Genomic DNA, 57,671 nt, shown 5'->3' with positions numbered 1-57,671 from the left:
AGGCAGGCCGCAACCAGCGTCCAGTTGGCGACAGCAGTACCGGGCGGAATAACCGTGCTAAGTAGCAGGGCCAGGAACAGACCAAACTCCCCCCAATTGGCCGCCTTCGGTGGTTTTAAGTTAATGGCAATAAGCCAGATCCCAGCCAGAATACTGAACCACCAGGCACTCAACCAATTAATCGGGCTTGCCGCCAACACGGGCTGAAATACTATGGCAGGTAGCTGCGCTGAGGCCAGCCAGGTTGCCAATGGCAGCTGCTGACTGAGTAACAGCAGTAATGGCGGGCTGATAAGAAGCAACAGCCCGTTGAGTTTAAAAGGTGAGGGTTTAGGTATTAACGCCAGTAGTAGCAACAGGCTGGCGCTAAGCAGCGGCAGACTATTAGCAAACTCCGCTGCGGTTAAGTTGGTTGAGCTGGCAAGCCAGTAATGGGTCGCCAGGATACCAAGCCAGTAAAGCCACTCTGTTTGGCGTAATAACAGTGCCAGTAACAAGACACTGCTCAGCGCCAGATAACTGGTTTGCGGAAAGGGGAGTAACTGAAAGAGTGCCAGCTCCGGCGTCAGACCTTGGGCAACCAGTAACAACAGTACCGGCAATAAAATGATCAATGGCACTATGACCTCTTAGCTGTCGCAGGACAGTCTTTTTCTTTATCTGGATCAAAGAAAGGTGAAACATAATTTAGCCGTTATATCTTAACACTCTGGTTTATTAATAGAATTAAAAACCGTTTGCGGCTGACCTCACCCAAATGGGTATTGACGGCGTTCGCTGGACATTATATAACCACAACATAATTGTGGTTATATGCCAATAATAAGAACGCTAGCAGGGAGCCGCATGAAACAGAATTTACCCGTAACCAACCGGGAGCAACCCGTACCCGCCGAGGCCAATATCCTGTCGACTACTGATTTACAGGGTAAAATCAAATACGTAAATCCCGCTTTTGTTGAGATCAGCGGCTTTGAGCGCGCCGAGCTGCTCGGGCAAAACCACCATATTGTGCGGCATCCATCAATGCCGCCGGAGGTATTCCGGCAGTTCTGGCAGCGCATTAAAAGCGGCCAGCCGTGGATGGGAGTGGTGAAAAACCGCTGCAAAAATGGCGATCACTATTGGGTCGATGCCTATGTTACGCCGATAAGCCATGACGGCCAGATTACCGAGTATCAGTCGGTACGCCGTAAAGCCAAACCCGAGCAGGTGCAGCGTGCTGAGCAGGTGTATCAGGCGTTGAATAATGGGCGCAGTTTAAAACAATTAAAACCGGTGCTGTCATTAGGTACACAGTTACTGTTGTTGCTGGTGGTGCCGGTATTGGCCGCGATCTTGTTAGGTTTTTGGTATCCGGCTAGCTATGCACCGACCCTGTTTCCACTGCTGGGCTTAGGCTTGTCGGCTCTGTTGTGCTGGCAATGGCTACAGCCTTTTAAACAATTATGCCAGCAAAGCCGTAAGCTGACGGATGATGCTGTTGCGCGTTATGTTTATACCGGTCGCAATGATGATATCGGCCAGTTGCAATTAGTGCTGCGCAGTCTGGAAGCCGAAACTGCCGGCGTAGTTGGGCGGGTCGCCGATTCGGCCAAGGCACTGGCAGCGGGTATTGGCCAGCTCACGCATTCCGTTAATGGCTCACGACAGGAAATTCAGGCCCAGTTTGCTGAAACCGAACAGGTGGCCAGTGCGATCCATCAGTTATCGGTAAGTGTGCAGGAGGTGGCTGGCAGTGCCCGCCACTCTTCTGATGCGGCAGATAATGCACTGAGTCAGGCACAAAGCAGTAAAACCGTTACCACGCAAAGCCAGACTGCAGCGACCAATTTACAGCAGCAACTTAGCCAGAGCCAAAAACTGCTGCAGGCGGTAGCGCACAGTAGTCAGGATATTCATCAAATTCTGGAGCTGATTTGCAGTATTGCCGAGCAGACCAATCTGCTGGCGCTGAATGCGGCTATTGAAGCCGCCCGCGCCGGTGATGCCGGTCGCGGCTTTGCAGTAGTGGCTGACGAGGTGCGGCAATTAGCCAGCCGCACGCAAAGTGCCACTACCGATATTCAGCAAAAAATTGCCCGTTTGCAGCAAAGCACCGGCGATGCGGTGGCCGCGCTGGCGCAAAGTCAGCAAGGGGCTCAGCATTGTGCTGAACTCAGTGCCAGTACCGCGCAGCAACTGGAGCAAATTCTGGCGGCAATCCACAGCATTACAGCACAAAACCAGCAGATTGCTGCGGCGGTAGAGCAGCAAAGTTATGTCGCCGAGATGATTAATCAAAATATCACCAGTATCCGCGATCTGGCGGGCCGTAGCCTGAGCAATGCTGAGCATACGGCGTCAGCCAGTGATGAGATGCATGGTGTGACTCAAGGCTTTGATGCCTTAACCCGGCAATTTTGGGCCAAACAGCGCAGCCAGGCATAAGGAGACGTCATGCTGGTATCCGGGCAACAACAGCTACAGCAGTTACTGAATTTGTTCTCTGAAAATGTGCCGGGGTTCTTTTTTCAGCTCTACCGTAAACCCGAGGGCAGTTTTCAGCTGCAACTGGTGTCGGAAAGTGCCGGTAAAGCGCTGGGTATCGCCTTACCACAGCTCGGGCAAGATAGTGCAGCTGCGCTGGCCCGGGTGCACCCGGACGATGTTGATGATCTGCGCGAGACTATTCAGCATTCGGCACAGTACCTTAGCCCCTGGAGTTTACAGTTCCGCTATCAGCACCCGGCAGGTGACTATCGTTGGTTTGAAGGCAATGCTACGCCACGGCGCGATGCCGAGGGCGGGATCCTCTGGCATGGCTATATCAACGATATCAGCAGTATCCGCCAGAATGAGCTGGCACTGGCTGAATACGCCAGCCAGCACCGCGAAATTGTCGATAACATTATCGATGCCATCATTACCATTAATGCAGCCGGGCTAATTGAAACCTTTAATAATGCAGCGGTACGGATTTTTGGCTATCAGCCACAGGAGGTGATTGGCAAAAATGTCTCTATGCTGATGCCAGAGCCTTATCGTAGTGCGCATGACCATTATATCGATGCTTATCAACGCACCGGCGAGGCGAAGATTATTGGCCAAAGTCGCGAGACGAAAGGGCAGCGTAAAGATGGGCGCTTGTTCAATATGGAGCTGAGGATCAGCCGCATTCAGCGGGTTGATAGCTATAAATTTATTGGTATGGTACGCGATCTGTCAGAGCGTAAACGGGCTGAAGTGCTGATCGAGAAACTGGCGTTTTATGACCCTTTAACCCAGCTGCCGAACCGCCGCCTGTTAAAACAACGTCTGGCGGAAACCCTGAAACAACGCCAGCCGGGCCAGGCGCTGGGAGCCTTGTTATATATTGATTTGGATAACTTTAAACATCTGAACGATTCGCTGGGGCATGGCACCGGTGATCAGTTGTTACGCCAGGTCGCCAGCCGTCTGCAGCAGAGCGTACGGCAGCATGATACCGTCGCCCGATTAGGTGGCGATGAGTTTATTATCCTGCTGCAGAATTTATCACCGCTAAAGCAGGTGGCGCTGCAGCAAGCCGAGTTGGTAGCAGAAAAGGTACGCAGTACGCTGAATACCCCCTTCACCCTGGAACAGCTCAGTTATGTCAGTAGCCCCAGCATAGGGATTACGCTGTTTTCTGATGATAACCACAGTATTGATGAATTGTTGCAGCAAGCAGATCTGGCGATGTATCAGGCCAAGGCCGCCGGTAAAAACAGCATTAAGCAGTTTGATGTCTCGATGCAGGTAAAAGCCTCGGAGCGCACCCGACTGGAAAGTGAGCTGCGCGAAGCGATTAACCGCCAGCAGCTGCAGTTGTACTATCAGGGATTACACGACGCTGCGGGGCAGTTGTTGGGTGCTGAAGTCTTACTACGCTGGTTTCATCCGGAGCTTGGCAACGTCAGTCCGGCACGCTTTATTCCGATCGCAGAAGAAAGCGGCCTGATTTTTGAAATCGGCAGTTGGGTGATCGAGCAAGCCTGTCAGCAGCTGAGTCGTTGGCAGGCACAGCAGTTGGTGCCGGGACTGAAGCTGTCAATTAATATCAGTGCCCGGCAATTTCATCAGGATAATTTCTTACCCAAAGTGATGCATATTCTCGATCGTTACAGTGTCGCCCGTGACCGGCTGCAATTTGAGTTAACCGAGAGCATTTTGGTATCCCGGGTTGATGAGGTGATCAGCAAAATGCAGGCGCTCAAGCAGTACGGTATTGCCTTTGCGCTGGATGATTTTGGTACTGGCTATTCTTCGTTAAGCTATCTGAAGCGCCTACCATTGGAGCAACTGAAAATAGATCGCAGCTTTGTGGCAGATATTCTGCACGATCCCAATGACGCTGCCATTGCCAGCACCGTGATAGCGCTCTCTGCTGCCTTGGGACTGGGGGTGATTGCCGAAGGTGTCGAAACTGCGGCGCAGCGGGATGCGCTGGCGGCGTTGGGCTGTTATCATTACCAGGGATTCTATTTCAGCCGGCCAGTGCCGGGCGGAGACTTTGTTGCATTACACCGGCACACCGTTACGCATTAAGTTGTTCTGGCTCATGCTGAGCCTCGGGTTGTTACATGGCTGTGCGATGGTCTCGGTGTCGGATATGGATAGCCGTGATTACCTGAAACAGCGCCGGGGTGATGTGCTGACCACCGGCGATCTCAGCCTGTACGCGGGCACTGTGCTGCAAATACTGGGGCAGGATGAGCGCAGTTGCCGGCGCCAGGCCGCGCAATGCGCAGAGATGTTGACGACCGCCATTGGCCTGACGACTGAGCAGCGCCTGTCGACCATGGCCGAGCTGTGGTTGTATGAAGCTATTAATGGTGTACGACCACCGCGGCAGGATCCGCAGGCCGAAATAGATGCCTACCTGATGAGTGCCCGCTACGCTTATGCCTACCTGTTTTATTCCGGTGTTGCTCCCTACCGGCGCCTGTTTGCCGACCGTCAGACTCAGGTGCGGGACTACTACAATTTTGCCACCCAACAGGCTGCGACCCTGCTATTCGCAGGGCGCGAACGTGACTGGCTGCAAGACCCGCAACAACAATTTCGCACTACCAACTGGCAGGTACAGGCGCAGCTGCAACATCAGCGTTTCCGGCGTCAGGCTTTACCAGAGCGGTTGGTGGCAACCAGTAGTCTGTCATTTAAAGGCTTGCGCAATCAGTATCGCCGCGATGGTTTAGGCGCCGAAATGGTAGCCGATACCAAGGTGGGGCGGGACTGGCGTACTGAGCAGGGGTTTGCCGAATTACCGGTACCGGTGGTCACTGCGTTATTGAGTTTTGGTGGCGGTACCCTGCAGGAGGTGCTAGTGACTAAGGAAGCCACCTTGCATTTGCTGGATCCGCTGCAACAAAAAGAGCTCTATGTGGCCGGGAATCTGGTGCCGCTGGCGGCGAATTTTACCGCCGGTTATGGCTTATGGCTGGCACGCTCCGATTTTGCCCGCCAGGCATTCTGGAACCTGATGGGTGCCAGCGATGCCCTGGCCGAGCCGCAATTATTTTTGCTGCAGCCCTTTGACCCCAACCGGAAAATTATTCTGTTGCTGCATGGTATTGCCAGTAGCCCGGAGGCCTGGGTTAACACCGCGAACGAAGTGCTGGGGGATGAAGCGCTGCGCGAGCGTTATCAGTTATGGCAACTCTATTATCCGACTAACCTGCCGCTGTTGTTAAATGTGCAGAGTCTGCGCGCCCGCATCGTTAGCACCCTGCAACACTTTGATCCAGAGGGAAAGACTGCCGCCGCTTCGGAGATGGTGATTATCGGCCACAGTATGGGCGGCGTGCTGGCGCGATTGCTGGTGTCGGACTCCGGCGATCAGATCCTGCAATCCATAAGTCAGCAGCGGCATCTGGACTCGCGGCGACAGCAGCTGTTCTTTCAGCGCTTCCAGGATGATCTGACCTTTAGCGCTTTACCTGGGGTGAGCCGGGCGATCTTTATTGCAGCGCCGCACCGTGGCACTACGGTAGCTGATCACCGGCTGGCCCGTTGGTTAGCCGGCTTGATAACTCTGCCGGTCACGGTGTTGGAGCGCTTTGCTCAGGCTGCTGAGCTGTTAGCCGATCCGGACAATCTGGAACCGCAGCGCGCGGTGCGCTTTACCAGTATCGAAAACCTTAGTGAAAAAGATCTTTTTATCCGGGCGGCGGCTAAGCTGCCAATTAATCCGGCGGTACGTTATCACTCCATTATCGGTGTCGAGCAGCCAGGCTTGCCGCTGGAGCAACAAAGTGATGGTGTGGTGCCTTATCTTAGCGCCAGCCTGGCCGGTGCCGAGTCAGAAATGGTGATCCGTTCCGGCCACAGTGTGCAGGAAACTTCGGCGGCGATTCTGGAGATCCGCCGTATTCTGTACCAGCATTTAACAGAGCTACCCTAAGCGGTATTCAGGTGCGGGCTTTACTGGCTACCAGATAATAGGTCACCCCCAATGCCAAAACGACCACCCCGATAGCAAAGACATATTCGGCAGCAATAGTGGCAAAATCCAATACAATCACTTTACGGGCGATGGCCATTAGCGCTGTTGCGATCACCAGCTTAACGTGAATTACATCGTCACGCAGGTACAGGATAATATTTGCGAAGATTTCTATTGCGATCAGCACGGCCAGAAAGGAAGCAAATACCGCAAAAATGTCGTTTAGCTCTAATAAAAAATGTGGCGGGCTGGAGAGTTTTTCATATAACACTAAGCCGACATCCAAAATACACAGGATGATGACAAGCACCATCATCACAGCCAGCAGCCGGATACAATGCCCAATCACGCCATTTAACCTGCTGATTAGCGGGTCGGCTTCCTTTGGGCGCAGATGATTATCGGTTTTTTGTTGCTCTTGCATCGAAGTGGCTGCCGGTTATTACACTTGTATTTTAGTGTAGCGGGCCGGCAGTTGGTTGTTTTGCTCTGGCGCAAATAATGCAGGATTAAGCACCAGTTGTTGGGACTAGTATGCCATGGTTTGCACTATCAGAAATAAGACTGGCAGAGCGCTGTCGCCTAACCTGAAAGTGCAGTATAAGTCGGTGTTACGAAGCGCTGTGTGCGGCTATCGCGCTACTGACAGCTGCCACAGCAGTGTTGATCACCATGGCCGGGGCGCTTGGGCTCAACAAACAAAATTTCGTTCTCCAGTAAAATATGCTGCATTAAATCCTCTTTCAGTTCGCGCAGCCCCAGATAGAGTGCGGTCCAGGTGTTGCAGGCACCGGGATGCAGTTGCTGGCCAAAACTCAGTTCGTCCAGTTTTCGCAGTGCCTCACCATGCTCCTGATGCTCTTCCAGCATCACACTGATGGGCCCATAGGGATAAACACCGCGCACCAGCATCGGAAACAGGATTTGCTCCTCTTTCAGCATATGGCTTTCCAGCTCCTGCTGCATCTCGGCCAGATGATTGGCCAGGCCATGCGGGCAATGCGGGCTGTCGCTGTGTACCGTTTCTACCCGCCGGGCCAGGCGAATCAGCTCCGGCAATTGTTCGCGATGGCGTTGATGGAAGCGGTTTAGTACATACTCGGCCAGCTTGGCAGTGGGTTCGCTATGCCAATCTACAGCAGGCTGCGGTTGTCGTTGTAATTTTTCCAGAGCGGCCAGTACCTCCTGTTGGTTTAAACCACGTTTGGCGATAGCGGCGCCCAGGCTTTGCTGACCGCCACAGCAAAAATCCAGTTTAAACTGATGAAAGACGGCAGTGGCACCGGCGATACGGGTGGCTAATTGGCCTAAGGGTTGTTCAAGTAGCATGATGTTCTCCTGAGTAAACAAAGGTTTGCCCTAAGCGGGCGTTAGCCCGGTACAGCAAGGCAAATGCCAGAACTACCACCTTTGATTTATATCTGTTTTTTTTGACCGATGGTAAATTAAACCCAGAAAAATTCGGGTGCTTTTCACCCTGTGGGTAAAATTAACCATGCTTGATGCCGTGTTATTTGCTGATCTGGTCACCGAGTTGCCCTCTGCTGTGCGCTTACAGCGGCTGGTCAATACACTGCGCAGCCATTTTGGCTGTGGTGCTGTGGCATTGTTGCAGTTACAGCAGGCGCAGTTAAAGCCAGTAGCGGTGCAGGGACTGCTACGGGAAACCCTGGGCCGGCGTTTTCAGGTGGCGCAGCATCCACGTTTGGCGGCGATCTTAGCCAGCCGCCAACCCGTACGTTTTCCGCCGGGCAGTGAATTACCCGATCCCTATGATGGCTTGCTGGCTGAGCAACCAGGAGCCGTGGTGCCGGTGCATGATTGTATGGGCGTATCGTTATATGTGGAGGGGCGCTGCTGGGGCGTATTAACACTGGATGCCCTGTCGCCGGCTAACTTTGATGCCCTAGCGGTGTTGCAGTTACAACAATTAAGCTTGCTGGTAGAAGCCGCTATTCGTATTACCGAACTGGAGCAGGCGAACCGGGCGCTGCGGCAGGGTGGCTTGCCTACTGTCGGCACCAGTACAACTGCAGCGCAACAGTATGAAATTATTGGTCAAAGCCCGGCGCTGCAGCAGATTTTACAGGAGCTGGATGTGGTAGCCGGCTCGGAGCTACCGGTGCTGCTGCTGGGAGAAACCGGGGTCGGCAAGGAGCTGTTCGCCCGGCAACTACATCGTCGCTCCGGCCGCGCCGAGCGCCCCATGATCTATGTTAACTGTGCAGCCTTACCGGAAAGTCTGGCAGAAAGTGAGCTATTCGGGCATAGCAAGGGCGCGTTTTCCGGCGCGTTAAGCGAGCGTGCCGGCCGCTTTGAGGCAGCAGATGGTGGTACCCTGTTTTTGGATGAAGTAGGGGAACTAGCATTATCCGTGCAGGCAAAGCTGCTCAGAGTGCTGCAGAACGGTGAAATTCAGCGTTTGGGCTCGGATAAGCTGCGGCGGGTGAATGTACGGCTGGTTGCCGCGACCAATCGCGATTTACAGCAGCAGGTGAAACAGGGTGAATTTCGTGCTGATCTCTACCACCGTTTATCAGTGTATCCGATCCCGATACCGCCGCTGCGGGAGCGCAGCGAAGATCTACCCTTATTAGCCGGGCATTTTCTGGAGCAGAACCGCAGCCGTCTTGGGCTACGTAGCTTAAGGCTGGCACCAGCGGCAGAGCTGGCTTTACTGGGTTATCACTGGCCGGGGAATATCCGCGAGCTGGAGCATGTGATTAGCCGCGCGGCAATCAAGGCGCTAAGTCAGGGCGCCCAGCGCTCTGACATCGTGATCCTGCAGCCAGAATTGCTCGATTTGCCCGGTAGTCAGCCGCAAGCACCGGCGCTTGAACACATTGAGCTGCCGGTACAGGGGTTAAAGCAGGCAGTAAATCAGTTTCAGCAACAGCTGATCCGGCAGGCATTGCAGCAGCACCAACAATGTTGGTCGAAAGCAGCCCGCGCCCTGCAACTGGATGCCAGTAATTTGCATAAGCTGGCGCAGCGTTTAGGGTTGAAATGACGATGTTAAAAGCTACTGCATATCGTTTGTTAGCCCTATTTAGCCTGTCGCTGGGGATCCTGGGTATTCCTTTACCGGGTTTACCCACTGTACCCTTTGTTTTACTGTCAGCCTGGGCTGCCGGCAAAGGCTGGCCAGAGTTTGAACGGTGGTTATTACTGCATCCGCGCTTTGGCCCGCCAATCCGGCAATGGCGGCAGCATGGTGCCGTATCGCGGCGGGCGAAATGGTTGGCATCCTTTATGATGCTGGCCAGTGTAGCGCTGTTATGGTTTTCTGCTGCCCCAGTGTTACTAAAAATCAGCTTACCCGTTGCGCTGCTGTTGGTCGCTATTTGGCTTTGGCGCCGTCCACAGCCACAGGAGATTACTTATGAGTGAGATACTGAGCCCGCTGCAGGCGCTGCGTTATAGCAGGCAACTGATGTTACCGGCGCTGGATTTTCGTGGTCAGGAAGCCTTACTGGCCAGTAAGGTGTTATTGGTTGGTATGGGCGGGCTTGGTTGTGCTGCGGCGCCTTATCTGGTGGCTAGCGGTGTCGGGGCGCTGACGCTGGTTGATAATGATGTGATTGACCGCAGCAATCTGCAGCGCCAGATCCTGTATCGCGAGCAGGATATTGGCCAGCCTAAAGTCCTTACGGCAGTACAGCAACTGACACAGCTAAATAGCGAGATCCAGCTCAGTGCGATCCAGCAGCGGCTGGATCACACTGCGCTGGCGCAACTGGTACCGCAATTTACACTGGTACTGGACTGCACCGATAATCTGCTGACCCGTAATGCCATTAATAGCGCCTGTGTGCAAGCCGGCATACCGTTGGTGTCAGCCGCCGCTATCCGCTTTGAGGGGCAGTTACTGAGTTTACGGAATCAACCGGGCGATCCCTGCTACCAATGTTTAAGCCGCTTCTTTGGTGAACAGCAGCTAAGCTGCATGGAAGCGGGCATTCTGTCGCCGGTTGTCGGCGTGCTGGGCGTGATGCAAGCACTTGCCGCGGTGAAGATCCTGGCCGCAGTGGGTGAACCCGAGTATCACCAGTTAAAGTTGTTTGATGCGCTAAGTGGTCAGTGGCAGCAGTTCCAATTGCCTGCCGATCCAAAGTGCCCGGTATGTTGCAGTAGGAAATAGTACTGAGCTTGTGGGTTGTGTTGCTCCGTTGCGGTATTGTCAGTGTTTGGTATCTGGTACCCGGAACCGAACCTTAGCGCCAGCAGCTTCATTACCGGGAGTTTTGCCAAGTTGTGGCAGGATATCGCAGTGCACCTTTTGCAATAACTTATAGGCATCGGCCAGATCGCAATTTTCGTGATCGCGCTTTTTATAACCCAGGCTGGTCAGCTCGAGATGCCAGGTTGGCACTACCTCAACCGTGGCCAGGGTTTGTTTAACACAATTAAGCGGGCAACCATCCACTGCCAGGATCGGCCGACCAGACTGTGCAACCTTTAGCAACTGTTTGACTCTACCGCCAACGCCGGCGATACAGGACATCTCGGCCAGACCTTCCCGATCGAGGACTACAGCTAAATCATTGGCCAGCTGCGCCACATTAGAGCAGCCGGAGCAGGCATAAACCAGCGGTTTCGTTTCGTAATCGTGACTCATAACGGCTTCCTGAAACTGACGATATGTTCAGTTTAGAAGCCTGCTAGCCACCCAGCTTGATGTAAATCAAAACGCCGGCAGCTTTACCCCATCAGGGGTAAGGGGTTAACCCGGCCGCCCATCTGCCCTAGGCGTGGTTAACACCGGAAAATACACCAGCACATAGCAGCCATAAGCCAGCACCCAGCTGCCAATCCCCAGCCATAACAAACTAAAGGTATGCTCCGGTAACCACCAGATCAGCAGGGTCCGGCTAATGCCGGCAATAGCAACCAGTAAAAAGGCCCAGCCCATAATGTGTTTCGGCTGCAGCAAGCGACCACTGTGGCCAAGCGAAACCCGCGCCATCATCGATAGGATCATCGAGCCCATGGCGCCGGCAGTCAGTGCATGTAGCGCAATGCTCTGGCTGACCGCAAAGCCGGCATAGCGTAGCGCAAACAAGGCCAGGCCCAGAGGAATAAACCAATAGGCCAGATGCAGTGACCACAGCAGCGGCACCCGTAGCGTGAGCCAGATTTTCCAGCGGGCGCAGCGGATGGCGGTTAGCAAAGCACTCAGGGCAAAGAGAGCACTTAGCGAACTGGCGGGTAGCAGAGGCACTAAACTAAAAAAGTGCAGCATAAAAATCAGCCATAGACTGGCCAGTGCCGCCCGATCCAGCCAGGGCCAGGCCTCGACCTTAGTGGTTTTAGTGCCATTGGCAGTAAACATCGGGAGCACCCGGCCGCCGACAATTGCCATCAGCAGGGTAACAAGCCAGATTGCATTCAGGCTACCCAGCTGTTGTAAATCGTAGCGCTTAAGATAAAGCCCGAGATACATCATCAGGTTACAGGCGGTTAGCAGCAGTAACACCGGCACAAAAAACAAATTGCGGTATTGTTGTACCGCCAGTAGCGGCTTCGCCAGTAACCAAGCGGCTAGTGGTAAAAAGCTCAGATCCACCAGGGCGACCAGCCACAGGGGCAGCGCCTCGCCAAAGAGCAGCAGCAGACGGGCGGCCAACCAGAGCAGTGTTAGCAATAACAGCGTCGGGCCATGCGGTGCGCGTAGTGAGGTCCAATTTTGCACTGCAGTTAATAAAAAGCCGATGACAATGGCACAGGCAAAGCCAAAGATCATTTCATGGCTATGCCAGAATAATACCTGACCAACAGGTTGCAGCTGCAGCTGGCCGCCCAAGATCAGCCCCCACAACAGCATGGCGATAGCGCTAAAGGCGGCACCGAATAAAAACAGCGGCCGGAATGCCTGGCGCAATAGCGGCAACAGCTTTTGCTCGGTCGCCAGATCGGTAATTTGCATCATTCGTCGTCATCCAATAAAAAATTATTACTACGGGCATCCTGCAGGCGCTGTTGATATTGCGCTGCCTGATTGGCGAAAAACATGGTGATCATGCATAGCGCCAGCACGCCATACAGAATCATAAAGCAGCCGGTGACAATACCCAGTGCATCCTGCGCCAGGCCAAAGAGCACCGGCAGGGTACAACCGCCCAGACCGCCAATGGCGGCAACAAAGCCACCGACTGCGCCCATATGCTTAGGGTAGTAATCGTGAATCACTTTATACACGCTGGCGCGGCCAAAACCCTGAGCTACGCCAATGACAAAGATCAGGGCCGTAAACCACCAGACATTAACGGAGATCTCCAGTTGAACATCTTTTTCCAGGCCATGAATAATCAGGGTAGTGGGGGGGTAACTCAGAAAGAACAAGCACACCAGGCAGACCCAGAACACACTCCAGTTTACGGCCCGGCCACCATAGCGATCGGCAAACCAGCCACCTAATGCCCTGACCATACTGGAAGTCGCGACAAAAAACAGCGTAAAGGCCATTGCCTGCTGGGCGTTCATCGCATAGGCCTGCATATAGTATTGTGGTAACCACAGCAACAGGGCTAAAAAGCCACCAAATACAAAGTAGTAATACAGTGAAAAGCGCCAGACCCGTGCATCTCTGACTAACTGACGCAGAGTCAGTGGACTGGCGGTGGGGCCTGCGGTTTTTGGCGAGGGCGGTGACAACAACCAGAATAACACCAGCAATAAAGCCAGCCCAACGGCATACACAGGCCCAACCCACTGCCAGCCCCACCAGGCGACAATAATGGGTACCAAAATAAAGGTGATGGCGACACCGGCATTGCCTACGCCAAACAGGCCCATCGCCAGGCCTTGCTGGCGCGAGGCAAACCAGTCGGTCACATAGCGGATGCCGAAGGTAAAGGAAACGCCACTTAAACCAAACCAGAGGCCGGTGATCAGATAACCATAAAAGCTGCTTACCAGTGGCAGCAATGCCAGCGCCGGAATGCAGCTGAACATTAACCCCAGCCACAGCAGTCGGGCATTATAGCGATCTGCCAGCATTCCCAATGGAATACGTAGTAGCGCCCCGCTAAAAATGGGGGCTGCCAGTAAAATACCGTATTCAGTGGCGCTCAGGGCCAGTTGTTGCTGGATATCCAACCCCATCACCGCGTATAGCGTCCACACCGAAAAGCAGCCGGCAAAAGCCAGGGTAGCCAGTAGCAGCGCCCGGCCCGCCAGAGGATGGGTTGCCTGCATGCGTTACTCCCCAAATAAGCGCCTGTACCAGGCGCAAGACTCACTGCGCCTAGCATAGCGAAAAGCGTAGCGGCCTGCCCGGCCAAAAAGCAGTACCCCCTAAGTTCTGCGGCTAAGGCTGCGGCAAGGCAGGCTACCTCATAGGGGGTAGTGATGGCGTTGGGCTCGGCTTTTAGCACTGAATTGCTAGCTACTCCAAAGGAGGTAGCGGCCCTTAGTGCAGGCCCGGCGCGGGCTGGCGGCTGTTGTGCCAGATCAATTTTTCCGGCCTAAAAACCCCTAGACTTGTACTGGAATATCATTCTATGACTCTTTCAGGAGGTCTGTATGGCTGGCGCAGCGTCTGCGGCAGGGCAAAGCAGTAAACTCAATCTGCTTAATTTTGCTGAACAAAAAATAAAAATGTTACACCTGACCTGGTTTGCGTTCTTTCTTACCTTTGTGATTTGGTTTGCTCATGCGCCCTTACTGATGCATATCAAAGAAGCGCTGGCGTTAACCGATGCCCAGATCCGGGCTTTGCTGATATTAAACGTGGCATTGACCATTCCGGCGCGCATCGTAGTGGGAATGATGGTGGATAAATATGGCCCGCGTATTATGTATTCGGTGTTGTTATTTATCTCGGCCTTGCTCTGTATCGGCTTTGCTTTTGCCAATACCTATGATGCCCTGGCCTTATTCCGCTTTTTACTGGGCTTTGTCGGCGCAGGCTTTGTGGTAGGGATCCGGCTGGTTGGTGAGTGGTTTCCGCATAACCAGGTGGGTACCGCTGAAGGTATCTACGGTGGCTGGGGTAATTTTGGCTCGGCGGCAGCTGCGATGACGCTGCCAACAGTGGCGCTGATGTTCGGTGGTGAAAATGGCTGGCGCTATGCGATTGCCTCAGTTGGGGTGATCAGTGCGGTCTATTCACTGATTTTCTATAAATTTGCCCGTAATACACCCAAAGGCTCGACTTATTTTAAACCGAAAAAAACCGGTGCCATGGTAGTTACCAGCTGGGGCGCATTGTGGGCCCTGATTCTGATGAATATCCCAATGCACCTGGCACTGGGGATCCTGGCCTGGCGTTTATCACCAGCAGGGGTGAATTTGTTCTCCGAAACCGCCATGTACAGCATCTGGGGCGCGCTGGTGGTGTTGTTTATCTTCCAGACGCAACAAACCTGGAAAATCAACGCCGAACATTTACGCGAAGGCGTGCCTGAGCATGACAAATACAGCTTTAAGCAGGTCGGGATCTTAAATATTGCTTACTTTGCGACCTTTGGCTCTGAGCTGGCGGTGGTATCAATGCTGCCACTGTATTTCCTGGAAACCTTCGAGGGGATGACGGCGGTAAAAGCGGGTTTGCTAGCGTCTGCGTTCGCCTTTATGAATCTGGTGTCGCGGCCAATGGGAGGCTGGTTCTCTGATAAATTTGGCCGGCGTAAGAGTATGGTGATCCTGATTGGTGGTCTGGCTGCCGGCTATTTTCTGATGGGCTTGATGGACAGCCACTGGTGGATCCCGTTGGCCGTATTAGCGGTAATGGCTTGCTCCTTCTTTGTGCAAGCCGGCGAAGGCGCGGTGTTTGCGATAGTGCCACTGATCAAGCGCAGTATGACCGGCCAGATCGCCGGGATGGCAGGTGCTTACGGTAATGTGGGGGCTGTGGTGTACCTGACCGTACTAAGCTATGTCGATTTTAGTACCTTCTTCTATGTGATTGCCGCCTCAGCATTGATTGGCTTGGTTGCGGTGATGTTCCTCGACGATCCTAAGGGACATATTGTCGAGGTGGCGGAAGATGGTACAGTACATAGAATTAATGTCGGTTAAATAAGGGCGTGCCGCTGTGGCAGAGTTAGCACTGCAGTTACAATATGGCGCTCAGACTGCGGCCGGCGTAAAAGCGGCCAACGAGGATGCGGTTGCCTGTCAGTTGCCTGACTCTGCCTACTTACTGCAACATAAGGGTGCCTGTTTCGTGCTGGCCGATGGCGTCAGTACCGCTGAAGCTGGCGCTCAGGCCAGTAAACTGGCCACCGAACGGTTTTGTCAGGAATATCCGCAAACTCCGGATAGTTGGTCGGTGGCCTACAGTGCCGAGCAGTTACTGGCCACCATCAACAACCAGCTGTATCAATTCAGTCATAAGTTTGCCCATGAACAAAAAGGCTATTTATGTACCTTTAGTGCTTTGGTGCTGAAGTCGCGGACTGCGCATTTCTTCCATATCGGTGACAGCCGTATCTATCTGTTGCGTAACGCCAGTTTGCAGCAGCTGACGCAGGATCATATTACGGTATTGTCGGAGCAGCGGCAGTTTTTAGGCCGGGCACTGGGCATGGATGCCAAGGTCGCAGCGCAGCAAGGTGCATTGGCGTTGCAAGCGGGTGATCGTTTTTTACTAACCTCGGATGGCATTCACGACTTTTTAAGCGAGGCCGAATTAACTCAGCTGCTGACGACAGTAACGGATCCGGAGCAATGCAGCCGACAATTACTGGAGCAGGCATTAGCGCATGGCAGCGATGATAATGTCAGCGCGATAGTGGTAGATGTGGCGCAGTTACCTGAGCAGAGCCTGGATGATTTAAGCTCCGAGCTGACCCGGTTACCCTTCCCGCCGGCGTTAAGCCCAGGTATGAAGCTGGATGGTTATCGGGTAGTGCGAGAGCTCTATGCCAGTAGCCGCAGCCACCTGTATCTGGTGGAAGATGAAGCCACCGCAGAGCAGCTGGTGCTTAAGAGCCCATCGCAGAATTATGCCGATGATGTGCTTTATATCGATCGCTTTATCCGCGAAGAGTGGATTGGCCTGCGGATCCAGTCGCCGCGCGTAGTTAAGGTGATCCGACAAAGCCGGCCACGGACCTTTCTGTACTATTTAATGGAGCATTTGCAGGGCCAGAGTTTAGAGCACTGGCTGGCAGAGCAGCCACAGCCGCTTAAACCCGCGTTGGCAATTAAACTGGTGAAACAGATAGCCGAAGGCCTACAGGCGTTTCACCGCATGGGCGCCATTCATCAGGACCTGAAACCCGGCAATATTATGCGTCTGGCCGATGGCAGCCTGAAATTGGTGGATTTTGGTTCGGTGTTTGTTGCCGGTCTGGCGGAAATCTACAGCCCACTGCACCACGAAGGCGCTTTGGGCACCGCGACCTATTCCGATCCGCACTATCTGCTGGGGCATAATTCCGGCGTGCAGGGTGATGTGTATGCCTTGGCGACCATTGCCTATGAGCTGTTTAGTGGCGGTCATTTACCCTATGGCCCGGCGGTAGAAGAATGCCGGGTGGCGAGCGATTATGACCGGCTGCGCTATCGCAGTGCCAGTCAGTTTAACCCGCTAATCCCGACCTGGTTTGACCGGGCCTTGCAAAAGGGAGTGAGTTTGGATCTGAGTTACCGCTATCAGAGTATCAGCCAGTTACTGACCGATTTGCAGCAACCCAACCCGGCGTTTTTGCATGAAGAGGTCAAGCAGCAGAATAAATCCAATCCACTGCTATTCTGGCAACTGTTGTCCGGTTTCTGGTTTATTACCCTGTTATTGGTGATCTGGTTGTTTCTGCTACGCCGTTAGCTTGCTTTTTCGCGGTTGCAGGGGTATAACTGACTAAATTCTGAAAAGTCCGACGGCGTTAGCCGGCGGGCTTTTTTCTTTTTTTACTTGGGAGTGTCATATGTCAGCTACACCTATCGTCGTTTCCAGTTTAGATATGGATCGGATTGAAGCCTTACTTGAGAAGATGCCCCGGCTGACGCCGGAGCTGGAAAAGCTGGAGTCAGAGTTGGATCGGGCTAGTGTGGTTGAACCTACCGCATTACCTGCGAATGTGGTCAGTATGAACTCGACGGTGCGCTTTAAGTTTGCCGGCGATAACAAGGTGTTTGAGAAAACCCTGGTTTATCCGCATGACCTGAAAAACGATGAGCAAATTTCGATTTTTGCTCCGGTTGGCAGTGCTCTGCTCGGGTTAGCGGTGGGTCAAGCACTGGAATGGCCGATGCCACATGGCCAAAGCCGCACCGTTGAAATTCTTGACGTGCTATATCAACCAGAACGCGCCGGCGAATACCAGCGTTAACCGCTAAGCCTGCAGCGACTCTGCGCTCCGGCTCCGGTAGTCTTGCCTAACGGAGTCGAAGCCTGGGGTAGAGGCTGGCACTAACTTTTGGGTCTAAAGGCCTGCATCACTGCTTCGTTACACTGCAGATAAGGGCCGTCCATCAGATCGATGCAGTAAGGCACCGCCGGGAACACCGCATCCAGACACTGGCGGATTGCCTTGGGTTTGCCCGGTAAGTTAATAATCAGGCAGCTGCCACGTAAGCCAGCGGTTTGCCGTGACAAAATAGCGGTTGGCACATACTTTAACGACTCCTGACGCATCAGCTCACCAAAGCCCGGCATCAACCTGTCACAGACGGCCTCTGTGGCTTCTGGCGTGACATCGCGTTTAGCAGGCCCGGTACCGCCGGTGGTGACAATTAAACAGCAACCCTGTTGCTCGGCCAGTTCTATCAGGGTTTGTTCAATCAGAGGTTGTTCATCCGGGATCAAACGGTACTCGGCCTGCCAGTCGCTGCTTAGATACTCTGTTAAGGTATCGATTATCGCCTTGCCGGATAAATCTTCATATATACCGGCACTGGCGCGGTCGCTTACCGTAACAATGCCAATTTTTGCCTGTTGTTGCGTCATCTGCGCTCCGGATTACAATTCAACATTCAACATTCAACATTCAACATTCAACACTCAACATTCAACACTCATCATCACCCCGTCGCCATCCCTGCCAGCTTTAGCCAATAACCATTACTTTCGGTATCACTCAGTTGTTGTGGCGCGGCGCCATGCTGGTTCGCCTTAAATCTATTCAACCAGGCAAAGGTCCCCTCGGGCTCTGGGCTTAACCGTACTACATCAACCAACCCCTGCATAGCCGGTAGCTGATTAATCAGGTTATACCGATAGCCAGATTGGGTTTGAATACCGTTTAGCACAAAAACCTGGGTACCATCCTGGCTATGCACAGTGCGCCCCTGCGGATATTTAATGCAACAGAGTTCGCACTGATCTTTAGCGCGATTCTCGGAGCGGGCGGTAAAGCAGCGACCACTCCAGGCCAGCGGTAAATGGCCAAAGGCAAACACCTCGGTTTGAAAGCAATCGCGGATATCCTGAATAATGCCCTCGTTTAACACCTGTTGTAGCCAGTCGCCGGATAGTTCAACCGGCATTACCCAGCGTAATAAACCCATACCTACTAAGCGGCGCAGGCTATGCTGGTTATAGCAGTTAATGGCTGCGCCGGCGACAAAGGGCAGACCCTGTTCGTACAGCATAGCAATAGCGCCAACATCATTAGCTTCCAGCATAAAGTCGCCGTTATCGACGTACTTGCGCAGCTCGCGCAGTTCAGACGGTGACTCCAACAGCGTCATGCCAGATAAACACACCTGTTTGCCGGCTTCGCGCAGCATATGCGCCAGCTTAAGATAGTCTTCCAGTTTTAGCTCGCGTCTTTTGCTGCAAACGGTTTCGCCCAGATAAACAATATCCACGGCTGAGTCGGCGGCCTGGCGGTAAAACTCCAGCATCTGTGCTTTGGGCCAGAAATACAGTACCGGGCCAAGTGAGAATTGCATAGGTTATTTCCATTTCCGATGATAGGCACCGAGGGTGGTTTGGTTGCCCTCGGCCAGATTATTCAGCACCTGCTGCCAGTGTTGTTGCACCAGAAAATGCGCTGGATCCTGCATTACCGCATCAATAGCCGCCCGCCAAACCTGAGTGATCTGGGTTACATAAGCCGGACTGCGCTGCCGGCCTTCAATTTTCAGTGAGCTAATGCCCTCGGCATAGAGCTGTGGCAGTAAATCCAGGGTGTTCAGGCTGGTTGGCTCTTCCAGCACATGGTAGGTATCGGCATCGACTCTGAAACGTCCTTTACAGAGGGTCGGGTAGCCGGCGGTTTCATCCGCGGCGAAGCGGTCAATCAACACTTCATTTAAGCGCGACTCCAGTACACCGTCTTGCTCTTGCCAGCGAACAAAGGCCGCCGGTGAGCAGGCGCCGGCGGTATTCGGTGACTGCCCGGTTAAGTAAGAACTCAGATAGCAACGCCCCTCAGCCATAATGCATAAGCTGCCAAAGGCAAAGACTTCCAAATCGATATCACAGCTGCGGGCCAGCGCGCGCACCTGTTGCATCGAAAGCACCCGTGGTAACACCACCCGGCGGATATTAAATTGCCGGTAGAACTCAATGGCGGCGGCATTGGTGGCCGAAGCCTGCACCGACAGATGTAATTCAACCTGCGGATAGCGTTCTGCGGCATAGGCCAGCACTGCCATATCGGCAAGAATCAGTACATCGGTGCCAGCCCGTACTGCACTGTCGACCGCCTGCTGCCAGCGCGACCAAGCCGCGGGGTGAGCAAAGGTATTAATGGCCACATGCAATTTACGCCCCGCCTGATGCACATAGCGGGCAACCTCAGTCAGTTGCGACTCAGTAAAGTTTAAGCCGGCAAAGTGCCGGGCATTGGTGTCATCTTTTAAGCCGACATAGATCGCATCGGCCCCCTGACTAATTGCTGCTTTGACTGCCGGCATACTGCCAGCCGGACAGAGTAACTCCATATCAGCCTCATTACTGTGACCCTGCCTGCTGTACCCCGGAAAGGCTATAGGCAGCGCCGTAGAACTATGCTTTTATTATAGGGAATTTAGCTGGTGGGTGGCTTCTATATGTTTGATATTAAAAGGGTTAGTCATAAATTGGTAGCGCTGCTACCTACTTTGGCGCAGCGGGTGCAACAGCTGACGCCCAAGCGTGTGCAGCAGCAGGGCTTAACGCTGCTGCTAAATAAATTTTTTCAGCCAGAGCTAACTGCCGGCAGTCTGGATTTTCTGGCACAGCGATACTTAGTGTTACAGGTAAGCGACTGGCAACTGAGCTTTGCCATAACTTTAAAAAACAACAAATTACAGGTTGAACTGGCATCTGTGCAGCAGGATCTGCTGATTAAAGCCAGCAGTCAGGATTTTCTGGATCTGATCTGCGGCAAAGTCGATCCGGATACCTTATTTTTCCGGCGTCGCCTCAGTATGTTAGGGGATACCGAGCTGGGACTGTACTGCAAGAATCTGCTCGATACTATTGAGTTAAGCCGCTTGCCGCCGCCACTGCCGGCCTTGCTGCTAAGCTGGCAAAGTTTGTTGGCAACGGCAGAGGTTGCGGCAGATCAAACTGCTACAGTACCTGGCAGCTTATAATTGTCCTGAGTTTTCCGGAGACAGCAGATGCAAAGCATACAGTGGGACGCGGCGTTAATCGCCAAATACAATATTAACGGGCCGCGTTATACCTCTTATCCAACCGCGCTGGCGCTTAACACTGCCTTTCCGCAGGCGGCATTGTTGCAGGCGCTGGCCAGCAGTGGCCGTGAGTTAAGCCTGTATCTGCATATCCCGTTCTGTCATAAGCTGTGTTACTACTGCGGCTGCAATAAAGTTGTCACCCGCCATCAGCATAAAGCCGATGCCTATCTCGATGCCGTGGCTGCAGAAATGGCACTTTATAGTCCGCATCTGCAGCAGAAAGTGATTAATCAGTTGCATCTGGGCGGTGGTACCCCAACCTTTTTAACCGAAGCACAGCTCAGCCGCTTAATGGCGTTGTTACACCAGCACTTTACGATTTTGCCGGCTGCCGAAATCAGTATTGAAATTGATCCGCGCAGCTGCAGCGACGACAAACTGCGGCATTTAAAACAACTGGGTTTTAACCGCGTTAGCTTTGGCGTGCAGGATCTGGACGAAAAAGTCCAGATTGCGATTAACCGGGTGCAGGACACTGAGTTGATCCGGCATCAGGTGGCATTATGTCGCGAGCTGGGGTTTAGTTCGGTCAATCTGGACCTGATCTATGGTTTACCCTATCAGCAGCCGGCCAGCTTTGCCGAGACGGTCGCTGAAATTATCCGGCTTGATCCGGATCGAATTTCATTATTTAGCTATGCCCATTTACCGGAGCGCTTTGCCGCGCAGCGCAAAATTCCGGATAGCAGCCTGCCCGATGCGCCGGCCAAGCTGGCGTTAATGCAGCTGGCGATTAACAAGCTGGTGGCGGCCGGTTATCAGTTTATCGGTATGGATCACTTTGCTAAACCGGAAGATGCCCTGGCCAAAGCCCAGCAAGCCGGCAAATTACAGCGTAATTTTCAGGGCTATACCACGGCAGGGCAGGACGCGCTACTCGGTCTGGGCGTATCCAGTATCAGCCAGGTAAACGGCGTGCTGTGGCAAAATAGCAAAGACGTTGCCAGCTACTATGCGGCTATTGCACAACAGCAGCTAGCGGTTGAGCGAGGCTTTGTGTTATCGGCAGATGATCGGCTACGTGCGGCGCTGATTAGCCAGTTAATCTGCCATTTTGAGCTGGATATTATCGCTTTTAGTCAGCAGTGGCAGCTGCCGAGCTTCTGGCAGTATTTCGACAGCGCGCTGAGTTTGCTTAAGCCCTTTATGGAGGATGGCCTGGTGGAGATCTACGCCGAACGGATCCGGGTTACGGACGCCGGCCGGCTCTGGGTGCGCAGTATCTGTGCCTGTTTTGATGCCTATCTGCAGCAAGGGCAGCAACGTTATTCCAAAGTGATCTGAGTAAGGCGTTATGGCTGGGAGCGCAGCTAACTATTGCTGACATTCAGAGTTTTAATATCTGCCAGGTGGTAAAGTGCGGCGCTAGGCCACAGCGGTTGCGTTTTTTCCGTGTAGCGCAGCGCTGAGGTATTCGCTAGTACAGTGCCACCAGCTCGCCATTTTTATCAAAGGTCAGAAAGTCGGCAATCATGCCGCCCTGAATCTTCTGCATCATCATTTGTAATGGCTGTACGGCCTCGTCGCTATTCGGCGGAAAGCCGCCACGGCCACCCAAGGCAGAGACAAAGGCGATATCCCAGTCGATGCCGGTGTGAGCCGATTCAGTTACCAATTGCTGAAAGGCGCTAACCTCTTCCGGTAATTTATCGACACAGAGTACCGGCGCCAGAGCGCCGCCCTGACCTTGCTCAAAGTTATGCTTTTGGCTATCAGTATAACCATTAGGTAGTTCAGCTTTAGCAAATACAAATAGCAGACGTTGCGGCTCTTGTTGCATTGCTGCGGCCTGCAGTAAGTCCTGGTATGACTGAATATTCATGCTGTTGGCTCCAAGCGGATTATTTGGCAGCTATGCTAACAACAAGGAGAGCGCTACTGCTATCCGGCAAAGGGGGGTGGGCTTTACCTCTGATGGGGTAGCCTACTTTGCTTTGGCTGGCGCTGGGTAGATTCCACCTATAATGCCGTGGTGCTTTTAACCTCCGAGGCAGTTATGCAACATTTTATCCGCAATCTAACCCTGAGCCATAAGTTAATACTGTTACTCAGTTTACCCGTGCTGCTGTTAGTGTGGCTGGCAGTCACGCAGTTCAATGACCGCTGGCAAGAAGTCCGTGTTGCGACTCGGGTTGGTACAGCGATTGACGTCAGTGCAGTGATGGGGGAGCTGATTGGTGCACTGCAGGCTGAGCGTGGCGCCAGTGGCGTGGTGATTAATAGCCAGGGACAGCGCTTTACTGACCGGCTTCGGCAATTACGCCTGAGCAGTGACCAGCAGCTGGCGCGTTTTCAGCAGTACCGGCAACCAGAGGTTCAGCAGCTGCAGCAGCGCTTTGGCGAACTTAGCGCCTTGCGACAACAGGTAGACAGTTTTGCCCTGACCGCAAATCAGTCAGCCGAGCGCTACACCGTGTTAATTCGTGCGTTGATGGATTTTAACCAGCAACTGGAAGCCAACCTGAGCCATTTGGCGATGGCGCGGCAGCTAAATGTGCTGAATCAGTTTATCGAAATGAAAGAGCGAGCCGGGCGTGAGCGCGCTATTTTGGGGCTGGCCTTTAGCCGAGATAGCTTTACCCCGGAATTACTCGCCCGTTTTACCAATAATCTTGGAGCCTTTTATGCCTTTGAAGAAAACTTTCTAAAAGCGCTGTCTGACAGCCAATTACAGCGCTTACGTAGTTTGCAAGCTGATACAAGCTTTGCCGAGGTAAGCCGTTTGCAGCAATTGGCCTTTACGGTGCCGCTGGGTGACAGTTTAGGTATGGATGACGGCGCCTGGTTTGATTTATCAACACGGCGCATTAATCAGATGGCCACCTTTGAGCGTGAACTCAGTGCGGATATTGCCAACCAGGCCGCTGTATTTGCGCAGCAGGCCCGTCGCAGCTTGTTCGGTTTAGCTGCAGTTATCGGCTTGGCACTGACAGCGGTGTGCTTACTGGCGATAGGGATCAGCCGCAATATCCGGGCGGCGGTGACCGAGATTGCGCGGGTGATGACGGCATTGGCTGCGCGCGATCTGACACAGCGCAGTAGCTATTCTGGCCGCGATGAATTCGGCAGTATTAGTCAACATACTAACCAGCTGGCTGATGAATTACAGGACGTGGTGCAGGAAATTGGTTCAGCCACGACGCAGGTGGCTACGGCAGCCGAACAATGTTCGACGGTAACGCTGCAAACCAGCCAGGGCGTGCAGCAACAACAGCGTGATACCGAATTGGTTGCCACTGCCATGCATGAAATGAGTGCAACGGTAAAAAATGTGGCCAGTAGCACTGCCGAGGCCGCAACCTTGTCGGAGCAGGTGCAGCAGAATGCGACAGTCGGGCAACATAAATTGCAGCAAACAATTCATCTGATTGAGCAGTTAGCGGCACAGGTTAGTGATACCGCATCAGTAATCGACCAAGTGAAACAGGAGAGCAATGCCATCAGTTCAGTTTTGGATGTGATCCGCGGTATCGCTGAACAAACCAATCTGTTAGCGTTAAATGCAGCGATTGAAGCGGCGCGCGCTGGTGAGCAGGGACGGGGGTTTGCGGTGGTTGCCGATGAGGTTCGCACCCTGGCACAACGCACGGCAAAATCAACAGGTGATATTCAGCGGATGATCGAGGGGCTGCAGCAGGGCTCGGAGAGGGCATCAACAGCGATGCAGCGCAGCTTGCAGCAGGTTGCAGACGGTACGGCTAATGTAAATGAGACCGGGCGCATTTTGCATCAGGTGCTGCTAGGTATTGCTGGGATTAATGATCAGAATATCCAAATCGCCTCGGCAGCCGAGCAGCAAAGTACGGTGGCGGAACAGATTAATCAGAAAGTTCTGAGTATTAGTGAAGTTGCGGTACAAAGTAGTGCCGGTGCCGGGCAAACCGCGATGACCAGCCGCGAGCTTGCCGGGTTAGCAGGACAACTTGATGACCTGATTAGCCGCTTTAAAATTCATCATACCAGCACTATCGGAGCTTAGAGTTTGGTTGCGCTGGGCAACCAAACCCTGAGCACAAGGCAGGATTAATCGCCTTGGGCAAAGTCCAGCTGATATGGCTGCTGGCGCGCTTCGATGGTGATATTCTTGCTGGTAATAAAGACAATATCATCGGCAGCTTCAGGTTGATCGTCCAGATCGCAGGTGATGGCAACAGTGTAGCTACCTGCTTCAACAAAGCCGATACTGTAGTGGTAGCGGGTCTCGTCATTTTTAAAGAACACCGCTGTGCTGGCGTAAGGTTGGTACAGCTTGTTGCCACCATTATCAGACAGATCGGCTAACGGCCGGCTGGCACCAGCATAAAGATAGACGGCGGCAACCGCGGCCCTGTCATCTGCCGGATTCACCGGGCACTGGTTATCGATAAGGAAACCCTCTGCTACGTTGCCCTGCAAATGCCCCACCTGGCTGTTATCGACTAAGCGCAGGCCGGTGGGTTTTAACAAGTAATTCTGATTGTTTGGTGTGCTAACACCGGCAGGATTGGCGTCAACCAGAGCTTTACGCAAATCAAACTCCAGCGTGTAATTAAAATTGCCACCGGCTGAGAGCACCGGACCATTTAATCTTAACTGATTTGACGGTACCCGCAGCGATACGCGGCTGCCATCTAAACGCTCGACATAGCTGCCCTCAGCAATATCAAGCCGCAACTGACCATACTGACCAGCCGGCACAACCGCAGAGCGGATCAAGGCTTCAGAATTGGCACCTTGTAGGGTAAGTAAATCGATACCTCGGGTATTGGGGATCACCGTGCCGGAGGCGGTGCGGCATAAATCATTGGCTTCTGAGGTAAACTGACCTGAACCCAGGGTAAAACGTTGAGGTTGTAAATCATTACCAACCAATTCAATCCCCGAGAAACAAACCACCACTTTCGCAGCTTCGGTAACAGGGGCATCACTAACACCAAAACTAAAGACGGCAGTTTGGGCGCTAACCTGAACATCGTCACTGCCACCGCACGCGGTAAGACCGGCCAGACTAAGCAGAGCAATAGGTAATAGAGGTTTCACTGACATCATTTATACTCCATGGAAATTAGACCTTTTATGGTCATACAGGCCGAGGCGCATAGTGTTTATCGCGCTTCGGTGTTGTGAGCTGAGTTTTCTGATCAATATCAGGCTAGCAGTGCCAGGCTGAAACTAGCCTGAATGACCGTCTTTTTGTGGTGTTGTTGGTGTATACCGTGGTCTTGTTTAGTCAGCGGCGAGGATTTTATTGCGCACCAAATTACGATGCACGCTTTGGCATAGCTTGCCAAAGCGGCGCAATTCATCAAACTTAGGGATGCGGCCTTGTTTTAGCGCGCTTTCCCAAAAGCAGAGTTCAGAATCGACCAGTTCCAGCATTTTCTTTGGACAGCCCTGACAATCGCTATTGGTAATGCCGCAAACATAGGTTGCCGGTTCGTAGAGCGGCAAGGTGGCTTTGACTTCGCTAATCAGCTGCTGCATGGCGGTTTGCAGCTTGGGTTTGTTACTCATTGCGCCTCCGCTGGGACTGATAACGCAGTTTACGGCGGGTAAGGCCTGCGCGCTATGCCTCCACAGTAGTAGCTAAGCTAAGAAAAAAGGGGGCCAGCAAGCCCCCAAACCGCCTCCGCCTAATTGCGCAAGGGGCCAGGAACGCCTTAACCGGTTTTCTGTAAGCGGGTACTGGCCTGACGTTGATAATGCCGCAGGCTATGTTCCTGCCGGCGGCCAGCGCTAAAGGCGGAGATACGTTTTAAATAGCCAATGACCCGGGTGCCGTAATCAATATCCGGGCTACCACATTGGGCACAGCGGCACAGCGTGCGCTTATCAATGGCGTCACACTGATTACAGATAGTGATTTTGACGTTAACACAAAAATAATTACAGCCGGTATGAGCAGCAATATTCAGCAGTTGCAGATAGCCCTGCAGATCCAGCTTTTCTTCCAGGTTCAGGTGCAGCGCTGAGCCACCATCAAGATAATCTAGTAGCTGACGGCCATGTAGTTGAAACTTGTCCAGCGTATTGCTTTGCTCGTCTTCTACCACGTAAAAATAGGAGTTATAGCAATCACGCGGCACAACATAGCCATCTTCACGATCCCACTTGGCGTTCTTTACCCCCAGATTTTCCGCTGGCACAAACTCGGTATTAAACAGATAACCGTATTCGGCTTTTGCCGCCTTATTAGCCTCAAAAATCACTTTTAGCTGTTGCTGCACAAAGTTGATATAGGCGGCATTATTGCCAGCGCTTAGGCCCTGAGATTCGGCGGCTTCAACCATGCCGTTAATGCCAATGGTCAGAAATTGTTTATCCAGGCTGATAAAGCCGGCATCGTATACGGTGAGCAAGCCGGCCGCTTTATACTCTTCCAGGAGTTTGCGGTAGGCAACCTGATATTTATGGATTTTGCTGACCTCTGTTGCTAAATCACGGCCATCCTGGACCAGCCGGTTCATATTGAGAGTAATCACATTAATGGAGCCGGTCGCTACTCCGCCAGCGCCTAACGAATAAGAAAAGGTATTATCGCTGATTTCACTACGCAGCCGGCAGCAGCTTGCCAGTGAGTCGGCATTATCAGACTGATAAATAAAAAACGAATTCCCGGCTGCCATTTCGCGGGCTATGTCGATCGCGAACAGCTGATCTTTGCAGCGGCCGTTCTCAGTCAGCATGGCGACGGTGACCACCGGGAAGGTGAGGATAGTTTTCTCGCGCTCTTGATTAAACCAGCTCAGGAAAAATTGCTGTAACGCTGACACCGAAGACCATTCTGGTTTTACAAAGTCCGGAAACACAAAGTTACCAAACATGCTGGCAAAATAGTGCTGGTCATAGACCGAGATATTCCAGAATACACTCTGATAACCGCGCGCCGCCGCCGGCTGGTTTAGTGCATACACCACATGCTGCAGGTGGTTTTCGATTTGTTTGCGATGGGTCTGCAGATAGTTATCGCCATAATCTTTACGGGCAAAATAATCAAAATAGGTCAGAAACTCGACCGTGGCCACAGCGCCGGCAAACTGACTGGACACGGCGAATACAAAGTTAACAAAGCAGCCGCAAAAGGACTCCAGATGTTTCGGAGCCTGCGACTCGCCCCCCAGTTTCGTCAGACCATCGCGTAAGAACGGATACATGGTAACCGATACACAATAGGGCTTCAGGCTGGTTTCGTCATGCACATAAATTTCATGTTGCTCAATTTGGCGCAGATACTCCTTCGCCAGCTCAGCATCAAATAACTCGCGGATCTTATTGCTGACCAGAGCGCGATTAACCTGAATAAACTGATCTTTCATCAGCTCAGCCTCCAGGGTCGCAATATTTTTCTGGGTAACATTGGCATTGGCATCCAGTTTCGAACCATCGGCAGCATTAGGTGCCAGTAAATATTGCTCAATAAAACTTAGTTTCTTTTGTAGTTGTTCGGTGTTAAGCGCCGCCATAGCCATTCCCTCTTGCATTGTGTTAGTTGCGTTGTTGAAAGTGCGAATTCAGACACTGGCCTGTTCGCAAATCGATAAATCTTTGATTGGTGGTTGGGCTTTGCAAACCGCCGCGCGCAGCAAACCAGCGCCCGGTTTTCACAAAAGTCAGTTCACTGCGGATGGATGGGCTTAGCTCAGCCAGTTCCAGCCCGGTATAGAGGCAGCGTTTTAAGCCTGCGGTTTTACTCAGCGTCAGCAGTTTTAGTAATGCTGGCGCTGCCCACTCGCCGCCTAAAAACAGCACACAGCTAATCAACCCCTGATAATCCTGCAAACGTTGCTGAAAATGTTCCGGGCTAAGGGGGCGTCCTTGTTTGGGATCCCAGCTATCGGCGCTATGGCAACCTTTACAGCCCAGCTGGCAGCCACTGATGGTGTATGCCAGCGACACTTCGCCGGGTACTTCTTGCCAGACAACTTGTTCAGCGGTGTAATACAGCATAAAACCCTCTATCTTGTGTTGGTATTGTTGATTATCACTAGATATTGTGGTTTAGCTTAGATGCTTAGCGCTGTGAAAGATTGATCCAGATCAAATTTAGCTAACTGTAACCGCCAGGCTGGCTTGCCAGGTCGCGCCATTACAGCAGTTGTTACCCCATCGGTGGTACAGGGGAAATTGCTTCAGCGTCGGTTAAGGCCGGTGGGCCACAATCAACAGGTGTTTAGCCAGAAATGGAGCCTGCTATGAAAACAGGTATCAATAAAAGCTTGGTAATTGCCACCCTATTCACCTTAACGGCCTGGCCGCTGAGTGCGCATCAGCAGCGCTATGATCCGGTCGAGCAGGTGGCACAGGATGTGGTCGCCTTTACGCTGCAACGGGCGGCAGACGAGTTGTTAAGGGTGGCGCGGATTGATCCGGTGTACCAGGGTTATAGCCGGCATTATGAAATACGGCATGCCCCACCACGTCTTGACGATCGTACCCGTCAGCAACTACGTCGTTTAGCGGCTGAGCATCAGCGTAAACTGGCCAGTTATGAGCGTGAGCTGGATCGGGAGCTGGACAAACTGGCCCGTGAATACCGGAACGATACCCGCAAAGGGAAAGGCCGGCCGCATCATAAAGAGCGGGAGAAATTCCAGCGTAAAGTAGATCGCGCCTATGATAAGTTCGCCGCCAAGGTCGAACGTGAGCATGATCGCTTTGATCGCCAACGTGACCGTATTCTGCGTGATGCGTATGCCTATCAGCCCAGAAGATACTAGTTGATCACTGACATCCGGCATTGACATTGTGCCGATTGCTGGTTTAATCGGTACAGATGTCAGTTACCGGAAATGACCTGATGCGCAGTTTGTTGCTTGTTGTCGTAGTGCTGCTGACTGCCTGCAGCACTAGTCAGCACGATGCTGAACTGAATAGTGCCAACACGCTGCAAGATGCCTTATGGCAGCAAGGGCAAGATGAGTTTATCCGTTGTGTGGCTTGTCACAGCGTTGAGGCCGGCTCTAATACCGAGTTCGGCCCGCATTTACACCAGTTGCTTGGCCGCAAGCTGGCTGGCCTGGACGATTATCTGTATACCGAGGCCGTAAAGCAGATTGATTTGGTGTGGACGGAAGAGGTATTAGATGCCTGGCTGGCGAAACCACAACAACTGGTGCCTGAGATGTGCCTGCCATTTACCGGTATGAGATCAGCAGAAGCCAGACAAGCCTTAATCGCTTATCTGAAAGGGCAATAAAAGCGCAATAAAAAGCCGCCATCTGAAAATCTGACGGCGGCAAAAGGCCCGTTGCCGGGTGTCGAGACACAAAACTCAAAGGCAGTAAGGGTCAGAGACACACCGTTACTGCATTAACGGTGACTCTGATAACTGAAAGTCATAGCCGTCAATTCTGGCCTGCACAATCAATTGATGAATATACTGCGCGACGGCTTTGCGCCGGACTTTCTCGTTCAGGTAATCAGCAATCTTTTGTTTTACTGCACTGTATGGCAGTTGCTGGCCTGGCACTTTACGCATTACTTCAACCACATGCACACCATAACGGCTTTCAATACCTTGCGACATTAAACCGGGCTCAGCACTAAAAATCTGCCGTTCAAACTCGGGTACCGTCTGGCCGCGACTGATTTGGCCAAGACTACCGCCGGTTTCTCTCGATGGGCAAGCCGAGTAATTTCGTGCTGCCTCGACAAAGGGCGTGCCTTGCTGCAGTTGTTGGATCAGAATTTCCGACAGAGTTTTCGCTTCAACCCGGGCGGCATCATCTTCCGGCGCCGCCGCCAACAGAATATGCCGCACTTCTAACAGCGGTGAGCTGGTAAAGCGTTGCGGATTCAGTTTGTAGTATTGCTCACACTCAACGTCTGTAGCCGTCGGGATCAACACTTCACGGGCCAATAAGGCATCCAGATAGTTATTTTCGGTGACGACATTGTTTTCGGTGCTGATTTCCAGCCCCAGTTCCGCAGCACGCTGGCGCAGCAGCTCGCCAATCACCAGCGATTCGGCAGCTTTTAGCATCGCCGTGCGCTTGCTGTCTGCCGGATGGTATTGCATTTCCGCCATAATGGCGGCTTCGCTAATTGGGGTATCGTTAACCTGAATCATTTTGACCTCCATCCCGCCTTTACCGCACAAACCGCTGCCGCACTATCTGGTGCTGCCGGCTGATATACTGCACTGGTACACTTAACATATGCACTAAGCGACTGAACGGAAACACCACAAACAGCGTCATGCCCAGGAATACATGCAGTTTGAAAATCCAATGCACGCTACTGATAGACTCTGCGGCGGCAACGGAGTTAAACGTAACCGTATTTTGTGCCCAAGCCATTAACTTCAGCATTTCCTGACCGTCCAAATGTCCAACGGAAACAAAGATCGACAGTAAGCCCAGAATCAATTGTGCGTAGAGTAACAGCAGGATAGCGATATCCATTGGGTTACTGGTAGCACGAATACGCGGGTTAAACAGCCGGCGTTTGATGAGTATGGTCAGGCCGTAGAAGCAGATTAAACCAAAGATGCCGCCGGCAACGATCGCAATCATCTGCTTCATGGAGCTGGTAATACCGAACAAATACCAGAGTTCTTTTGGCAGCAGCAGGCCGGCAAAGTGGCCTAAAAAGATCCCCAGAATACCGATATGAAAGGCGATGCTGCCCTTACGCAGTTGTTTACTTTCTAACAGCTGCGAAGAACTGGTCTTCCAGGTGTATTGCTCACGGTCGTAACGGATCCAGCTACCCAACACCATAATCGCAATTGCGATATACGGGTAGATGCCAAAGGCAAACAGATTTAAGTGTGCCATCTTAATGCTCCTTAAGCGCGCTTCACGGCGGCTTCATGAAATAGTTCTTGTGCCAGGGCGTCGGTTTGCAATAAATCGGTGCTCAGTGGTACAAATTGATCGCGCCGTTGGGATTCACTCGGTTTATTGCCGGTGCCGCAGGCGCTGTTGGATTGCTCTGCACTCATAAAGGTCACCATTTCCTCTTCCCAGACTTTATCCAGTGCCTTGGGCGTGTCATCGCGTTTCTCAGTGGCGATTTGCGCTTTAATATCGGCTAAATCGACCTCAGCAGCGGACAATACCAGCAGGCTTTGGAATAAGGCGGCATAGTTGGATTCACGCTGTTCCAGCCGGCAGGTGAGTACGGCCAGAATCGGGGCAATTTCTTCCAGACCAAGTTGCGCATTGTCTGCGCCCTGAGTGGATAAAAATTCCAGATACAGCGGCAGATAGTCTGGTAGCTCTTTTACGCCAATATCCAGACCCGCCTCTTTGTACTGCGCCTGTAAGTCGACCATTGCCTGCCCACGGTCGCGTGATTCACCATGCACATGCTCAAAAATCAGCAAGGACAGCGAGCGACCACGTTCAAACAAACCGTCGTATTCAGATTGCCAATCCATTAAATCAGCGCCGCAGCGCTGACTGATAAAGGTACTCAGGCCGTCTTTATTGCTCTGCGGTAAATCACTGGCCGCTACCACGGCCAGTAATTCATCCTTTGCTGCCAACAGCTCAGGTTTGGGGTAATCCAGCAGCAATGAAATTAACTGTAAAATTTGCATAAAACCCTCTTAATCCTTCAGCTCAACCGGAATCACCTGGCGTACACCCTTGGCCTTAGTGCCAAACAGGTTGACGTCGTTATTACCATCGCCACAGCCGTTACCAAAGGTAAAGCCACAGCTGGATTTCAGGTCATAGGCATTTTCGGCATAAGCACGGTGACTGGTTGGGATCACAAAGCGATCTTCGTAATTAGCCAGCGCCATATAGCGGTACATCTCTTCAACCTGTATTGCATTGAGGCCCACTTGCTTCAGTACATCCAGATCTTCAACGCCATCCACTTGTTGTGAGCGTTTAAAGGCGCGCATCGCAATCATCCGCTCTAAGGCGCGAACGACGGGCGCTTCGTCACCAGCGGTCAGCATATTGGCCAGATAACGCAGCGGAATACGCAGCGACTTCAGATCCGGAATTTCGCCATTCATGCCGACATGACCGGCCTGTACCGCACTTTGAATGGGTGACAGTGGCGGCACATACCAAACCATTGGCAGGGTGCGGTATTCAGGGTGCAGTGGCAGTGCGACCTTCCAGTCCATCGCCATCATATACACCGGTGAACGCTGGGCTGCTTTAATCCAGTTATCGTTGATACCTTCGGCCCGGGCCGCGGCAATCACTGCCGGATCGTGCGGGTCGAGGAAGATATCCAGCTGTGCCTGATATAAATCTTTTTCATTCGCCACACAGGCAGCTGATTCAATGCGGTCGGCATCGTACAGCAGTACGCCTAAGTAACGGATACGGCCGACACAGGTTTCTGAACAGGTCGTCGGTTGCCCGGCTTCAATCCGCGGGAAGCAGAAAGTACATTTTTCTGACTTACCGGACTTCCAGTTGTAGTAGATTTTTTTGTACGGACAGGCCGAGACACACATCCGCCAGCCGCGGCATTTGTCCTGGTCAATCAAGACGATACCGTCTTCTTCGCGTTTGTATATCGCACCGGACGGGCAGGCCGCCACGCAAGCCGGGTTTAAACAGTGCTCGCACAACCGGGGTAAGTACATCATAAAGGTCTTTTCAAACTGACCGTAGATGTCCTTCTGCACTACTTCGTTGAAGTTAGTATCTTTTTTCCGTTTCTCGAACTCGGTGCCGAGGATTTCCTCCCAGTTTGGACCCCATTCGATTTTCTCCATCCGCTGGCCGCTAATCAGTGAACGCGGGCGGGCCACCGGCTGGTGCTTGGTATCGCCAACATTGTGTAAATGCTGGTAATCGAAGTCGAATGGTTCGTAGTAATCGTCAATTTCCGGTAAGTCCGGGTTGGCGAAAATATTTGCCAGAATGCGGCGCTTGCCACCGATTTTCAGCTGCAGTTTGCCGTTTTCCCGCACCCAGCCGCCGTTCCATTTTTGCTGATTTTCCCACTCTTTCGGAAAACCGATACCGGGCTTGGTTTCGACGTTGTTAAACCAGGCATATTCGACCCCTTCACGCGAGGTCCAGACGTTTTTGCAGGTGATGGAGCAAGTGTGGCAACCTATGCACTTGTCTAAATTCAGCACCATGCCAATTTGGGCTCTAACTTTCATGTTAATTCCTTAGAAACTTATTAGGGGACCTATTCACAATGATGGATTTCGCGTCAGAGCAAGGCGGGGCAGCCTCGAAAAAGCGCAGTTTACAGATGCGTAAATGAGCATTTTGAGAGCTGACCCAACGCCGCTATGGCGTGAAAGACGCGTTGTGATTAGGTCTCCTTGTCTAACCAGTCGACACGGCTCATCTTGCGCACGATGACAAATTCGTCCCGGTTACAGCCAACGGTACCGTAGTAGTTAAAACCGTAAGCTTGCTGGGCATAACCGCCAATCATATGCGTCGGCTTCATTACGGCACGGGTTACCGAGTTATGAATACCACCACGGGTGCCGGTTAACTCGCTGCCGGGCACGTTCACAATCCGCTCCTGGGCGTGGTACATCATGCTCATACCTTCCGGTACCCGCTGTGACACCACGGCACGGGCCGCGATAGCGCCGTTAACGTTAAAGATTTCGATCCAGTCGTTATCTTCAATACCCGCTGCTTTGGCATCAATTTCACTTAGCCAGACGATAGGACCGCCGCGGGATAAGGTCAGCATTAACAGGTTGTCGGAGTAAGTACTGTGAATACCCCACTTCTGGTGTGGTGTGATCCAGTTCAGTACGATCTCTTTGTTCCCATTCGACTTTTTGTTCAGCACCGGCTCAACTGTTTTCAGGTTAATCGGTGGCTTGTAGCTACACAGCTGCTCACCAAAGTCGCGCATCCATTCATGATCCTGATAGAACTGCTGACGACCGGTAATGGTGCGCCAGGGGATCAACTCATGCACGTTGGTATAGCCGGCGTTGTAAGACACATGTTCGTCTTCCAGCCCGGACCAGGTGGGTGAACTGATAATTTTCCGTGGTTGGGCGACGATATCGTGGAAGCGGATTTTTTCATCTTCTTTCGGTAACGCCAGGTGCTTGTGATCGCGGCCGGTAATTTTACCCAGCGCATCCCAGGCTTTAACGGCAACATGACCATTGGTTTCCGGAGCCAGTGTCAGGATCATTTCGGCGGCATCAATCGCAGTATCAATTTTTGCCATGCCTTTATTGGCGCCGTCAGCAGTATGTACCCGGTTCAGTTTACGCAGGAACTCGACTTCGTCTTTAGTATCCCAGCTGATGCCTTTCCCGCCATTACCGATTTTTTCCAGCAGCGGGCCTATTGAAGTAAAGCGGGCATAGGTATTGGGGTAATCCCGTTCCACAATATTAATATGTGGCATGGTCAGGCCCGGAATCGCCTCACATTCGCCTTTCCACCAGGCTTTTACGCCGTAAGGCTGCGCCAGCTCGGCAGGCGTATCGTGGTGCATCGGTGTAGTCACCACATCGGTTTCCACCCCTAAGTGCCCAACGGCAGCTTTAGAGAACGCCTGCGCGATGCCTTTAAAGATTTCCCAGTCACTGCGCGCTTCCCACACCGGGTCAATGGCTGCGGTTAACGGGTGAATAAAGGGATGCATATCCGAGGTATTCATATCATCTTTTTCATACCAGGTGGCGGTAGGCAGTACGATGTCGGAATACAGGCAAGTGGTAGACATGCGGAAATCCAGCGTCACCCACAGATCGACCTTACCTTCAGCCGGCTGCTCGGTCCATTCCACATCTTCCGGCTTTTTACCGCCAAAACCGCCTAAATCTTTGCCAAGCAGGCCGTGTTTGGTGCCCAGTAAGTGCCGTAGCATATATTCATGGCCTTTACCGCTGGAACCCAGCAGGTTGGAGCGCCAGATAAACATATTGCGTGGGAAGTTTTGCGGGTTTTCCGGTTGCTCACAGGCAAACTTAATGTTGCGTGAGGTTAATTGCTCCACCACATAGTCTTTCAGCTCTTTGCCGGCAGCTTTGGCTGCGGCCGCCAGTTTTAGCGGATTCGTGCCCAGCTGTGGTGCTGACGGTAACCAGCCCATGCGTTCGGCGCGGCTGTTATAGTCGACAATACTGCCAGACCATTTGTCTTTATTGGCCAGTGGCGAAATGACTTCGGTCATATCCAGCTTTTCGTAACGCCATTGGCTGGAATGATTGTAGAAGAACGAGGTACCGTTCATATGGCGTGGTGGCCGTTGCCAATCCAGCGCAAAGGCCAGTGGGGTCCAGCCGGTTTGTGGCCGTAGTTTTTCCTGACCGACATAGTGCGCCCAGCCGCCGCCACTTTGACCGATACAGCCACACATCATCAGCATATTGATCAGGCCACGGTAGTTCATATCCATGTGGTACCAGTGGTTCAGCGCGGCGCCGACGATGACCATGGAGCGGCCACGGGTTTTATCGGCATTACGGGCAAACTCACGCGCGACCCGAATCACATCATCCGGCTTCACGCCGGTAATAGCTTCTTGCCAGCCCGGGGTGTAAGGCACGTTATCGGTATAGGATTTCGCCCGGCTTTCATCACCAATACCATTATCCACACCATATTGCGCCAGCATCAGGTCAAATACGGTAGCGACCAGCGCGGTACCGCCACTGGCCAGCTCGACGCGTTTGGCAGGAATTTTGCGCATTTGTACATCAGCATGATCGGTATGCTGGAAGTATTGGTACTCGTGTGGTGCACCACCAAAATACGGGAAGCCAACATCCACCAGCTCGTCGCGGTTGTCTTTTAAACTCAGCTGCAGCTCCAGCTCACCGTCTTTGTCTTTTTGCTCCAGGTTCCATTTGCCGGCCTGGCCCCAACGATAACCAATGGCGCCATTCGGGCTGGTCAGGCGACCATCTTTGTTAACAGCAATGGTTTTCCAATCCGGGTTATTGTCTTCACCCAGGTTATTTACCAGATCGGCCGCGCGCAGGAAGCGGCCGGTGGTTAGCACCCCGTTTTGCTCCTCTAACATTACCAACATCGGCATATCGGTAGTACGACGCACGTAGTCAGTAAAGTAAGCACTCGGGTTATCAACATGGAATTCTTTTAAAATCACATGGCCAAAGGCCATGGCCAGGGCAGCATCGGTACCCTGACGCGGTGCTAACCAGGTATCACCAAACTTAGAGGCTTCTGAGTAGTCCGAGGTAATGACACAGGTCTTGGTACCCTTGTAGCGGACTTCGGTCAGGAAATGTGCGTCCGGGGTGCGGGTTTGCGGCACGTTTGAGCCCCAAACAATAATGTAATTCGAGTTATACCAGTCAGCGGATTCTGGTACGTCGGTTTGCTCGCCCCAAATTTGCGGTGAGGCCGGGGGTAAGTCGCAGTACCAGTCGTAAAAGCTTAAACAGTTACCGCCAATTAATGACAGATAACGGGCACCGGCGGCGTAGGACACCATCGACATTGCTGGGATCGGCGAAAAACCGGTTACCCGATCCGGGCCATAGGTTTTAGTGGTATAAACGTTGGACGCGGCAATCAGCTCGTTCACTTCATCCCAGCTGGCACGGATAAAGCCACCTAAACCGCGGCGCTCTTTATAGCTTTTGGCCTTTACCGGATCACTGACAATAGATTCCCAGGCTTTCACCGGATCTTTATGCTGCACCCGGGCTTCACGCCACAGCTTCATCAGTTGCTGCCGCACTTTCGGATATTTCAGCCGGTTGGCACTGTAGATATACCAGGAATAGCTCGCGCCACGCGGACAGCCACGGGGTTCATGGTTTGGCAGATCCGGACGGGTACGCGGATAGTCGGTTTGCTGGGTTTCCCAGGTGACCAGGCCGTCTTTGACATAGATTTTCCAACTACAAGAGCCGGTACAGTTTACACCGTGCGTGGAACGTACCACCTTATCGTGCTGCCAGCGTTGCCGGTAGCCTTGCTCCCAGGTCCGGTCCTCATTGGTGGTCACCCCGTGGCCATTGGCGAAGGGGGTTTTGCGGGTTTTAAAAAACCGCAGTTTATCTAACAGATGACTCATACTTGACTCCTGGTCCTGTCCTGCATGAACAGAGGTTTTTGCTTTTTCAGTAAGCACACTATAGAAACTACCACTCAATTCTGCTTGATTCAGATCAAGGTTGCCATGCTGCTAAATTGCTGAAAATTAAGAAAAATACCCCAAAGGTGGTAGTGCGCTAATTGGCTAAATGCTTGAAAACGCAGGCCTTGGCTGCAGGCGTCTACTCACTTTGTCTGAAGGTGTACTCTGGCTGGGGAAAAGGGGGTAGCCCAAGTATCCCCGTAGATTTGGCAAGCGGATTTTTCTGCAGGAAAGGCGCTGGCGGGTTAAGCTTAGAACAGACAGTAGTGGGAGTTTCAGATGCGCACCTTTTCAATTGTTACCCGGATCAATATCGCTCTGGCCTGCATCGTGACGTTGGCGTTATCAACGATGATGGTGTCGTATTGGTTGTCGGATAAGGCTGACAGCGATGCGCATGCAGTTAATGTTGCCGGCTCGCTGCGGATGCAAAGCTATCGCCTGGCCTGGTTAACGCTGCAACAGGACGTCACTAAACTGCAAAGAGCCAATGAGCAATTTGCCAGCAGTTGGCAGCATCCGGTTTTTCAGCGTTTTTTGCATCAGCCAGACATTCTGCAAAAATACCAGAGTGCTTTTCAGCACTGGCAACAGTTGGCGCCTGCGCTGGAGTCTGGCGCCGTCCCTCCAGCCGAATTGGAAGCCGGCCTGGCCGAGCAGGTCAGATTGTTGGATGAGCTGGTGCTGGTGATCCAGCAGGATGCAGAGCAAAAGGTTAAGGCGTTTCGCTCGGTGCAGGTTATTGCGGTGATGGCCACCATCTTGCTATCGATCATCGTCATGTATTGGCTGAAGGTGATGGTGGAGGAGCCGTTAAAAGAGTTGATCCGCGGTGCCCGGCGTATTGCGCAGGGCGACTTTACTCACCGTATCACGCCGCAGCATCAGGATGAGCTCGGGATGTTGGCCACCAGCTTTAATAAGATGAATACGGCCATTGGTTATATGTACGGCAATCTTGAGAAGCGGGTGGAAGAGCAAACGGCAGAGCTGACCCAAACCAATACGACCCTGAAATTTCTATATAACACCGCGCAGCGGATCAGCGAACATACCTCAGAGTATCAGGACTTTTCCGAGATCATCAGCCAACTGCGCAGTATTACCGGCCTGGCAGATATCGAGCTCTGTCTGTTTACCGAGCAAGGAAATCAACCTTACCTGCAAATTCATGCCGATAGCCTGGCGGATCCCTGTGCGGCTGAAAACTGTGGCGACTGTTTAACTGAGACATTGAGCCGGCAGCAGTGTCAGGTGCACAACTTTGTGTTGCAGCGGGAGAGACATAAATATGGCGTTCTGGTCGTACGGCTGAACGCCTCAGAGAAGATGTTGTTATGGCAACAACAGCTGGTGATGGCCATTGCCGATCAACTGGCTTTGGCGCTGAGTTTAAAATCAGAAGAGGAGCAGGTGCGGCGGTTGGCGCTGATGCAGGAGCGTACGGTCATAGCGCGCGAGTTACATGATTCACTGGCGCAGGCCTTGTCCTATCTGAAAATTCAGGTGACCCGGCTCAATAAAGCCATTAACAAGGATGACCGTCTGGTGATGCAGGATGTGTCAGCAGAGCTAAAAAGTGGCCTCGATGCTGCTTACCGGCAGTTACGCGAGCTGTTAACCACTTTCCGTCTGAAAGTCGATGGAGCTGGCTTGCTCAGTGCGCTGCAGACCACAGTCAGCCAGTTAAGCGAACAGTCGGGCTTACAGATCCGCTTGGATTATCAGCTGGCGAATGTGCCGTTGGCGCCGCATGAAGAAATTCATTTACTGCAGATTATCCGCGAAGCCAGCCAGAATGCGGTGCACCACAGTCAGGGGCAGAACCTGACCATTAGCCTGCAGCAGGATGGGCAAAAGTATATTTTGCTGGCAGTAGAGGATGATGGTGTCGGGATCCCGGATAAAGCCGAAAAGCTTAATCATTATGGTTTAGCCATTATTCAGGAACGAAGCAAACATCTGGCCGGGGAGATCAGTATCCGGCGCCGGCCAGAGGGCGGCACTGGGGTATACTTCCGCTTCTTACCGGAATACCTGCAGCAACCGAAAACAGCCTGAAAAAGAGCGCAGCCCTGTTGAGGGCTGCGCCTTGCATGCTTGCAGACAAGCTTAAGGGTTATAAAACTCGCCGCTTTTCCGCAGGTAGAAGAACCAGTTTAATACCAGACACAGCGCATAGAAGATGGCAAAGCCGATCATCGCATATTCTGGGGTTGCGGCTTTGATCTGCTCACCAAATACCTGTGGAATATAGAAAGCACCGTAGGCGGCGACGGCAGAGGTCCAGCCCAGCACCGGCCCGGCTTGTTCTTTTGGAAACACCACGGCAATGGTTTTAAAGGTTGATGCATTACCAATGCCGCTGGCGGCGAATAACAGCAGGAAGATCAGGAAGAACGGCATAAAGTACTGCTCTGGTGTTGCCGATTGATAAGCCTGCTGCATAAAGAAGGCGGCACCTAAGGCTGCCAGTACCATCACCACGGCACAGATCTGGGTAACCAGAGCACCACCTAAACGGTCTGAGATCCAACCACCCACTGGCCGGATTAAGGCGCCGATAAAGGGGGCGATCCAGGCATAGGTCAGGGCGCTGGGACCATTCGGATTCGGAGTGTTGTGGGTCATCACGCCATCTACCATCAGGTGGCTGTAGCCAAAGATCACCTGGATAGATAACGGCAGCGCGGCGGCAAAACCGATAAAGGAACCAAAGGTCATGACATACAGAATGCTCATGACCCAGGTGTGCTTATTATTGAAAATCTTATACTGCCGGTCCAGACTGGCACGGATGGCGCCCGGCAATACTTTCAGCGCCAGTACTGTGGCCATTGGCACCAGCACTAATACCAGTTCTTTCGGAATACTAAAGCCGGAGCCATTGGCACTGGCCGGTAGAATCAGCCATAAACCAATTACCGAGGCGATCAAGCCAATGCCGTACATCGCCAGCTGAATGGAGAAGGAACCGACGGCGCTCGGTAGCTTAGGTGTTACCTCTTCAGTATTGATGTTATTCATGCCAAACCAGATGGCAAAGGCCAGCGGGATTAACAGCAATAGCCATAAGAAACCGCCATTCTGGATCCAGGTTTCACTTCCAGCCGGGATACTCCCAATCAGGGTACCACTGGCCTTTTGCAGGATCATCGGCTCACCGCCACCGACCAGGGTAAAGGCACCAAAGGTCATAAATAGCGGGATCAGGATCTGCATGGTCGTGACACCAAAGTTACCCAGGCCGGCATTCATGCCCAGCGCTAAACCTTGCTGTTTTTTCGGGAAGAAGAAGCTGATATTCGACATTGAAGCGGCAAAGTTACCACCACCGATGCCGGATAATAAGGCCATCAACTGAAACACCCAGAACGGTGTATTGGGATCCTGTAATGCGATGCCGGTGCCAAACGCTGGGATCATCAATAAGCTGGTGGTAAGGAAAATGGTATAGCGCCCACCACAGAGCCGGACAAAGAAGCTGGCAGGAATGCGCAAGGTCGCGCCACTTAAGCCAGCGATTGCTGCCAGGGTAAAGAGCTCCGAGGCGGAATACGGAAACCCAAGATTTAGCATCTGAACACTAATGATGCTCCACATCATCCAGACCGCGAACCCGCAGAGCAGGCTGGGTATAGAGATCCATAGATTGCGGGTAGCGATGCCACGCCCGCTTTGTTGCCAGAAATTCTCGTCTTCTGGCTGCCATTTTCTTAAATCAGACATCTGGTAACTCCTGTTGTCTTGGCAGAGTGCTTACTGCAGCAAGTCTGATTGGCAATGGCGGGAGGCACAATGTATCTAAGGAGTTAGCCAAAGGCGTGGGTCAGCTAAGACGAGGTATCACTAAAGTGGTAGTTGCAAGGATTAGGGCTGCAATTATCAAATATTTTCAATAAGATAATGCTGCTTAGTGTTGCGTTGCCTGCCCGCAGATCTCCGGCGGCCAAAATAGGTAGCGGCGGCGAACATGATTTATATCAAAGTATCCGTAGCATAGATCTAAGCTAATATGGGTAAAGCCACGAGACAGGCAGTCAGGAGCAGGTTATGTCAGAGCAAAAATCCAGCGTGATGCTGGTTGATGATCATCCATTATTACGCAAAGGCTTAAAGCAGCTACTGGCGTTGGAAGACGAGTTAGAAGTCATAGCGGAAGCCAGTAATGGTCAGGATGCAATTAAACTGGCGGCAGAACTGGATCCGGACCTGATTATTCTTGATCTGAATATGCAAGGTATGGATGGGCTGGAAACCCTGAAGCGGATGCGCGATGAGGGCGTGACGTCACGCATTGTGATGCTGACGGTATCAGATGCCGATGAAGATATTGTCAAAGCCATCAGTAATGGCGCCGATGGCTATTTATTAAAAGATACCGATCCGGAAGTGCTACTGGATCAAATCAAAAAGGCACTGGAAGGCAAGATGGTGCTAAGTGAAGCCATTACCCAGGTGCTGGCCACTGCCTTGCGCCGGCCACAGGCAAAAACGCCGGCTGAGCTGAACAGTTTAACCAACCGCGAATATGAAATTTTGCATTTAATTGCCAAAGGTATGAGCAATAAAGTAATTGCCCGCGAACTGAATATCTCTGATGGTACCGTAAAGGTACATGTTAAACATCTGCTGAAAAAGCTCGGTTTGCGCTCCCGGGTGGAAGCGGCAGTGTGGATGGTCAATCAGCAGGGCGGCAAGTTATGACAGCAGGGGCTTTGCTGCCAGTGGCGGATGCCCTGGCGCAGATGTTGGCACAGGTCAGCGCCGTCAGTGAGACTGAGCAGGTGCCACTGGCGCAGGCGCTGGACCGGGTATTGGCAGAGCCGGTGCTGGCCAGTTTTGACGTGCCGGGCTACGACAACTCAGCGATGGATGGTTATGCGGTGCGGGCGGCTGAGGTTAAAGCCGGGCAAGCGTTAACACTGCAAGGTTCGGCACTGGCCGGCCATGCCTTTACTGCTGCGTTAGCGCCACAAAGCTGCGTGCGGATTATGACCGGTGCTGTAATGCCAGCGGGTGCCGATACGGTCATTATGCAGGAGCAGGTACGGCTGCAAGATGGCAAAGTTATCGCAGATTTTGTGCCGAAAGTGGGTGAAAATGTGCGCAAAGCTGGCGAAGATCTGAAAAATGGGCAGCAGGTGCTCAGTGCCGGTTGCCGGTTAACGGCGCCACAATTAGGCTTATTGGCGTCGCTGGGTATTGCAGATGTGGCGGTCAGGCGTAAGCTTAAGATTGCCATCTTCTCCACCGGTGATGAACTGGTGTTACCGGGACAGCCGTTACCTCAAGGTCATATCTATGACAGCAACCGGGTAGTATTGCGCGCCATGCTGCAACGCCTTGGGGTCGAGGTGTTGGATCTGGGCTTATTGCCGGATCAGCCAGAGGCGATCCGCCAGGCCTTTCAACGGGCAATGCGGGAGGCGGATGCGCTGATTACCAGTGCCGGCGTCTCGGTTGGCGATGCCGACTATACGCGGCAAATTCTGTCTGAACTGGGCCAGGTGAATTTCTGGAAAGTGGCGATTAAACCCGGTAAACCTTTTGCCTTTGGTAAATTGGAAAACTGTTGGTTTTTTGGTTTGCCCGGTAATCCGGTGGCAGCGGTGGTGACGCTGGATCAACTGGTTCAGCCGGTGCTGCTAAAGCTGGCCGGTGCTACGGTCTCGCCAGCTAACCAACTCACAGCAGTGACGACTGTGACCTTAAAAAAACAGCCAGGTCGCGCGGATTATCAGCGTGGTTACTATTGGGCCACTGCCGAGGGGCTGTTTGTAAAAACCTTGGGCAGCCAAAGCTCAGGTATGCTTAGCTCCATCGCCAATGCCAATTGCTATATCGTGCTGCCGCAACAGAGTGGCAGTATCGCCAGCGGCGAAATGGTGACTATTCAGCCTTTTGGGAAGCTGCTGCAATAGTGCTTAATCCAGCGCCACCGCTTTAATTTGGGCAAACAGCTGTTGGCCGGGTTGTAATTGCAAGCGACTGACGGAGCGGCGGCTTAACCTGGCCAATAAGGGTTGTCCGGCCAAACGCAGTAACAACAGTTGATGCCCCGGATGAGGATCGGCCTCAATCTGTTCCAGTTCTACCCTTAAGCAATTATTCACGCTGGAAAATTGCGGTTGTACCAGACTGATTGCCACGTCACGGGCCAGGATCCGGGTACGGACATTTTGGCCCTCGGCCAGTTGCAAGCGTGAAATCAGGAGCCGCTGGCCATCAGGCAGCTGTAATTCACTCATTTCATCAGCGGTATGCTGCAATACGGTGGCAAGTAGCATCGAGGCGGCATCGGCATCCTGCGCCAGTGGTAAGTCGGGTTGGGTCAGCAGTTGTTGCAATGGCCCCTGCGCCTGAACCTTGCCTTGTTCCAGTAACACCAGATAATCGGCCAGCCGGCAGACTTCATGGATGGCGTGGCTGACATAAATGATTGGAATAGCCAGATGCTGGTGCAGACGTTCCAGATAAGGCAGAATTTCCGCTTTGCTGCGCTGATCCAGAGCCGCCATCGGTTCATCCATCAGCAGTAAGCGTGGGCTGGTTAGCAGGGCACGCGCCATCGCTACCCGTTGCCGTTGTCCGCCTGACAGTTGTTGCGGGTAGCGTGCGAGCAGTGTTTCCAGCCCCATCAGGCTGATGGTTTCGTCCAGTGCGACCTTGCGCTGGGCGGGGGGCAGGCGGCGATAGCCAAACTCAAGATTTTTAGCGACCATCAGATGCGGAAATAAACTGGCTTCCTGAAAGACATAACCCAGCGGGCGCTGATGTACCGGCACAAAGTGTTGCTGACTTTGCCAGATTTCTCCATTGACCCGCAGATCGATGCCGGCATGCCGTTCCAGCCCGGCCAGACATCGCAGAATAGTCGTTTTGCCGGAGCCGGAACGGCCAAACAGCGCACTCACACCGCTGCCGGGCAGATCAAGCGTCACGTCCAGTTCAAAATTGCCCTGTTGCAGTTGCAGCCTGGCTTCAATACTCATGCGATACTCACCACTTTAAATTTACGGTTAAGCCCGTATACCAGCAGCAGCAAAGCAAAGGACAATGCCACCAGAATGGCAGCCAGAGTATGGGCGGCGGCGTAGTCCATCGCCTCAACATGGTTGTAAATGGCAATAGAAGCAACCTGAGTCTGTCCCGGAATATTACCGCCAATCATAATAATGACGCCAAATTCGCCCAGGGAATGGGCAAAGGATAACACGGCAGCGGTGAGAAACCCCCTTCGCGATAACGGCAATACCACGTACAGAAAGCGATCCAGCGGAGATGCTCTTAAGGTGGCGGCCACTTCCAGCATCCGGCCACCGGCCGCCTGAAATGCTGCTGTCAGCGGCTGCATCACAAATGGCAGTGAATAGATCATCGACCCGATGACCAACCCGCTGAACGTAAAAGCCAGATGGTTAAAGCCCATGGCTTGCAGGCTGCCGCCAACCCAGCCATGGGGGCCAAGCAGCAGCAACAGATAAAAGCCCAATACTGTCGGTGGCAGCACTAGCGGCAGCATAATCATCGCTTCAATGATGCTGCGACCCCGCCAGCGGGTGTGCGCCAGCCACCAGGCCAGCGGCATACAGAGCGCTAACAGCAGGCCGGTGCTGATCAGGGCCAGTTTAAAGGTAACCCATAAAGCACTCAGATCATCGGCTGATAGCATTGGTTACTCCCCGTAGCGTTAGTGTGCCGTATTAGTAACACGGTAGCCGGCAGCTTCGATAATGGCAACGGCTTCAACGCTTTGTAGCCAGGTAACAAAGTGTTCGGCGGCGGCCAACAGTTGTGGATCGGCTGCTGCACGGTTCAGGATCACCGCTTGTTGGGTTATCGGTTGGTATAGTTCTGCCGGCGGCAACCAATAAGAGCCGCTGATTTGACCGGCACTGTCTTTAAGCTGTGCCAGCGCGACAAACCCCAACGCTGCGGCACCAGAGGCAATCTGACCATAGGCTTGGGCAATCGACTGGGCCCGCACCAATTTTTGTTGTTGTGCCAGCGGTTGCCACAGTTCCAGTGCAGTCAGCACTTGTTGTGCCGCCAGACCATAGGGCGCGTGGCGTGGTTCTGCCATGCTCAGATGCCGGAAGTGCTGACTAAACAGTATACTGGCCCTGGCATCGATCAGTGTCGGATCGGCAGACCAGAGTACCAGCACGCCTTCGGCATAAGTAAAACGTGAGCCGGACCGGGTGAGCCCGGCCTGTTCCAGGCTTGCCGGCCGCTCACTATCTGCTGAAAAAAACAGATGAAAGGGCGCATCCTGCCGGATTTGGGTGTAGAGCGCGCCGGAGGAGCCGGCGCTGAGTAAAAAGGTCTGTGACTGTTGTTGCTGATAGCGGCTAATCAGTTGTTGCAGGGTACCGTGAAAGTTAGCCGCCACGGCGATACGCAGTGGTTCAGTAGTTGGCTGCTCTGCCGCGCTGACAGGGGTTGCCCATATCCAGCAGAGCAGGGTTAGGATAAAGCGGAACATCAGCTGCATCAGTTTGCCCTCGTCATTGTTTTAGCATACAGCTTATTGCCAGCGCTTTAATGCGGCTTGATCGCTGACTTTCGCTGCAACCCAGTATTCGCCGCTGGACGTGTGTTCTTTTTTCCAGAACGGTGCGCGGTTTTTCAGGTAATCCATGATAAATTCGCCAGCCGCAAAGCCGGCGGCCCGATGCGCACTGGCGACGCCGACAAACACGATTTGCTCGTTCGGTAACAGGGTACCGACCCGATGAATAATAGTAACCGCGCCCAGTTGCCAGCGCTGCTGCGCCGCTGTTGCGATCTGGGTTAATGCCTGCTCGGTCATGCCCGGATAATGTTCCAGTGTCATGCTTAGCAGCTCTGCCTCTGCCAACTCCCGTACCAGACCCGTAAAAGTGACGACGGCGCCGCAGCGGGCATCTTGCCGTAAGCGTTCATATTCGCTGGCCACCGCAAAATCCGGCTGTTGCACCACTATCCTCAGGGACATCTTAACCTCCGGTCACCGGTGGGAAAAACGCCAGTTCATCACCCGCCGTCACCGGATGAGACAGGGGTACCAGATGCTGATTAACCGCGCATAGCAGGTCGGTGTCAGCCAGATGGGGTTGCCATTGCGTTGACTGGCTGGCGAGCTGGTTTAGGACGTCACGCGCGGTCAGCACTTGCCCCTGCAGATCCAGGTTGGTACTGGCACAGCCTAAGCGCTCCCGCAGGGCCGCAAAAAATAAGATCTTAAGCATCGCTAGGCTCCCATGCTGACTGATACTTATAATGGCCGGATTTACCGCCGGTTTTCTCCAACAAACGAATATCACTAATGGTCATAGCTTTATCTACCGCTTTACACATATCGTAAATGGTCAGGGCGGCGACACTGGCCGCGGTCAGGGCTTCCATCTCGACACCGGTACTGCCGCTAAGCTGACAGCAGGCTTCGATACGGATCTGACCGGCGGCCGCATCCAGCTGAAAATCGACACTGACTTTGCTTAACAGCAGCGGATGACAGAGCGGGATCAGGTCGCTGGTTTTTTTTGCCGCCATAATGCCGGCAATGCGCGCAGTGGCCAGCACATCGCCTTTTTTTAGCAGTGCCTGTTCAATCAGTCGGATTACCTCGGGGCGGGTTTGCACCAGAGCGCCGGCGCGTGCCAGGCGTTGGCTGTCGGCTTTAGTGCTAATATCAACCATCGCCGCCGCACCTTGTTGATCGAGATGGGTTAGGGTATTCATGCGCCGGTCTCCGCAGTAGTACAGCCGCTGGCCGGACTATTTTTCAGGTGTGGAATAAAATTACAGGGGCCGGTATGGCCATCCAGCTGTGGCAAAATCAGTTGTTGCATCGCCAGGGTGCAGGCGGAGCCTGAGCCCGGCATTGCAAACACTAAGGTGCCATTGGCCAGCCCAGCCAAAGCACCGGATTGCATCGCCGCTGAGCCGAGTTGTTGCCAGGATAATTGCCGAAACAGCTCGCCAAAGCCCGGCACCCTTTGATCCAATAACGGTGTGACAGCAGCAACGGTGCAATTATCGGCGGCATAGCCGGTACCACCATTGATCAGGACAACCTGCACCTCGGTACTGGCGATCCAGCGGCTTAGCAAGGCGCGCAGCTGATAGAGGTTATTAGGCAGTACCGCACGCTCTACCAGTTGATGACCGGCTTGAGTTAACAGCTGACACAGCAGATCGCCGCTGCTGTCATTTTCCGCTGTACGGCTGTCGGAGACGGTCAATACCGCCAGTTGGAGCGGATAAAATTGCCGGGCAATTTTAGTCATGACATGGTTCCTCCAAAACGGCAGCCTGCTGCAGTGTGCTCAGGCACTGCTGCCACTCTGCCGGGGTATTGGTATTAAATAGTTCAGCCGCGGGCGCCGGACGTACTGTGCAGCGCAGTTTTGCCAGCAGGGCTTTAACTGAGCGTTCACCGGCATCCAGCTGCTGTTCGATCAGGAGTGCCAGCTTGGGGTCGGGGCGCAGCGCCAGTGGCAGCGGCCAATCGCGAAAGCAAACCGCTTGTTCGTTTTCGCCGGGCATTAATAGTTGCAGGCTGCTGGCGTTAAGCAGCGGTAAATCAATCGGCAGTACCAGCAACACCGGCTCCGTACAGTAAGGCAGGGCGGCAGCGATACCGGCCAGCGGTCCCTGACCAGGCCGGAGATCCTGAATATAAGTGGTGCCGGGCTGATTGCGGCTAAGCAGAATCTGGCTGGCGCCGGCTTGCTGCGCCAGTTGCTGCATATGTTGCAGCAAGCTTAGCTTACCCAGGCGCAGCTCGGCTTTATCCTGTCCCATCCGACGGGATTGACCGCCGGCTAAAATCAGTGCGCTAAATGACATCAGTTACTCCGCTAGTCTAGTGTCAAAAACGCGTGTTAGCCGCCAATTTGCGCTAAATGCCGGGTGCTGCCACTGTGCTGCTGTTGCAGTTGATGGCTCTCGGCTTTACCGGCTACTGCTTGCTGCAGAAAGCGCTCCAGGGGCGCACTGTGCTCACTTTGCAGTAAGCTGCGTAGATCCTGATAGCTGTCGGTAAACAGGCACAGATATAACTGGCCTTTGCTGGACACCCGCAGGCGATTGCAATCGGCACAGAAATCTTTGCTGTAGGGCATAATCAGGCCGATGCGGCCCTGATAGTGCGGATGAGCATATTCCAGCGCCGGGCCATCACTCAGGCCTTTTGGCAGTAACTGCCAGCCTTGGGTTTCCAACTGCTGCTGAATGCTGGCGCCGCTTAAATGCTGTCGCTGATAGAAGTTGAGGTTGTCATTGGTGCGCATCAGCTCGATAAAGCGCAGCGACACGTCCTGCTGTTTTACAAAGCTAAGAAAATCCGGCAACGCCAACGCATTATGCTGCTTTAACAGCACCGTATTGATTTTGACTTGCTGAATGCCAACGGCTTTGGCTGCGGCGACACCGGCCAGAATGTCGGCCAGTTTGTCCTGGCCTGTGACCAGATGAAAGGTTGCCGCGTCCAGGCTATCGATACTGACATTAACTGCATCCAACCCTGCAGCTTGCCAGGCAGCGACATCACGCTTTAAGCGGTAGCCATTTGTCGTCAGTGCCACTTTTTCGATACCGGGTACGGCCTTACAGGTGGCGATAATTTTTGTTAGGTCTTTACGGAGTGAAGGTTCACCACCGGTGATCCGCACTTTGCGGGTGCCGAGGCGGGCAAAGGCAGTGACCAGGCGGCGGATTTCCGGCAGCGTCAGCTCGCCGGCCCGGGAGTCGCAATCGGTGCCGTCGGGTAGGCAGTAAGTGCAGCGAAAGTTACAACTTTCGGTAACGGAGAGCCGTAAATAGGTAAAACGGCGCTGATACGCATCAATAAGCATACTAATGACACCTTTCCAGGTTGGGAAGTGAGGCCGTTTCCCGCCACACCCGGTGGTATTATTACCACGGCACACCGTTCATACCTGCAGGCAGGGTTAGAGCCGGTAGCTTCGGCGTTGTGTAGTAAGCTTAAAGTAGTGAAGCAGCTTTTGTTATTGCCATGAAGGAGCGTTTGGCTACCCCTTAGGGGGTAGGCGGTCAGTATTCAGCCGTAGTGTTACGCTTTGCCGAGAATAGCGTTAGCTCCGCAGCCGGCACCGCCGGCGAAACCAGAAAACCCTGACCTGTGTCGCAGCCGGCCGCCAGCAGAAAATCACGTTGCGCCTGTTGTTCGATACCCTCGGCTATCACTTCTAAGCCCAGTGCCTTGGCCATGGCGATAATGGCTAAGGTGATCTGACTATCACTCTCACTTTGCGGTAAATCGCGGATAAAGCTGCGATCAATTTTTAATGCATCTAATGGCAGGCGACGCAGATAAGATAACGAAGAGTAACCGGTACCAAAGTCGTCAATTGATAAACGTAAACCCAGCGCTTTCAGCTCCGTCAGTACTCCCAGGGTATAGTCCGCGTGCTCCGGGATTAAACAGCTTTCGGTTAGCTCCAGCTCCAGCAGGGAAGCATCGATATCAGTTTGCTGCAAAATCGCCCGTAGCCGTGGCAGAAAATCGATTTCCGCCAGCTGTAATGCAGAAATATTGACTGCCACCGGCAGCGCCCGTTCACCCCAGCGCCTCAGTTGATGGCAAACCTGACGTAATACCTGTTCGCCCAATTGGTGAATGAGCCCAAGTTTTTCCGCCAGTGGAATAAACAGCGCTGGTGAAATCATCCCCAGCTCCGCATCCTGCCAGCGCACCAGCGCTTCCAGGCCGATAATATCGCCACTCTGTAACGCAAATTTGGGCTGATAATAGACCTGTAGCAGTTGCTGACGCAGTGCCAGGCGCAGGGCTTGCTCCAGTTTTAGTTCTTCTTCATTTTGTAAGCCGCTACTGGCCTGATAAAAACTAAACTGATTACGGCCGGCACTTTTTGCCTGATACATGGCAACATCAGCATGTTTGACTAACAGCTCGGCATTATGACCATCTTTCGGATAAACGCTGATGCCAATACTGGTGGTTAAGAAAAACTCTTGTTCCAGCAACTGCACCGGCCGTTCAAACTGCGAAATCAGTCGCTGTGCCAGCCGCTCCAGCGATTTCACACAACTGACTTCCGGGATCAAAATAGTAAATTCATCACCACCAATACGCGCCACCGATTCTCCTTCGCGCACCGTGGCCTGTAAGCGCCTTGCTACTTCTTTTAATGCCTGATCGCCGGCCAGATGCCCCAGCGTATCGTTAATCCGTTTAAATAAATCTAAATCGAGAAACATCACCGCCAGCGTGTGTTGATGGCGATGGGCATTGGCCAGTGCCAGTTGTAGCCGATCGAAAAACATCCGCCGGTTCGCCAAGCCGGTAAGCTCATCCATATAGGCCAGTTGGTGAATTTTTTCTTCCTGCTGTTTGCGCTCGGTAATATCGCTAAAAATTGACGCATATTGCGTAATCTGGCCATCTTCGGCGCGAATGGCCGTAATGCTGAGCCACTGTGGATAAAGCTCGCCATTTTTACGCTTATTCCAGATTTCACCTTGCCAGTGGCCTTGCTCGAGCAGAGTCTGCCACATGCGGCGGTAAAAATCGGTAGTATGCAAACCGGAGCTGAGCAAGCGTGGGGTTTGACCCATTGCCTCTTCCTTGCTGTAGCCGGTCAGCTTAGTAAAGCTGGGATTCACCGACTGAATAAAGCCATGCTGATCGGTGATCATAATGCCGTCCATCGACGCATCAATCACTTTATGTGCCAGCCGTAAATAGTCGGCCGAAGTACGTAGTGCGTTATCGCGATCGCGTAGCTCCGTTTTTAGCTGTTCAATATAGGCATATTCAACATTGCGCAGAATGGCACTAAAAGACAGTAAACCACAAATATTGTCATCTTTGGTGACGCCAAGATGACGAATGCCATGCTCGGTTAACTGTTCTACCGCTTGCAGCAGCGTCAATTCCGGCGCTACCGTTAGTAGTGGTCGGCTGGCCAGCTCGCCTATTGATGACACGTCACAGTTCTCTGCCAGTAAACGCACCAAATCGCGTTCAGTGACCAACCCGTAATCATCAGCGCCAAAGCAAATAATGGCGGCGTCAGCGCGGTGATGGCGCATTTCCGCCACTGCTTCAGCCAAAGGCAAGGCGGCAGCCAAATGCAGCGGTGCCTTGTCAACACAGCTGCCAACGTCCCGAAAGCGCAGATAAAATTCAATTTTTTGCTGGCGGATAATATCGCTTTGCGTCAGTAACCCTATCGGCCGTTGTTGTGGGTCCACTACCAGCAAGCGGCGGATATTATGATTCAGCATTAAACTGGCTGCACCGCTAACCCGGGTCAAACCACTGGCACTGATCACCGGTGATGACATCACTGAGCCAACCTTGATCTCTGACGGTTTGCTGCCGGCAAAGTCTAGTTTCCGGGTGTCAGCTTCGGACCAGATGCCAGTGATCTGACCTTGCTCTTCTACCAAAATACAGCTGACGCCATGGCTGCGCATCAGCTTTGCCGCTTGTTGCAGGCTGGTTTGTGGCGGGCAGGTTAGCAAGGGCTTTTTAATCAGCTCAGCGATGGTCGGCTCGGCGTCGGTATTTTCAGTACCTAATAACAGCTCAGACATAGATTGCTCAATGTAGCAGTAAGATGGCGGTAGTATAAAAGTATCAGTTTAAGGGTTATTGATCTGGAACAAGGCTGCTTAAGAAGTGAACACAGAGATTGGACTGACCAGTATATGAAGAAAGAGTGATTTAGTCAGCTGGTGAAGCTTGCGCTGGATCAATGCAAGGTGAAAATAGCCGGTTAAAATCGGCGCCCTGATCCTGACTGAGACCCTATTGATGTTTAAACCTGAACTCTTATCACCCGCCGGCAGTTTAAAAGCAATGCGGCTGGCCTTTGCCTATGGTGCCGATGCCGTTTATGCCGGCCAGCCACGTTACAGCTTGCGGGTACGCAATAATGAGTTTGATTTAGCAGCGCTGGAAACCGGGATCAACGAAGCCCATGCCTTGGGTAAGCGCTTTTATGTGGTGGTAAATATCGCGCCGCACAATAGCAAGTTGACCACCTTTGTCCGTGATATGCAGCCGGTAGTGGCCTTAAAGCCCGATGCATTGATTGTCTCAGATCCCGGCGTAATTTTTTTGCTACGCCAGCATTTCCCAGAGCAGCCGTTACATCTGTCGGTGCAGGCCAATACCGTTAACTGGGCAGCAGTTAAATTCTGGCAAACGCAGGGCGTGCAGCGGGTGATTCTGTCACGCGAGTTAGCGGTGGAAGAAATTGCTGAAATCCGCCGCGAAGTGCCAGAGATGGAGCTGGAAGTCTTTGTGCATGGCGCGCTCTGCATGGCCTATTCCGGTCGGTGTTTATTATCGGGTTATATTAATAAACGGGATCCGAATCAGGGCACCTGCACTAACTCCTGCCGCTGGCCCTATCAGGTGCATGCCGCTGTAGAAGATGAGGTCGGGCAGTTTAAACCGATCAGTACTCCGGCGCTGCTGGAAGAGCAGGGGCGGCCGGGTGAACTGATGGCCATCGACGAAGATCTGCATGGTACCTATATTCTGAACTCGAAAGACTTACGGGCAGTTGAGCATGTGCCGGCGTTAACCGCGATGGGGATACATTCGTTAAAAATCGAAGGCCGCACCAAGTCACCTTATTATGTTGCCCGTACTGCGCAGGTGTATCGCAAGGCGATTGATGATGCGGTGGCCGGCAAGGCTTTTGATAGCAAGCTGTTAAGTGAATTGGAAGGTATGGCTAACCGTGGTTTTACTGAGGGCTTTTTACGTCGCCATAAGCCACAGGAGACGCAAAATTATGCTACCAGTCACAGTGTCGGTGAGCAGTTACTGGTTGGCGAATTTATTGGCGAGCAGGATAGTGAAGGCTTTGCGTTACTGGAGGTGAAAAACCAGTTTGCGGTTGGTGATCAGCTGATTTTAATGACGCCACGGGGTAATCAGCCGTTCCAGCTTGAAGCATTGCGTAATCAGCAGGATCAGGATCTGCTGCTGGCGCCTGGTGCCTGTTATCAGCTTAAGGTAAAGTTACCGGCGCAGGTGGTCTTGCAGCATGCTATGTTGTTAAAACAATTGCCGGTTGTTAGCCCAAAAGCGGCCGATTTAGCGACCGAGATTGTCTAAGATGACGGCCGTTATCGAGGTAAGTTGCATCAATTGCGACATGTGCGTGCCAGAATGTCCAAACGAGGCCATTAGCATGGGGCCGTTGCATTATCAGGTGGAACCATCGCGCTGCACCGAGTGCGTTGGGTTTTACGACAAACCGACCTGTATTGAAGTTTGCCCGATTGATTGCATCGAAATAGTCAGTTAACACTGTGCTTGCATTGGTGTAGTGCGATGTCTAATATGTGGTAATCAACAGGCAGCAGTTAGCCAAACCATGCAAGCACGCTTTAGTACCGAGGAAATTTTCCGGCAATTAGCCGATGTGTTAACGCAGAGCGGCTATCCGGATTTCTTAGCCACCTTGGTACAGCGATTGGCCGAAATTCTTGACGTTGAATACTGCCTGATTGCTGAAGCCTCAGCGACCTCAACCGAAGCCCGCACCATAGTGCTGTGGGGCCAGGGCCAACTGCTCGATAATATCACCTACCCGCTGCAAGGCACGCCTTGCGAAACTGTGTCGGAGCGCGAGCCTTGTGTTTATGAGCAAGGCGTCTGCCAGGTATTCCCGGACGACTCAATGCTGGTTGACCTGAAGGTCGAAAGCTATCTTGGTATGCCGATTTTAAACACCAGTGGTCAGAAGCTGGGTATTCTGAGCATTATGGCGACCAAACCACTGCAAATGCCAGATGTTGGCCGTGAAGTACTGCGGATTGCTGCAGCCCAAGTGGGTGCCGAGCTCGAGCGCACCCAAAGTGAGCGCTTTATCCGTAAACTGACCTATCGTGATAGCGTCACCCAACTGCCTAACCGGGCGCATTTGCTGGAAAAACTACAAAACTGGCCGAAAGCTGATGTCTCGACAGCGGCGCTGGGACTAGCGTTAATCGATATCAGCCGCTTTAAAGAACTGAATGACCTGTTTAGTTTTAAAGTCGGTGATGAACTTCTCGCTGCAGTTGCCAGCCGTCTGCGTCAGGATTTACCGGAGAACTGTTATCTGGCGCGTTACTCTGCCGATCAGTTTGCTTTATTAAGCCCGGTGTATTCTGTGCGGGAGCTGGAGCAATTATGCCGGCAGGTGCAAAAGCTGTTTATGTGGCCCTTTCATTGTGCCGGTAAGGATTTTGCGCTGCATGTAAATTTGGGTTGTGCCCTGGTTGCCAGCGATGAATTAAATGGTCCGGAATTGCTGCGGTTTGCCAGCATTGCGCTGGCCGAGGCGAAGAGCAGTGGTGGTGGGCTGAAAGTATTCGAGCCGTCGATGAGCCAGGCACTGAGTCAGCGGCAAATCGTGCTGGAGCGCTTTATGCTGGCGCTACGCAGTGGCAAACTCAGTTTGCACTATCAGCCGCAGATCGATTTAGCCAGTTGTCAGCTTTCCGGCGCCGAGGCGCTGTGTCGCTGGTATGATGAGGAATGGGGTTGGGTGCGGCCGGATACCTTTATTCCGCTGGCGGAAGAGCGCGGCCTGATGCCGGAGCTGGGAAACTGGGTCATGCAAACCGCCTGCCGGCAACTGAATTTATGGCAGCAAAGAGGTTATCGTTTCCCCGGACGCCTATCAGTTAACGTTTCGGCCCGGCAATTGGATAATGAACAACTGGTCAGTGATTTTGCGACTTGCAGTAGTGGTATTACACCTACTCAGATAGAACTGGAAGTCACCGAATCGTTGATTATGCGTAATCCGGAGCAGTCACTGCGACAAATGGCCGAGTTAGAAGCCATGGGTTTCAGCTGGGCCATTGATGATTTTGGCACCGGCTATTCTTCGCTGGCTTATCTGACCCGTTTTCGCGCCTCTACGCTAAAGATTGACCGCGCCTTTATCAATAATATCCCCGGTGATCACCATCATAATATGGTGGTTAAAACCATTCTGGCGATGGCAAAAAGCCTGGATATGCTAACCATTGCCGAAGGGGTGGAAACGGCAGAGCAGGCGGCCTATCTGTTGCAGCTCGGCTGTGCCCGCGCGCAGGGCTACCATTTTGGTAAACCGGTAACGGCAGAAGAGTTTGCTGAGCGTTGGTTAAAGCCGCTGGCAGTAAAATCCTGAGCTCCAAGATCCTAAGCCTAAATCCTGATAACTTTCTAAGTGTAGTGTTAAAGCGCACTACTCTGGCTACAAAGCTGCTGCAGTACCGGCAAGGCCGGATGGGCGTTGTCACTGCGATAGGCCAGGGCAATGGTGCGCTCCAGCTGCAGGCCAGCAATGGGTTTTAACGCCACATCACTACGCTCTAGTAAGTTGTCAAAATCCGGTACCAGTGCACAGCCCACCCCGGCCGATACCAGGCCCAAGGCATATTCTATGGTTTGAATATCGGCGCGCAGAGCCGGCTGAATATTGCGCCGGCTTAGCTGCGGGTACAGTAAATCCCAGGCATCACAGGGCGTGCGTTTAATCAGTGGCAGTTCCTGAAAATCGTCCAGCGTCAGCTGCGATTGCAGGCTGAGCGGCCAGGCCGGTGGCAATGCCAATAAATAGCGGTCCCGCCAGATCGGTTGTAATACTTCACCACCTTGTTGCTGCGCCGGGGTAATAATCCGCGCGTCGCAAGGCGCATCCGGCTCGACCAGGTGCAGCTCCAGCCCCGGTACCTGCTGGCTAAATTCACGCAGCAGCGCACTCATCCGCTCGACGCCTAAGGCGCGAATTAAACCGAGGCGAAAGCGTACCTTGGCGGCCGGGGCCTGAAACGAGGCTTTTAGCGAGGCCAGCTGTGCCAGTAACTTTCCGGCATGGCCATACAGCTTATCGCCTTCCTCCGTTGGGGTAACCCCTTTGGGCAGGCGCAGAAATAAACTTACTCCCAGCTCCTGCTCTAACTGCAACAGGGCCGCCGATAACGAGGGTTGGGCGACACAGCATTGGCGCGCTGCGGCGCTGATACTGCGCTGTTCATAGACTGCGACAAAGTATTTGAGTTGGCGAATATCCATAGTTAAAAGCTATAGCATATACAGAATTAATATATTTTAACTTTATATCAGGCCGCAGTAGAGTGAGCAACAGAGTAAGACGTTTTGGCGTTAACTGTCGGTTATTACAGCGAATGTCAGGCGTTTCCCATGACATAATGAGGTGTAAGATGGCGCGTCCACAATTTGATTGGCAAGATCCGTTTCAATTCTCCCAACTGTTAACCGAAGAGGAGCGGCTGATCCGTGATACCGCCCATCAGTATTGTCAGGAACGCTTACAAACCCGGGTGTTAATGGCCAACCGCGAAGAACATTTTCACCGTGAAATTATGAATGAGCTCGGCGAACTCGGCTTGCTTGGCGCGACCTTGCCGGAAAAATATGGCTGCTCAGCGGTTAACTACGTTAGCTATGGTCTGGTCGCGCGCGAAGTGGAGCGGGTTGATAGCGGTTATCGCAGCGCCATGAGTGTGCAATCCTCGCTGGTGATGCATCCCATTCATGAATACGGCACCGAAGCACAGCGACTGAAATATCTGCCCAAGCTGGCGAGCGGTGAGTGGGTAGGCTGCTTTGGTTTAACCGAACCGGATGCCGGCTCCGATC

General features: G+C 52.8%; 52 protein-coding genes and 1 riboswitch (2 of these 53 only partly in view). Of the genes, 21 read left to right on the top strand and 31 right to left on the bottom strand.

The genetic code is table 11. The features are described from left to right. Positions 1–620, bottom strand: the 5' portion of a protein-coding gene (locus AEST_RS12320) for a GGDEF domain-containing protein (RefSeq protein ID WP_008609433.1). It extends 562 nt beyond the left edge of the window; the window shows 620 of its 1,182 coding nt (coding positions 1–620); it begins with the start codon at positions 618–620; its stop codon lies off the left edge, out of view. 226 nt (positions 621–846) lie between these two features. On the opposite strand from AEST_RS12320, the gene AEST_RS12315 reads away from it, so the two are divergent. From AEST_RS12315 to AEST_RS12305, 3 genes are read left to right on the top strand one after another with little or no spacing between them, the layout of a single operon-like run. Beyond that, a complete protein-coding gene (locus tag AEST_RS12315) occupies positions 847–2,430 on the top strand; it encodes a methyl-accepting chemotaxis protein (protein WP_008609432.1) in 1,584 nt (527 codons plus the stop codon). A 9-nt stretch (positions 2,431–2,439) separates the two neighbouring features. Further along, positions 2,440–4,548: a putative bifunctional diguanylate cyclase/phosphodiesterase gene (locus AEST_RS12310; RefSeq protein ID WP_008609431.1), complete on the top strand. Its 2,109-nt coding sequence runs from the start codon at positions 2,440–2,442 to the stop codon at positions 4,546–4,548. Beyond that, entirely contained in the window at positions 4,514–6,406 is a 1,893-nt protein-coding gene (locus AEST_RS12305; RefSeq protein WP_238534602.1) for an esterase/lipase family protein, read from the top strand. The genes AEST_RS12310 and AEST_RS12305 overlap by 35 nt, the downstream gene beginning before the upstream one ends. Before the next feature lie 7 nt (positions 6,407–6,413). Here the strand turns inward: AEST_RS12305 and AEST_RS12300 are convergent, their stop codons facing one another. Both AEST_RS12300 and ytfE read right to left on the bottom strand, forming a co-directional pair. Then, positions 6,414–6,872: a phosphate-starvation-inducible PsiE family protein gene (locus AEST_RS12300; RefSeq protein ID WP_008609429.1), complete on the bottom strand. Its 459-nt coding sequence runs from the start codon at positions 6,870–6,872 to the stop codon at positions 6,414–6,416. A gap of 215 nt (positions 6,873–7,087) precedes the next feature. Beyond that, positions 7,088–7,777 carry an iron-sulfur cluster repair protein YtfE gene (gene ytfE / locus AEST_RS12295; protein WP_008609428.1) on the bottom strand — a complete coding sequence of 230 codons (690 nt, stop codon included), beginning with the start codon at positions 7,775–7,777 and terminating at the stop codon, positions 7,088–7,090. A 166-nt stretch (positions 7,778–7,943) separates the two neighbouring features. On the opposite strand from ytfE, the gene norR reads away from it, so the two are divergent. The 3 genes from norR to moeB are packed head-to-tail and all read left to right on the top strand — an operon-like array spanning position 7,944 to position 10,589. Beyond that, positions 7,944–9,458, top strand: coding sequence for a nitric oxide reductase transcriptional regulator NorR (gene norR / locus AEST_RS12290; protein WP_008609427.1), 1,515 nt, complete (start codon positions 7,944–7,946; stop codon positions 9,456–9,458). Continuing rightward, positions 9,455–9,838 (top strand): YbaN family protein, encoded by a 384-nt coding sequence (locus AEST_RS12285; protein ID WP_008950894.1) that lies wholly within the window; start codon positions 9,455–9,457, stop codon positions 9,836–9,838. The genes norR and AEST_RS12285 overlap by 4 nt, the downstream gene beginning before the upstream one ends. After that, entirely contained in the window at positions 9,831–10,589 is a 759-nt protein-coding gene (gene moeB, locus AEST_RS12280; protein WP_008609424.1) for a molybdopterin-synthase adenylyltransferase MoeB, read from the top strand. Before AEST_RS12285 ends, moeB begins: the two co-directional genes overlap by 8 nt. A gap of 39 nt (positions 10,590–10,628) precedes the next feature. Here moeB and AEST_RS12275 read toward each other — a convergent pair whose 3' ends face one another. The 3 genes from AEST_RS12275 to AEST_RS12265 form a co-directional block, all read right to left on the bottom strand. Beyond that, a complete protein-coding gene (locus AEST_RS12275; protein WP_008609422.1) occupies positions 10,629–11,066 on the bottom strand; it encodes a putative zinc-binding protein in 438 nt (145 codons plus the stop codon). A gap of 105 nt (positions 11,067–11,171) precedes the next feature. Beyond that, on the bottom strand, positions 11,172–12,377 hold the full coding sequence (locus AEST_RS12270; RefSeq protein WP_008609421.1) for an NnrS family protein: 1,206 nt from the start codon (positions 12,375–12,377) through the stop codon (positions 11,172–11,174). Further along, positions 12,374–13,645 carry an MFS transporter gene (locus tag AEST_RS12265; RefSeq protein WP_008609420.1) on the bottom strand — a complete coding sequence of 424 codons (1,272 nt, stop codon included), beginning with the start codon at positions 13,643–13,645 and terminating at the stop codon, positions 12,374–12,376. The genes AEST_RS12270 and AEST_RS12265 overlap by 4 nt, the downstream gene beginning before the upstream one ends. A gap of 327 nt (positions 13,646–13,972) precedes the next feature. Here AEST_RS12265 and AEST_RS12260 point away from each other — a divergent pair, with 327 nt between their 5' ends. The 3 genes from AEST_RS12260 to rnk all read left to right on the top strand — a co-directional run bounded on the left by AEST_RS12260 (position 13,973) and on the right by rnk (position 17,727). Next, on the top strand, positions 13,973–15,469 hold the full coding sequence (locus AEST_RS12260; protein WP_008609419.1) for a NarK family nitrate/nitrite MFS transporter: 1,497 nt from the start codon (positions 13,973–13,975) through the stop codon (positions 15,467–15,469). Positions 15,470–15,485: 16 nt separating this feature from the next. Further along, positions 15,486–17,222 (top strand): bifunctional protein-serine/threonine kinase/phosphatase, encoded by a 1,737-nt coding sequence (locus AEST_RS12255; protein WP_008609418.1) that lies wholly within the window; start codon positions 15,486–15,488, stop codon positions 17,220–17,222. 100 nt (positions 17,223–17,322) lie between these two features. Further along, positions 17,323–17,727: a nucleoside diphosphate kinase regulator gene (gene rnk, locus AEST_RS12250; protein WP_008609417.1), complete on the top strand. Its 405-nt coding sequence runs from the start codon at positions 17,323–17,325 to the stop codon at positions 17,725–17,727. Between the two features lie 80 nt (positions 17,728–17,807). On the opposite strand, the gene mog is transcribed toward rnk, so the two are convergent. The 3 genes from mog to ubiU all read right to left on the bottom strand — a co-directional run bounded on the left by mog (position 17,808) and on the right by ubiU (position 20,287). Continuing rightward, a complete protein-coding gene (gene mog, locus AEST_RS12245; RefSeq protein ID WP_008609416.1) occupies positions 17,808–18,344 on the bottom strand; it encodes a molybdopterin adenylyltransferase in 537 nt (178 codons plus the stop codon). Positions 18,345–18,418: 74 nt separating this feature from the next. Beyond that, positions 18,419–19,291, bottom strand: coding sequence for a U32 family peptidase (locus tag AEST_RS12240; protein ID WP_008609415.1), 873 nt, complete (start codon positions 19,289–19,291; stop codon positions 18,419–18,421). Positions 19,292–19,294: 3 nt separating this feature from the next. Then, positions 19,295–20,287 carry a ubiquinone anaerobic biosynthesis protein UbiU gene (ubiU, locus tag AEST_RS12235; RefSeq protein ID WP_008609414.1) on the bottom strand — a complete coding sequence of 331 codons (993 nt, stop codon included), beginning with the start codon at positions 20,285–20,287 and terminating at the stop codon, positions 19,295–19,297. A gap of 108 nt (positions 20,288–20,395) precedes the next feature. Between ubiU and ubiT the strand changes: the two genes are divergently transcribed. Further along, complete coding sequence (gene ubiT / locus AEST_RS12230; RefSeq protein WP_193353438.1) at positions 20,396–20,923, top strand: ubiquinone anaerobic biosynthesis accessory factor UbiT; 528 nt, start codon at positions 20,396–20,398, stop codon at positions 20,921–20,923. Between the two features lie 27 nt (positions 20,924–20,950). Then, entirely contained in the window at positions 20,951–22,312 is a 1,362-nt protein-coding gene (gene hemN / locus AEST_RS12225; RefSeq protein ID WP_008609411.1) for an oxygen-independent coproporphyrinogen III oxidase, read from the top strand. 133 nt (positions 22,313–22,445) lie between these two features. Here the strand turns inward: hemN and AEST_RS12220 are convergent, their stop codons facing one another. Continuing rightward, entirely contained in the window at positions 22,446–22,850 is a 405-nt protein-coding gene (locus AEST_RS12220) for a hypothetical protein (protein WP_008609408.1), read from the bottom strand. 174 nt (positions 22,851–23,024) lie between these two features. Here AEST_RS12220 and AEST_RS12215 point away from each other — a divergent pair, with 174 nt between their 5' ends. Then, on the top strand, positions 23,025–25,007 hold the full coding sequence (locus AEST_RS12215; protein WP_008609406.1) for a methyl-accepting chemotaxis protein: 1,983 nt from the start codon (positions 23,025–23,027) through the stop codon (positions 25,005–25,007). Between the two features lie 44 nt (positions 25,008–25,051). On the opposite strand, the gene AEST_RS12210 is transcribed toward AEST_RS12215, so the two are convergent. The 4 genes from AEST_RS12210 to nrdG form a co-directional block, all read right to left on the bottom strand. Beyond that, positions 25,052–26,056 (bottom strand): DUF4382 domain-containing protein, encoded by a 1,005-nt coding sequence (locus AEST_RS12210; RefSeq protein ID WP_008609404.1) that lies wholly within the window; start codon positions 26,054–26,056, stop codon positions 25,052–25,054. 177 nt (positions 26,057–26,233) lie between these two features. Continuing rightward, on the bottom strand, positions 26,234–26,521 hold the full coding sequence (locus AEST_RS12205; protein ID WP_008609403.1) for a hypothetical protein: 288 nt from the start codon (positions 26,519–26,521) through the stop codon (positions 26,234–26,236). 146 nt (positions 26,522–26,667) lie between these two features. Then, positions 26,668–28,470, bottom strand: a complete 1,803-nt coding sequence (gene nrdD, locus AEST_RS12200) for an anaerobic ribonucleoside-triphosphate reductase (protein WP_039925493.1) — start codon at positions 28,468–28,470, stop codon at positions 26,668–26,670. 22 nt (positions 28,471–28,492) lie between these two features. After that, complete coding sequence (nrdG, locus tag AEST_RS12195) at positions 28,493–28,954, bottom strand: anaerobic ribonucleoside-triphosphate reductase activating protein (RefSeq protein ID WP_008609401.1); 462 nt, start codon at positions 28,952–28,954, stop codon at positions 28,493–28,495. 245 nt (positions 28,955–29,199) lie between these two features. Here nrdG and AEST_RS12190 point away from each other — a divergent pair, with 245 nt between their 5' ends. Both AEST_RS12190 and AEST_RS12185 read left to right on the top strand, forming a co-directional pair. Continuing rightward, positions 29,200–29,724: a hypothetical protein gene (locus tag AEST_RS12190; protein WP_238534601.1), complete on the top strand. Its 525-nt coding sequence runs from the start codon at positions 29,200–29,202 to the stop codon at positions 29,722–29,724. A gap of 80 nt (positions 29,725–29,804) precedes the next feature. Beyond that, entirely contained in the window at positions 29,805–30,203 is a 399-nt protein-coding gene (locus AEST_RS12185; RefSeq protein WP_008609396.1) for a c-type cytochrome, read from the top strand. Positions 30,204–30,308: 105 nt separating this feature from the next. On the opposite strand, the gene AEST_RS12180 is transcribed toward AEST_RS12185, so the two are convergent. The 5 genes from AEST_RS12180 to AEST_RS12160 all read right to left on the bottom strand — a co-directional run bounded on the left by AEST_RS12180 (position 30,309) and on the right by AEST_RS12160 (position 37,972). Continuing rightward, positions 30,309–31,076 (bottom strand): peptidylprolyl isomerase, encoded by a 768-nt coding sequence (locus tag AEST_RS12180; protein ID WP_008609392.1) that lies wholly within the window; start codon positions 31,074–31,076, stop codon positions 30,309–30,311. Positions 31,077–31,095: 19 nt separating this feature from the next. Continuing rightward, positions 31,096–31,785, bottom strand: coding sequence for a respiratory nitrate reductase subunit gamma (narI, locus tag AEST_RS12175; protein WP_008609390.1), 690 nt, complete (start codon positions 31,783–31,785; stop codon positions 31,096–31,098). 11 nt (positions 31,786–31,796) lie between these two features. Further along, positions 31,797–32,552: a nitrate reductase molybdenum cofactor assembly chaperone gene (gene narJ, locus AEST_RS12170; RefSeq protein WP_008609389.1), complete on the bottom strand. Its 756-nt coding sequence runs from the start codon at positions 32,550–32,552 to the stop codon at positions 31,797–31,799. Between the two features lie 9 nt (positions 32,553–32,561). Further along, complete coding sequence (gene narH / locus AEST_RS12165; RefSeq protein WP_008609388.1) at positions 32,562–34,094, bottom strand: nitrate reductase subunit beta; 1,533 nt, start codon at positions 34,092–34,094, stop codon at positions 32,562–32,564. 158 nt (positions 34,095–34,252) lie between these two features. Beyond that, entirely contained in the window at positions 34,253–37,972 is a 3,720-nt protein-coding gene (locus AEST_RS12160; protein WP_008609386.1) for a nitrate reductase subunit alpha, read from the bottom strand. A 342-nt stretch (positions 37,973–38,314) separates the two neighbouring features. Between AEST_RS12160 and AEST_RS12155 the strand changes: the two genes are divergently transcribed. Continuing rightward, positions 38,315–40,096 (top strand): ATP-binding protein, encoded by a 1,782-nt coding sequence (locus tag AEST_RS12155; RefSeq protein WP_008609385.1) that lies wholly within the window; start codon positions 38,315–38,317, stop codon positions 40,094–40,096. 51 nt (positions 40,097–40,147) lie between these two features. On the opposite strand, the gene AEST_RS12150 is transcribed toward AEST_RS12155, so the two are convergent. After that, complete coding sequence (locus tag AEST_RS12150; protein ID WP_008609384.1) at positions 40,148–41,764, bottom strand: MFS transporter; 1,617 nt, start codon at positions 41,762–41,764, stop codon at positions 40,148–40,150. Between the two features lie 324 nt (positions 41,765–42,088). Between AEST_RS12150 and narL the strand changes: the two genes are divergently transcribed. Together narL and moeA are read left to right on the top strand one after the other, a co-directional pair. Next, positions 42,089–42,742: a two-component system response regulator NarL gene (gene narL, locus AEST_RS12145; protein ID WP_008609382.1), complete on the top strand. Its 654-nt coding sequence runs from the start codon at positions 42,089–42,091 to the stop codon at positions 42,740–42,742. Then, entirely contained in the window at positions 42,739–43,959 is a 1,221-nt protein-coding gene (moeA, locus tag AEST_RS12140) for a molybdopterin molybdotransferase MoeA (RefSeq protein WP_008609381.1), read from the top strand. The genes narL and moeA overlap by 4 nt, the downstream gene beginning before the upstream one ends. A 3-nt stretch (positions 43,960–43,962) precedes the next feature. On the opposite strand, the gene modC is transcribed toward moeA, so the two are convergent. From modC to AEST_RS17525, 10 genes are all read right to left on the bottom strand, one after another. Beyond that, positions 43,963–45,030, bottom strand: a complete 1,068-nt coding sequence (modC, locus tag AEST_RS12135) for a molybdenum ABC transporter ATP-binding protein (protein WP_008609380.1) — start codon at positions 45,028–45,030, stop codon at positions 43,963–43,965. After that, entirely contained in the window at positions 45,027–45,710 is a 684-nt protein-coding gene (gene modB, locus AEST_RS12130) for a molybdate ABC transporter permease subunit (protein ID WP_008609379.1), read from the bottom strand. The genes modC and modB overlap by 4 nt, the downstream gene beginning before the upstream one ends. A gap of 18 nt (positions 45,711–45,728) precedes the next feature. Then, the gene (modA, locus tag AEST_RS12125) at positions 45,729–46,532 is read right to left on the bottom strand and encodes a molybdate ABC transporter substrate-binding protein (RefSeq protein WP_008609378.1); all 804 of its coding nucleotides are present in this window, start codon (positions 46,530–46,532) and stop codon (positions 45,729–45,731) included. A gap of 33 nt (positions 46,533–46,565) precedes the next feature. Continuing rightward, a complete protein-coding gene (gene moaE, locus AEST_RS12120; protein ID WP_008609377.1) occupies positions 46,566–47,015 on the bottom strand; it encodes a molybdopterin synthase catalytic subunit MoaE in 450 nt (149 codons plus the stop codon). Position 47,016: 1 nt separating this feature from the next. After that, on the bottom strand, positions 47,017–47,268 hold the full coding sequence (locus AEST_RS12115; protein ID WP_008609376.1) for a MoaD/ThiS family protein: 252 nt from the start codon (positions 47,266–47,268) through the stop codon (positions 47,017–47,019). Beyond that, a complete protein-coding gene (moaC, locus tag AEST_RS12110) occupies positions 47,261–47,761 on the bottom strand; it encodes a cyclic pyranopterin monophosphate synthase MoaC (protein ID WP_008609375.1) in 501 nt (166 codons plus the stop codon). Before moaC ends, AEST_RS12115 begins: the two co-directional genes overlap by 8 nt. Continuing rightward, entirely contained in the window at positions 47,758–48,309 is a 552-nt protein-coding gene (locus tag AEST_RS12105) for a molybdenum cofactor synthesis domain-containing protein (protein ID WP_008609374.1), read from the bottom strand. Before AEST_RS12105 ends, moaC begins: the two co-directional genes overlap by 4 nt. Next, positions 48,302–48,871: a molybdenum cofactor guanylyltransferase gene (gene mobA / locus AEST_RS12100; protein ID WP_008609373.1), complete on the bottom strand. Its 570-nt coding sequence runs from the start codon at positions 48,869–48,871 to the stop codon at positions 48,302–48,304. The genes AEST_RS12105 and mobA overlap by 8 nt, the downstream gene beginning before the upstream one ends. A 35-nt stretch (positions 48,872–48,906) precedes the next feature. Further along, the gene (gene moaA, locus AEST_RS12095; protein WP_008609372.1) at positions 48,907–49,878 is read right to left on the bottom strand and encodes a GTP 3',8-cyclase MoaA; all 972 of its coding nucleotides are present in this window, start codon (positions 49,876–49,878) and stop codon (positions 48,907–48,909) included. After that, positions 49,871–50,007, bottom strand: a riboswitch (molybdenum cofactor riboswitch). (Overlaps the previous gene by 8 nt.) 70 nt (positions 50,008–50,077) lie before the next feature. After that, a complete protein-coding gene (locus AEST_RS17525; RefSeq protein ID WP_008609369.1) occupies positions 50,078–52,606 on the bottom strand; it encodes an EAL domain-containing protein in 2,529 nt (842 codons plus the stop codon). A 220-nt stretch (positions 52,607–52,826) separates the two neighbouring features. Between AEST_RS17525 and trhP the strand changes: the two genes are divergently transcribed. From trhP to AEST_RS12080, 3 genes are all read left to right on the top strand, one after another. Beyond that, positions 52,827–54,143: a prephenate-dependent tRNA uridine(34) hydroxylase TrhP gene (gene trhP / locus AEST_RS12085; protein WP_008609368.1), complete on the top strand. Its 1,317-nt coding sequence runs from the start codon at positions 52,827–52,829 to the stop codon at positions 54,141–54,143. A gap of 1 nt (position 54,144) precedes the next feature. After that, positions 54,145–54,336, top strand: a complete 192-nt coding sequence (locus tag AEST_RS17075) for a YfhL family 4Fe-4S dicluster ferredoxin (protein ID WP_083216207.1) — start codon at positions 54,145–54,147, stop codon at positions 54,334–54,336. A 69-nt stretch (positions 54,337–54,405) separates the two neighbouring features. Then, a complete protein-coding gene (locus AEST_RS12080; protein ID WP_008609367.1) occupies positions 54,406–56,196 on the top strand; it encodes a sensor domain-containing phosphodiesterase in 1,791 nt (596 codons plus the stop codon). A gap of 47 nt (positions 56,197–56,243) precedes the next feature. Here the strand turns inward: AEST_RS12080 and AEST_RS12075 are convergent, their stop codons facing one another. After that, a complete protein-coding gene (locus AEST_RS12075; protein ID WP_008609366.1) occupies positions 56,244–57,083 on the bottom strand; it encodes a LysR family transcriptional regulator in 840 nt (279 codons plus the stop codon). A gap of 149 nt (positions 57,084–57,232) precedes the next feature. On the opposite strand from AEST_RS12075, the gene AEST_RS12070 reads away from it, so the two are divergent. After that, positions 57,233–57,671: the 5' end (the start) of an acyl-CoA dehydrogenase gene (locus AEST_RS12070; RefSeq protein ID WP_008609363.1), read on the top strand. It continues 737 nt past the right edge of the window; only the first 439 of its 1,176 coding nucleotides appear in the window; its start codon is at positions 57,233–57,235; its stop codon lies off the right edge, out of view.

Origin of the sequence: Alishewanella aestuarii B11, assembly GCF_000280055.1 — a bacterium.
Classification (GTDB): domain Bacteria; phylum Pseudomonadota; class Gammaproteobacteria; order Enterobacterales; family Alteromonadaceae; genus Alishewanella; species Alishewanella aestuarii.
The sequence above is the reverse complement of the archived record's forward strand: the minus strand, read 5'-3'. Positions and strand labels throughout refer to the sequence as shown.

Coding starts and splice junctions, on each gene's coding strand:
- AEST_RS12160 (WP_008609386.1), bottom strand. CDS start 37,972: ATGAGTCATCTGTTAGATAAACTGCGGTTTTTTAAAACCCGCAAAACC.
- moeB (WP_008609424.1), top strand. CDS start 9,831: ATGAGTGAGATACTGAGCCCGCTGCAGGCGCTGCGTTATAGCAGGCAA.
- AEST_RS12205 (WP_008609403.1), bottom strand. CDS start 26,521: ATGAGTAACAAACCCAAGCTGCAAACCGCCATGCAGCAGCTGATTAGC.
- ytfE (WP_008609428.1), bottom strand. CDS start 7,777: ATGCTACTTGAACAACCCTTAGGCCAATTAGCCACCCGTATCGCCGGT.
- narI (WP_008609390.1), bottom strand. CDS start 31,785: ATGGCACACTTAAATCTGTTTGCCTTTGGCATCTACCCGTATATCGCA.
- AEST_RS12155 (WP_008609385.1), top strand. CDS start 38,315: ATGCGCACCTTTTCAATTGTTACCCGGATCAATATCGCTCTGGCCTGC.
- ubiT (WP_193353438.1), top strand. CDS start 20,396: ATGTTTGATATTAAAAGGGTTAGTCATAAATTGGTAGCGCTGCTACCT.
- nrdD (WP_039925493.1), bottom strand. CDS start 28,470: ATGGCGGCGCTTAACACCGAACAACTACAAAAGAAACTAAGTTTTATT.
- nrdG (WP_008609401.1), bottom strand. CDS start 28,954: ATGCTGTATTACACCGCTGAACAAGTTGTCTGGCAAGAAGTACCCGGC.
- AEST_RS12310 (WP_008609431.1), top strand. CDS start 2,440: ATGCTGGTATCCGGGCAACAACAGCTACAGCAGTTACTGAATTTGTTC.
- AEST_RS12220 (WP_008609408.1), bottom strand. CDS start 22,850: ATGAATATTCAGTCATACCAGGACTTACTGCAGGCCGCAGCAATGCAA.
- AEST_RS12315 (WP_008609432.1), top strand. CDS start 847: ATGAAACAGAATTTACCCGTAACCAACCGGGAGCAACCCGTACCCGCC.
- trhP (WP_008609368.1), top strand. CDS start 52,827: ATGTTTAAACCTGAACTCTTATCACCCGCCGGCAGTTTAAAAGCAATG.
- narH (WP_008609388.1), bottom strand. CDS start 34,094: ATGAAAGTTAGAGCCCAAATTGGCATGGTGCTGAATTTAGACAAGTGC.
- AEST_RS12075 (WP_008609366.1), bottom strand. CDS start 57,083: ATGGATATTCGCCAACTCAAATACTTTGTCGCAGTCTATGAACAGCGC.
- AEST_RS12180 (WP_008609392.1), bottom strand. CDS start 31,076: ATGATTCAGGTTAACGATACCCCAATTAGCGAAGCCGCCATTATGGCG.
- AEST_RS17075 (WP_083216207.1), top strand. CDS start 54,145: ATGACGGCCGTTATCGAGGTAAGTTGCATCAATTGCGACATGTGCGTG.
- moaA (WP_008609372.1), bottom strand. CDS start 49,878: ATGCTTATTGATGCGTATCAGCGCCGTTTTACCTATTTACGGCTCTCC.
- AEST_RS12190 (WP_238534601.1), top strand. CDS start 29,200: ATGAAAACAGGTATCAATAAAAGCTTGGTAATTGCCACCCTATTCACC.
- AEST_RS12300 (WP_008609429.1), bottom strand. CDS start 6,872: ATGCAAGAGCAACAAAAAACCGATAATCATCTGCGCCCAAAGGAAGCC.
- AEST_RS12270 (WP_008609421.1), bottom strand. CDS start 12,377: ATGATGCAAATTACCGATCTGGCGACCGAGCAAAAGCTGTTGCCGCTA.
- narL (WP_008609382.1), top strand. CDS start 42,089: ATGTCAGAGCAAAAATCCAGCGTGATGCTGGTTGATGATCATCCATTA.
- modC (WP_008609380.1), bottom strand. CDS start 45,030: ATGAGTATTGAAGCCAGGCTGCAACTGCAACAGGGCAATTTTGAACTG.
- moaC (WP_008609375.1), bottom strand. CDS start 47,761: ATGAATACCCTAACCCATCTCGATCAACAAGGTGCGGCGGCGATGGTT.
- AEST_RS12080 (WP_008609367.1), top strand. CDS start 54,406: ATGCAAGCACGCTTTAGTACCGAGGAAATTTTCCGGCAATTAGCCGAT.
- modA (WP_008609378.1), bottom strand. CDS start 46,532: ATGCAGCTGATGTTCCGCTTTATCCTAACCCTGCTCTGCTGGATATGG.
- AEST_RS12215 (WP_008609406.1), top strand. CDS start 23,025: ATGCAACATTTTATCCGCAATCTAACCCTGAGCCATAAGTTAATACTG.
- rnk (WP_008609417.1), top strand. CDS start 17,323: ATGTCAGCTACACCTATCGTCGTTTCCAGTTTAGATATGGATCGGATT.
- AEST_RS12105 (WP_008609374.1), bottom strand. CDS start 48,309: ATGACTAAAATTGCCCGGCAATTTTATCCGCTCCAACTGGCGGTATTG.
- ubiU (WP_008609414.1), bottom strand. CDS start 20,287: ATGGAGTTACTCTGTCCGGCTGGCAGTATGCCGGCAGTCAAAGCAGCA.
- AEST_RS12210 (WP_008609404.1), bottom strand. CDS start 26,056: ATGATGTCAGTGAAACCTCTATTACCTATTGCTCTGCTTAGTCTGGCC.
- AEST_RS12275 (WP_008609422.1), bottom strand. CDS start 11,066: ATGAGTCACGATTACGAAACGAAACCGCTGGTTTATGCCTGCTCCGGC.
- AEST_RS12150 (WP_008609384.1), bottom strand. CDS start 41,764: ATGTCTGATTTAAGAAAATGGCAGCCAGAAGACGAGAATTTCTGGCAA.
- moaE (WP_008609377.1), bottom strand. CDS start 47,015: ATGTCCCTGAGGATAGTGGTGCAACAGCCGGATTTTGCGGTGGCCAGC.
- modB (WP_008609379.1), bottom strand. CDS start 45,710: ATGCTATCAGCCGATGATCTGAGTGCTTTATGGGTTACCTTTAAACTG.
- moeA (WP_008609381.1), top strand. CDS start 42,739: ATGACAGCAGGGGCTTTGCTGCCAGTGGCGGATGCCCTGGCGCAGATG.
- AEST_RS12115 (WP_008609376.1), bottom strand. CDS start 47,268: ATGCTTAAGATCTTATTTTTTGCGGCCCTGCGGGAGCGCTTAGGCTGT.
- AEST_RS12265 (WP_008609420.1), bottom strand. CDS start 13,645: ATGCAGGCAACCCATCCTCTGGCGGGCCGGGCGCTGCTACTGGCTACC.
- AEST_RS12185 (WP_008609396.1), top strand. CDS start 29,805: ATGCGCAGTTTGTTGCTTGTTGTCGTAGTGCTGCTGACTGCCTGCAGC.
- AEST_RS12240 (WP_008609415.1), bottom strand. CDS start 19,291: ATGCAATTCTCACTTGGCCCGGTACTGTATTTCTGGCCCAAAGCACAG.
- AEST_RS17525 (WP_008609369.1), bottom strand. CDS start 52,606: ATGTCTGAGCTGTTATTAGGTACTGAAAATACCGACGCCGAGCCGACC.
- AEST_RS12260 (WP_008609419.1), top strand. CDS start 13,973: ATGGCTGGCGCAGCGTCTGCGGCAGGGCAAAGCAGTAAACTCAATCTG.
- narJ (WP_008609389.1), bottom strand. CDS start 32,552: ATGCAAATTTTACAGTTAATTTCATTGCTGCTGGATTACCCCAAACCT.
- mobA (WP_008609373.1), bottom strand. CDS start 48,871: ATGTCATTTAGCGCACTGATTTTAGCCGGCGGTCAATCCCGTCGGATG.
- norR (WP_008609427.1), top strand. CDS start 7,944: ATGCTTGATGCCGTGTTATTTGCTGATCTGGTCACCGAGTTGCCCTCT.
- AEST_RS12285 (WP_008950894.1), top strand. CDS start 9,455: ATGACGATGTTAAAAGCTACTGCATATCGTTTGTTAGCCCTATTTAGC.
- hemN (WP_008609411.1), top strand. CDS start 20,951: ATGCAAAGCATACAGTGGGACGCGGCGTTAATCGCCAAATACAATATT.
- mog (WP_008609416.1), bottom strand. CDS start 18,344: ATGACGCAACAACAGGCAAAAATTGGCATTGTTACGGTAAGCGACCGC.